A 57,671-nucleotide genomic window follows, 5' to 3' on the forward strand; every position below is an offset into this window, starting at 1 on the left:
CGAACTCCCTGCGACCAGCATTTCAGCGTCGCTACCGCGAGGTCGACATCCTGATGATCGATGACATCCAGTTCCTGCAGGGCAAAGATGCGACGGTCGAAGAGTTCTTCCACACATTCAATGCTCTGCACAATGAGGTCAAACAGGTCGTCATCACCTCTGACCAGCCCCCGAAGATGCTCAAGGGCTTCGAGGAGCGACTGCGTTCACGCTTCGAGTGGGGCCTCCTGACAGATGTGCAGCCCCCGGACATGGAGACGCGCTTTGCGATTCTGCGTCGGAAGGCGGCCGGCGAACACCTCGATGTTCCCAATGACGTGCTCGAATACATCGCATCGCGGATCTCCTCGAACATCCGCGAGCTCGAGGGCGCTCTCATTCGTGTGACTGCCTTCGCCAACCTCAACGATCAACAGGTCGACGTCAGTTTGGCCGAGACCGTCCTCAAGGACTTCATCACCCAGGACGACACCCCAGCCATCACCGCTGCCGACATCATGGGGCAGACCGCTGCCTACTTCAGCCTCACCCTCGATGACCTGTGCGGCACATCCCGATCACGGACACTGACCACTGCTCGCCAGATCGCCATGTACCTGTGCCGTGAACTCACGGAGCTGTCGTTGCCGAAGATCGGACAGGCGTTCGGCGGCCGCGATCACACCACCGTGATGCATGCGAACAAGAAGATTCGAACTCAGATGGCTGAACGACGGGCGGTCTACACTCAGGTCACCGAGTTAACAAACCGCATTAAACAGCAACATCGCCTATAGAACGCGGTATACACATCTGTGGATAACCATGGGGACAAACCACGTAACCTGGGGATAGAATGGTGGATAACTTCACGAAGTGAGTGGACGGATGTGAACTACATGGATGTGCTTACCCAAGCGCCCACCGAAGCATGTGTCTGTGTACACAGGGGATCCACACCCTCGGAAGTCGCTCGGCCCTTGATTACTAGGGCGTAACCGTTGGTTGTCCACACACTCCACAGGTGCTAATACTTCTACTCTATGAATTGAAGTTGTAAGAGGGTGACCGCCACCGACTGCATCGGCTCGGTCGAGAAGCTCTCGAGGGAGAGCTCGACACACACTTCGACCACGCTCGATTATTCGAACACATGGTCACAGTCGATTCTCGAATGCGAGATCCTTCAGGTCCTGATCTGAGCAGAGCCTGTGGCTGATCATGTTGTTGTCAGCCCGATGCCCCGACGCTGAGATTTCCGCTAGGCTGTGTAGAGTTTTCCGAGCAACGTCAAGCCAGTGTCTTGAATACGTCGGGTGGTCGCCCCGAAGGAGTAAAGTGAACGCCGAAGCATCTCCCCTGAAGTTCAAAGTCAATCGCGATATCCTTGCCGATGCGGTGACTTGGGCTACCAAGACCCTCCCCAGTCGTCCTTCCGCACCAGTGCTCACCGGCATTCTCATCACCGCCGAGGCTGGTGGGACCGTACGTCTCTCCGTCTTCGACTACGAAGTCTCGTCCCGAGTCGAGATCGCAGCCGATGTCGTGACCGCCGGCACTGTTCTCGTGTCCGGCCGACTCCTCGCCGACATCTCCAAGGCCCTCCCGAACCAGGAAGTCACGCTCGAGCAGATCGATTCGAAGGTCGACGTCACCTGCAGCTCGTCTCGGTTCTCACTGATGACGATGCCTGTCGGCGAATACCCATCGTTGCCTCAGGTCCCCGACGCCTCAGGGACCGTTGCAGCCGGTGAATTCCAGAACGCCGTCTCACAGGTCACGATCGCAACGTCGAAAGACGACACCCTGCCGATCCTGACCAGCGTTCGCGTCGAGATCGAAGGCGAAAAGGTCACACTTCTGGCCACCGACCGCTACCGGCTCGCTGTCCGGGAGTTCACCTGGAACCCCGGACGTCCCGACGTCTCCGCTGTCGCACTTCTGCGCGGACGCACTCTCTCTGACGTCTCGAAGTCACTCGGCGGTGATGTCACGATCGGTCTGAGCAACGATGCAGGCAAGGATCTCATCTCCTTCACCTCGGCGGGCCGAGTCACAACCTCACTCCTCGTCGAAGGTGAGTACCCCAAGGTTCGTTCGCTGTTCCCTGATTCCGTGCCGATCCACGCGATCGTCGAAACCGGTGTTCTGCGTGAAGCTGTCCGTCGTGTCTCCCTCGTCGCCGAACGGAACACTCCGCTGCGCTTCGAGGTCAGCGACGGGATGCTCACACTCCACGCCGGAACCGGCGACGATGCCCAAGCATCGGAAGCCGTCGAGGCTGTGCTGCAGGGTGATCCGATCACAGTCGGCTTCAATCCTCACTACATCGCCGAAGGTCTCGCTGCCATCGAGAGCCCGTACGTGAACTTCTCGTTCACCCAGCCGATGAAGCCCGTCATCATCTCGGGTCAGAGGGATCTGGAATCGTCGGCCGACGAATCGTATCGGTACTTGCTCATGCCAACGCGTATCTGAATGTGGATATCCCGACTTTCGCTGCGTAACTACCGGTCCTATCCCGAGCTCGACCTCGAGTTCGAACCCGGGGTCACCACATTCGTGGCCGACAACGGGACCGGCAAGACCAATATCGTCGAAGCCATCGGGTATCTGGCTCACCTGCGCTCTCATCGAGTGGCCTTCGATGCGCCGCTGGTCAATGAATCCGCGCACACGGCAACCGTGTCCGCTCTCGTCAACCGCGATCAGCGACATGCCACGGTCGAAGTCTCGATCCAGTCCAAGGGCGCGAACCGGGCACGGGTCAACCGCTCCCCGGTGAAGATGAAGGAGATACTCGGACTCGTCTCCTGTGTCGTCTTCGCACCAGAGGATCTCAGCCTTGTCCGGGGCGAACCAGCAGAACGACGGTCATGGATCGACACCTTGGTCGTTTCCCGCAATCCTCGCTATTCCTCGGTGATCACAGATTTCGAACGTGCTCTCAAGCAGCGCAACGCACTGCTCAAACGTCTGCGCGAGGATCGCGACCCCGGCCTCGAGGCGACGTTGGACATCTGGAACATGGCCTATGCGGACTCAGCCTCCGAGCTGGTGTACGGCAGGCAGAGGATCCTCGCCGATATCGTCGAGCCGCTGCAGAAGAACTTCGCCTATATCGCTGCCGATGCTCGACTGGAACGTCAAGGAATCAAGGCTCGCTACGATTCACGCATCGATTATTCTCAGGCCGAATCCGCTGCCGAATGCCGGGAGCTGCTGCTGGCTGCCCTCGAGCGCAGACGCACCACGGAGATCGAACGGGGTCTGACCCTGCACGGTCCCGGTCGTGACGACCTGGCTCTGACGATCGGCGACCATCCGGCGAAGGGCTACGCCTCACACGGCGAGACCTGGTCGCTGGCTCTTGCCATGCAGCTGGCCGGATGGGATCTGCTGAGCTCCGATGCCGGGTCGGCCGCCGAACAGCCGGTCCTTGTCCTCGACGATGTGTTCGCCGAACTCGACACTGGACGTCGGAACCGACTGGCCTCTCGGATCACTGAAGCTGAGCAGGTATTCATCACCGCAGCCGTCGACGGAGATCTGCCCACAGGGCTTGAGGGCCGAAGGATCGCTCAGGAGCGTCTGCTCCCATGAGCGGGATCGAGAAAGACACCTCAACTCCGGTCGCAGCACTTGAAGCTCTTGACCGGGTGCGTCGGATGGAAGCGACCGAAGCGAAATTCGTCCGCAGCCGCCGCCGGTCACGACTGCGAGGCGAAGCCATCTACTCCTCGCCGGGCAAGGACAAACGTGACCCTGCAGCGATCTCATCGGCGCTGGGAAAGCTGATCTCCGCCCGAGGCTGGTCGTCTTCCATCGACATCGGCAAGGTGCTGGGCCGGTGGCCTGATCTGGTGGGAGAACAGGTCGCAATGCACTGCAAACCCGTCGACTTCTCTCCTCCGCTGCTCATCATCGCCGCCGACTCGACGACATGGGCGACTCAGCTGCGGGTGCTCAAGCCCACGATCCTCAGAGCGTTGGAGGCCGGTCTCGGCTCGCAGACGATCACGGAGATTGAGATCCGCGGGCCACGAGGACGTAGTTTCAAGAAGGGTCGGCGCAGTGTGTCCGGACGTGGTCCACGAGACACCTTCGGCTGAGAAGTTTCCGAGTCTGTACTGCGGCAGATCTGAAAAACCATAGAGGGCCTTAAACGGCGATAGCCGGTCCCGTTCGTGCCCGGGGGTACATCTGAGGCTTCAAAATTCCGCAAATGCACCTTAATGGGCCGCTTACGGGCATTTCCGGGCGTGGCGCGGTAGAATAGGAAGCTGTTAGCGCCCACCCGCACTAGGAGTCATATGACGACCGAGGATCTACCCCATTACGATGCCGGGGATATTACGGTACTTGAGGGTCTCGAAGCAGTTCGCAAACGACCTGGCATGTATATCGGTTCGACTTCGGAACGCGGTCTCCACCACCTGGTTCAGGAAATCGTCGACAACTCCGTCGATGAGGCGATGGCCGGGTACTGCGACCACATCGAGGTGACGATCCTCGCCGACGGTGGTGTGAGAGTCGTCGATGACGGGCGTGGAATGCCGGTGGCGATGCACCCCACAGAGGGTAAGCCCACCGTCGAGGTGATCCTGACCATCCTGCACGCCGGCGGTAAGTTCGGCGGAGGCGGCTATGCTGTGGCCGGCGGTCTGCACGGTGTGGGTTCGACTGTGGTCAATGCGCTGTCCGAGCGCCTGGAGGTCGAGGTCCGACGCGACGGCTACGTGTGGAATATGGACTTTGAGAAGGGTGTTCCCACCGGGGAGCTTCGCCGCGGCGACGAGACCTCCGAGACCGGCACGATGGTGACCTTCTGGCCGGACTCGACGATCTTCGAGACCACCGATTTCTCGTATGAGTATCTGCGCGCGCGCTTCCAACAGATGGCGTTCCTCAACAAGGGCATGAAGATCAGCCTGACCGATGAACGGCACGTTCAGATCGACGACGACAACGTCCAGATCGACGAGGACGAAGAGACAGTCGCCAAACCGCGTGAGGCGACGTATCACTACGAACACGGTCTGCTCGACTACGTGCAGTACCTGAATGCGACGAAGAAGGCCGATCTCATCCACCCGGATGTCATCGTCTTCGAGTCCGAGGAGCCCGGCGAGACGCTCTCCCTCGAGATCGCGATGCAGTGGACGACGTCCTACAGCGAATCGGTCCACACCTACGCCAACGTCATCAACACCCATGAGGGCGGCACGCACGAAGAGGGCTTCCGCACGGCCTTGACCTCGCTGATCAACAACTACGCTCGGGAACAGAAACTTCTGCGGGAGAAGGACGCCAACCTCACCGGTGACGACATCCGTGAGGGGCTGACAGCTGTCATCTCAGTCAAGCTCGGCGATCCGCAGTTCGAGGGCCAGACGAAGACGAAATTGGGCAACTCCGAGGTCAAGGGCTTCGTCCAGCGCGTTGTCCGCGATGAGCTCGGCCACTGGATGGAATCCAACCCGGCTCAGGCCAAGGACGTTGTGCGCAAGGGTCTCCAGGCATCCCAGGCGAGACTGGCTGCTCGCAAGGCCCGTGAAGCCACGAGGCGCAAGGGACTGCTCGAATCCTCGGGCATGCCAGGCAAGCTCAAGGACTGCCAGTCAAAAGACCCGACGATCTCCGAAGTCTTCATCGTCGAGGGTGACTCCGCAGGCGGCTCCGCAACACAGGGGCGCAATCCGAATACCCAGGCGATTCTGCCGCTGCGCGGCAAGATCCTCAATGTCGAGAAGGCCCGACTCGACCGGGCTCTGGGCAACAACGAGGTCCAGGCCATGATCACGGCCTTCGGCACCGGCATCGGCGAAGAGTTCGATCTTGACAAGCTGCGTTACCATAAGATCGTGCTCATGGCCGACGCGGATGTCGACGGCCAGCACATCACGACACTGCTGCTGACCTTGATCTTCCGTTACATGAAGCCGCTCATCGAACACGGCTACGTCTACCTGGCGACTCCTCCGCTGTATCGACTCAAGTGGTCGAACGCCCCGCACCAGTTCGCCTACACCGACAACGAGCGCGATGGTCTGCTCGAAACCGGACGAGCCTCTGGCAAGCGTCTGCCCAAGGACATGGCGATTCAGCGTTACAAGGGTCTGGGCGAGATGAACTATGAGGAGCTGTGGGAGACCACGATGGATCCTGACCACCGGCTGCTCAAGCAGGTGTCGCTCGACGATGCGATTGTGGCCGACGAGATCTTCACGGTGCTCATGGGCGATGACGTGGATTCGCGTCGACGCTTCATCCAAGAGAACGCGAAAGACGTTCGCTTCCTCGATATCTGATCCTCACCGTCGGTTCTCGGCCGCTGCCGGGAGCCGACGGTCACACAGACTCTCACGAATTCACTCACCGCCGTGCTGCGCGGGTTAAGACACAAGGGAAGAGCCCACATTGGCTGACGAAAACGATATCGGAACCGAAATCAACCGTGTCGAACAGGTTGATCTCAATCTGGAGATGCAGAGGTCGTACCTCGATTACGCGATGAGCGTGATCGTCGGGCGTGCCCTGCCGGACGTCCGCGATGGACTCAAACCTGTCCACCGGCGCGTGCTGTACGCGATGTTCGACGGCGGCTACCGCCCGGACCGCAACTTCTCGAAGTGCTCACGCGTCGTCGGCGACGTCATGGGCCAGTACCATCCGCACGGCGATAGTGCGATCTACGATGCGATGGTCCGCCTCGTGCAGCCGTGGACGATGCGCTACCCGCTCGTCGCCGGACAGGGCAACTTCGGGTCACCAGGAGATGACGGTGCTGCCGCGCCTCGTTACACCGAGTGCAAGATGGCTCCTATGGCCCTTGAGATGGTCAGGGACATCGAAGAGGGCACTGTCGACTTCCAAGACAACTACGACGGTCGGAACCAAGAGCCGACGGTTCTGCCCTCGCGGTTCCCGAACCTGCTGGTCAACGGTTCCTCTGGTATCGCCGTGGGTATGGCCACGAACATCCCGCCGCACAACCTTCGTGAGGTTGCCGCTGGAGCTCAGTGGCTTCTCGCCCACCCCGAAGTCAGCAAGGAAGAGGCACTGGAGGCGTTGCTCGGCATCGTCAAAGGCCCCGACTTCCCGATGGCCGCGACGATCCTGGGCCGCAAGGGCATCGAGGACATGTACCGCACCGGCCGCGGTTCGATCACGCAGCGCGCCGTAGTCGAGGTCGAGGAGATCCAGGGACGCACCTGCTTGGTCGTCACGGAGCTGCCGCACATGGTCAACCCCGACACCCTGGCCGCGAAGATCGCCTCCTACGTCAAAGACGGCAAGGTCGCCGGCATCGCAGACCTCCGCGACGAGTCATCGGGACGCACCGGACAGCGTCTGGTCATCGTGCTCAAGCGCGATGCGGTGGCGAAGGTCGTGCTCAACAACCTCTACAAGCACACCTCGCTGCAGGAGAACTTCTCCGCGAACATGCTGGCGATCGTCGACAGCGTACCGCGCACGCTCAGCCTGGACTCGTTCCTGCGCCTGTGGGTCAAGCACCAGATCGAAGTCATCGTCCGGCGCACCGAATTCCGTCTGCGCAAGGCCGAGGAGCGCGCGCATATCTTGCGCGGCTACCTCAAGGCACTCGATGCCCTCGACGAGGTCATTGCTCTGATCCGTCGTTCACCGTCATCAGACGAAGCTCGCACTGGTCTGATGGAGCTCCTCGAGGTCGATGAGATTCAGGCCAATGCCATTCTCGATCTGCAGCTGCGTCGCCTCGCCGCCCTGGAACGCCTGAAGATCCAGGAAGAGGCCGAGAAGATCGAACAGCAGATCGCTGAGTTCAAATACATCCTCGCGACTCCTGCCCGTCAGCGTGAGATCGTCTCGGAAGAACTCGACGAGATCGTCGATCGCTACGGTGACGACCGCCGGACCAAGATCCTGGCTGGATTCGACGGAGATGTGTCGATGGAAGACCTGATTCCGGAGGAAGAGGTCGTCGTCACCATCACCCGCGGCGGGTATGCCAAGCGCACCCAGAACCACCTGTACCGGGCACAGCACCGTGGTGGAAAGGGCATCAAGGGTGCAAACCTGCGCGGAGACGATGTCGTCGAGCAGTTCTTCGTCACCTCCACACACAACTGGCTGCTGTTCTTCACGAACACCGGTCGCGTGTACCGGGCCAAGGCCTACGAGCTCCCAGAAGGATCACGGGACGCCAAGGGCCAGCACGTGGCGAACCTGCTTGCTCTGCAGCCGGGTGAGACGATCGCCAAGGTGCTCTCCATCCGAGACTACGAAGAGGCTGACTTCCTCATCCTGGCCACGATGTCCGGTGTCGTGAAGAAGACCCGTCTGAGTGAGTACGACTCGAACCGCACGGGCGGCGTCATCGCGATCAACCTCCGTGAGTACAAGGGTCAGCCGGATGAGCTGGTCTCGGCACGGATCGTCAGCTCCGAGGACCACCTCCTGATGATCTCCCGCAAGGGAATGTCGATCCGGTTCGCAGCCGACGACGACTCGATTCGCCCACTGGGACGAGTCACCGGCGGTGTGACAGGAATGAAGTTCAAGGGTGATGACGAGCTGCTGACCATGGACGTCATCCAGCCCGATACCTTCGTCTTCGTCGTGACAGAGGGCGGCTATGCGAAGCGGACGCCGGTCGACGAATACCGTCTGCAGGGCCGTGGTGGCCTGGGAATTCGGGTTGCCAAGATCACGGAGCAGCGCGGAGACCTGGTGGGTGGACTGATCGTCGATGAGGGAGAAGAAGTCCTCGTCGTCATGGAGCGCGGTAAGATCGTTCGGTCGAATATCGATGAAGTTCCGGCTAAGGGACGCAACACGATGGGTGTGGTGTTCGCGAAACCGGGCAAGAATGATCGTATTATCGCAGTAACGCGTGGACCCGAGATCGTGGTCGAAGAACTTGACGAAGAAGCTGAGGAACCGGAGGGTGAGGACGTAGAGTCTCAGACCGGCAGCGAGGATGTGGAAGAGTGAGCGACAACAAACAGCCAGGCTCAGGCAAGATCATACGCACGTCCAGTGGTTCCACCCGCTTGACGGCAGGATCGTCGAAGAACGGGGAGAAGGCTGATCCTGCGGCCGGCTCGGGAAACTCGGCGGGTTCGGGCAGCTCCGGGAATTCGGGCAAGTCATCCGATAAGACCCGGGTGGTGGCTCCTCCTGCCCCCAAAGCCTCTCCGAAACCCAACCGGGCTCCTTCGGCCGGGCAGTCCTCAGGAGGTTCAGCTGCGGCTGGACAGTCCTCGTCCGGAACTGCTGCGGGCGGCTCCGCGCCTTCGAGCCAGGCAACCGGGTCACAGAAGGCATCGTCCGGAAGCGGCCCTGCCACCTCGGCGATGGGATCAGCGACCAACACCATTCGCGCCAGCTCCGGCAGCGTGAAAATGGGCGTCAAGAACATGGTCGACAGCGGCAAGGGCAATAAGAAGAAAAAGGGCCCGCGCACTGTTCGCCTCACCGTATCGGCGGTGGACCCGTGGTCGGTCATGAAGATGTCGTTCCTCATGTCCGTGGCTATCGGCATCGCCACCATCGTGGCTTTCGTCGTGCTCTGGGTCGTCCTCCAGGCCACCGGCGTCATGAGCGGTCTTGAAGCGACGATTTCCGAAGTTGCTGGCGCGGAATCGGCTGAGAAAATTGTCGGGATCTTCGGATTCGGCCGAGTCGTGGCAGCCGGCTTCATCATCGCGGTCATCAACATCGTACTGATGACTGCCCTGTCGACTTTGGCTGCGTTCATCTACAACATCGGATCCCTCATTGCGGGTGGGTTCCATCTGACGCTGACCGACGACTGAGAACCGACGACTGAGACCAGCAACAGCCTGGTTCGGGGCTCATCTGCCCCACCCTGACTCCAGAAGCCGACGGCGGCTCGGAATCCCAACTCGGGAATTCCGAGCCGTTGTCAGCCGGGTCAGGGCCGATCTCAGAGTATGCTGGGGTCATGTGAGGCGAGTCACTGTCAGCCGATTTGTGTTGGAATGAGCCGTTGGGTATCGTTTTACTTCGGGTTCACCCCCTGAAAAGGGCCTATAGCTCAGGCGGTTAGAGCGCTTCGCTGATAACGAAGAGGTCCCTGGTTCAAGTCCAGGTAGGCCCACATCCTTTCGAGGAGGATCATGAAGAAATGGATTCTCAGTGGTCTCACACTTGTGGGACTCGGAGTTTTCTTCCGGTGGCGGCACGGTAATCAGAGTGCCCAGGCCGAATGGTCCGAACACACGGACTCGGTGTGAAGGCGATTCCCTTCTGGGGGTATGGCGCAATTGGTAGCGCACCTGCTTTGCAAGCAGGGGGTTAGGGGTTCGAGTCCCCTTACCTCCACCAGAAACACGAAGGCTCCGGACCAGTATGGTTCGGAGCCTTCGTCGTTCTGGAGGGGAACTGTCAGGCTCGCCAGTAGCCCAAGTATGCGTCGATCTCACCGTCGAAGGCATGAAGGTCCGATCGCCGTTGTAGGTCTGCTGCCAGACCTGCCCCTCGTAGTAGATGCCGATATGGCCGTAGACGCTGGTCTCGGCACCATCGCCCCAGACGAGGATGTCACCATTCTCGAACTTCTGGTCCGTGTGCCAATTGAATCCGCTCTCCGCCATGTGCTGACCGCCGATGCCGCCCTTCTGATAGTCCACGGCATTTCCCCAGGTGCTGGGGTCGACGCCATGGACTTCCTCCAGGGCGCGGGAGATCAGGCTCACGCACTCCCCTTGAAACGTGCCCTGCGAGTGCGCAAGGCCCTGACCTCTGTTCCGCCAACGGTGGCTGTCGAGGCCTCAGCGCTGGTGGCAGAGGTACCGGTGCCGACCAGGGTTGCGCCGGCAATCGTCGTTGCCGCCAAGGTCTTCGTGGTTACGGTTTTCAGGTTCATTCCTCATCCGTTCGTTCCGCGTGACACTGTGGTGAGAGGCACTGTGATTAGAAGCAGTGTGCCTCCGGTATCGACGGCAACAACTGCCCTGAGCGGACTTCGCCGCTGGTAAAGGGTGCACAGTGAACTGTGAGGGCACGTCTGCGTTTTCGGCACCTGCCGTTCATCGACCAGTTGTTGACCGGATGAGATGATAGACGAAGTCAGCGGTGCAGATTGAGGTTTTCCCCACCGACAATTCGGTGCCGACGGAATAAGCTGGAGTGTATTCTCGTTGACACCCTTGTCTGCGCGCACAGTTGGCTGCTGTGAGCAGTTTCCCGCCCAGTCCGGGCGATGACAGACCCTTTGATCGGAGCACCCCCTTGTCCAGCGACACCTCTCACTCACGTGCGAACGACGCACAGGCTGAATCCATCGATCCTGCCGGAATGCGGGTGATCTGGTTGCTCCTGGTGGCCGCTTTCGTCGCGATCCTCAACGAAACGACGATGGCCATTGCAATCCCAGAGCTCAACGCTTCGCTCGGGATCCCGCCGGAGCTCGGCCAGTGGCTGACCAGTGCGTTCATGCTCACCATGGCCGTCGTGATTCCGACGACCGGATTCCTCCTGCAGCGCTTCAGCACCCGCCAGATCTTCCTGGCGGCTATGATCCTGTTCTCCGCGGGCACCCTGATCTGCCTCGTGGCTCCCGGATTCACCGTCCTGCTCGTCGGACGCGTCGTCCAGGCAGCGGGCACCGGCATCATGATGCCCCTGCTGATGACGACGATGATGAATGTCGTCCCAGCACACTCACGCGGTCGCATGATGGGCCGAGTCGGCCTCGTCATCTCACTCGCACCGGCAATCGGTCCGACGATGTCGGGCATCGTGCTCGATTCTCTGGGATGGCGCTGGCTGTTCGCCATCGTCCTGCCGATCGCACTCATCGCACTCGGGCTCGGCGCGAAGTGGATGACGAACCTGGGTGAGAGTACCCACGCACCGATCGACTACGTCTCCGTCGTTCTCTCCGTCTTCGCCTTCGGCGGAATCGTCTTCGGCCTCAGCCAGTTCGGCGGAGGACATGGCGGCGATGCGGGAGGAAGCTCATCAACCGGCTTCGCGTGGACTGCGATCGCCGCCGGACTCGTCTTCCTGGCCCTGTTCGCCTGGCGACAGCTGATGCTGCAGAAGGAGGATCGGGCGCTGCTCGACCTGCGCGTCTTCTCCGCGAAGAACTATGTCATCGCGGTCATCATCATGGCCGTCGTCGCACTGGCCATGTTCGGTACCTTCTCCCTGCTTCCGCTTTACCTGCAGAACGTTGCCGGGCTCAACGCCACCCAGTCCGGTCTCGTCCTTCTGCCGGGATCGATCCTCATGGGCGTCCTTGCTCCCATCATGGGCCGCATCTACGACGCACGAGGCCCCAGGACCCTGCTGGTGCCAGGATCGATCATGATCGCTGCATCGATGTTCGCGTACTCTTTGGTCGGCGTGGGCAGTCCGACCTGGGTCCTCGTCGTCATCCAGACCGTTATGTCTTTGGGACTGGCCGCGTCGTTCACGCCCCTGTTCTCCGCCTCCCTGGGGTCGCTCGATCGCAAGCTGTACTCGCATGGATCCGCTGCGCTCAACACCATGCAGCAGGTGGCAGGAGCTGCCGGAACTGCGCTTCTCATCTCGATCTACTCCTCCGCGCTGCACTCGGGTGAGGCCGCAGGACGTTCCGTTGCGGAGTCGGGTGCGCCGGGAGCGCACAATGCGTTCCTGCTGGCCGCAATCATCGCTCTGGTGCCCGTAGTGCTCTCGTTCTTCATCAAGAAGCCCGAGGACCAGGAGGACGTCCCCGCCGAGGTGGTCAACTCGACTGCGGAGACACCAGCCGAATGATCTGATCTGAGGTTCGATGCGGCCCAGGTGTGCTGACCCGTCAGGGCCCAGCAGACCTGGGCCGCATCGCGTTGAGGCCCAGGGCTTAGTCAGGCGGACTGCCCGGTCTGGGCGATCACATTCTGCGCGGCCACGGTGTGCGGCTCCCCGGCTGCTGCTTGTCGCCCGGCATCCGGCGCGGTTGAACTGCGACGCAGCTCTCCGCCCCGGCTGAAACCGGCGATGACGAGAACGACAAGGCCGGCGGCTGTGACCAGAGAGCCCGCCCACAGTGGTGATGCGTAGCCGAGGCCAGCGGCGATGGTGATTCCGCCGATCCAGGCACCGAAGGCGTTGCCCACGTTGAAGGCCGCGATATTGGCACCCGATCCCAGCGTCTGAGCCTCTTTGGAATGACGCATGATGCGCATCTGCATCGCCGGCACTGTGGCGAAGCCGAAGCCGCCCATGAACACCAGTGCGATGATCGTGGCGGCCTGGCTTCCCGCGACCTGGGAGAACACACCCAGGATGATGACGAGTCCGATGAGCAGGGTGACCAGCGTGGCCCCGAGGCTCTTGTCTGCGGCCCGTCCCCCGAGGAAGTTGCCGATGAAGAGTCCGACTCCGAAGAGGACGAGAAGCCAGGGCACCGATGAGCTGGCAAATCCCGAGACCCCCGTCAGCGTGAAGGCCATGTAGCTGAAGGCCCCGAACATTCCCCCGTAGCCGAGGATCGTGATGAGAATCGATGCCCATACCTGCCCGGACCGGAAGATCCGGAACTCGCCGAGGATGCTGCCGGTGCCGCTCGCCTGCGCAGTTAACGCCGGGATGAGAAGGACGATGCCGACGAGTGCGATGACCCCGATGATGGAGATCACCCAGAATGTCGATCGCCAGCCGGCGGCCTGACCGAGGAAGGTGCCCAGGGGCACGCCGAGAACGTTGGCACTGGTGAGACCGGCGAACATCATTGAAATCGCGGCTGCTTGGCGATGTGGTGCAACGAGGCCAGCGGCGACAACGGAGCCGATTCCGAAGAAGGCACCGTGGCAGAGTGCGGCGACGATTCGACCGATCATCATCATGTCGTAGCTCGGTGCGAGAGCGGAGAGGACATTGCCGATGATGAACAGAACCATGAGCACGACGAGTGCGACCTTGCGGTTGACGCGGGTCAGAGCCACCGTGATGAGGATGGCGCCGACGGCGACGGCGAGGGCATATCCCGAGATCAGATAGCCGGCGACGGTCTCGGAGACCCCGAAGTCGGCGGACACCTCGGGCAGCAGGCCCATGATGACGAACTCCGTGAGTCCGATTCCGAACCCGCCGATGGCGAGAGCGAGAAGTGCGAGTGGCATGGTGTGTCTCCCCCTTCGCACCAAGACGGCGGACCACCTTGGCGCGTGTGCAATAGAAGGCGTATGCAGTAATTGCAAGCGCAACGGTATTAATACTTGCACACGCGTTATATCCGCGCAAGTGGTGTATTCTGTGGTGAAGACGATCTGAAGGAGAGACACATGGGCATCAGAGATGACGCAGTCGAGATCCGGTCTCGTGGCTGGCGTACTCTTGCTGCTCTGCACGCATTGATCGAGACCGAGCTGGAGCGCTCTCTGCAGCGCGAGCATCAGCTTTCGGTCGTCGAATACACGGTCCTGGACGCACTCAGCCGGCAGGACGGCTGGCACATGAGGATGCGGCAGCTGGCCCGTGCGGCAGCCTTGTCGAGCAGCGCCACGACTCGTCTCGTCACCCGTCTTGAGGATCGCGGACTCCTGACGAGGATCCTCTGCGATGACGACCGTCGGGGAATCTACACCGAACTCACCGAGGCCGGATGGAAACTGTTCGCCGCCGCCCGCCCGACGCATGATCAGGTTCTCGAAGCGGCGCTGGCCGATGCCGGCGAAGTGCCGGAGCTGGAGCCTCTGGTCACTGCTCTGCACTCCGAGGTGGCCCAGGCTTAGGCGCGGCCCCTCGGGCTCCTGCCTCCGATTGCGCAGTCAGCGTCTGAGCGGGTAATATCGGTCTGTACTCCGGGGGTATGGCGCAATTGGTAGCGCACCTGCTTTGCAAGCAGGGGGTTAGGGGTTCGAGTCCCCTTACCTCCACTCGAGAAGCTATTGAGACAGCACTCGTAAAAGAAGATCCCGCCGACAGCGATATGGACGCTGTCGGCGGGATCTTTGTCTATTCAGATCTGAGGATCGGTCCTCAGGCGTGAACGCGGATCAGGTGTTCGTTCGTGAACGCCTGGAATGCCCACTGGGCGTTCTCGCGGCCGTAGCCCGAGCGGTTGATTCCGCCGAACGGGTACTCCGGTCCCGATTCCATGTGGGAGTTGATGAGCGTCATTCCTGCGTTGATCTTGGCGCCGAATTCCTCTCCCTTTTCGAGGTCATCGGTCCAGACCGAGCTCATCAGGCCGTATTCGGTGTCATTGGCCAGACGCAGCGCATCCTCTTCGTCCTTGGCCCGGTAGACCATGACCGCGGGTCCGAAGAGCTCGTTGCAGCCGAGGTCCGACTTCGGATCGATGTCGGAGATCACGGCCGGCGACATGAACCAGCCGGGACGGTCGAGCTTCTTGCCACCGGTGTGCAATGTGGCACCATCGGCCACAGCCTTCTCGATCATTGCCACGACCTCGTCGCGAGCACCCTCGGAGGAGACAGGGCCCATGCCGACGTCGGGGTCATCGAAGGTTGAGACCTTGGTGGCCTCCGCGGCCTTGACGGCCTCGGCGAGGAATTCGTCGTAGAGATCATCGACGACGATCATGCGCTTCGGTGAGGTGCAGACCTGACCGGCGTTCGCCAGGCGCAGGCCGACGAGCTTCTGAGCCAGTGCCGGCACGTCCTTCGAATCGAGGACGACGGCGGGATCATTGCCGCCGAGTTCGAGGACGGCGCGCTTGTAGTACTTGGCGGCGATGGCGGCCACGGAGGCGCCGGCACCCTCGGAACCGGTGAGCGAGAAGCCCTTGACGCGGAAGTCCTTGAGGACCTCCTCGGCGTGGGAACTGTCGAGGTAGATGTTCTGGTAGACACCCTTGGGCAGGCCAGCCTCGGTGAGGAGGTCCTCGAAGTACTGCGAGGACTTCGGGCAGATCGAGGCCTGCTTCATGATGATCGAGTTGCCGACCATGAGGTTGGGCAGCACGAAGCGGGCGATCTGGTTGTAGGGGAAGTTCCACGGCATGATGCCCAGCAGAACGCCCAGCGGCTGGTGGCGGACATAGCTGCTGGCCGCACCCGCTGCTGCGAGGTGTGTGGGGGCCAGGTGGGTGGCGGCGTTATCGGCCATCCACCGTGCCGTGCGGGCGACCTTGTCCACCTCGCCCAGTCCCTGCTTCTTGACCTTGCCCATCTCACGGCCGATGATGTCGGTCATCTCATCTGCATTGGCATCGACGAGGTCGGCGAACTTCCGCAGGATCGTCGCGCGCTCATGGAGCGGCGTTTCCTTCCACGAAAGGTGAGCCTCGTGGGCGCGATCGATGTAACCGGGGATCTCTTCCTTGGGAACGGAGGCGAACTCCTCCTCGACTTCACCGGTATTAGCATTTGTCACTGCGAACTTGCTCATGAACGTCCTCTCGGGCATAGGAAACGGCGATACAGGGTCAACAAGAAGAATGGCGTGCACATTCCACGAGGGCAAGTCTGTCCCATTTCCGGGCTAGGAGCGAGTGTGTCTCAGTTCAGATGGGCCACGGCAGTGATCATCCTGTCCTCGATCCCCTCGGGGCCGGGAAAGATGCGAGTAGCAGAACGCTGATGCGCGACGCGGCGCCGAGCTGATGCGCTGCGAAGACCCAGCCGAAGACGATCGTGCCTCGATCGCCGAAGACCTCACGGCACAGCGCCGAGGTGGGCGGAACGGTCGCGACCCAGTCGAGGCCGTAGATGACGATGAAGAGGACCATGGACGGATGCACGATGTCCGAGAGCAGCCAGGGCAGGAGCAGGAGCCCGACGCCGCGGAAGGTGTAGTAGGTGAGCAGGAGGAAGCGCGGGTCGAATTTGTCGGTCAGCCACCCGGAGAACACGGTTCCGGCGATGTCGAAGATCCCGACGACCGCGAGCAGGCCTGCCGCAGTGGTCGTCGGCATGCCGTGGTCGTGTGCAGACGGGATGAAGTGAATGCCGATGAGACCGTTGGTCATCGCCCCGCAGATGGCGAACGCAATGGCCAGAGCCCAGAACGATCGATGTCGAGCAGCGAAGGCCAGGCCGGCGAAGGCGCGCTTGGCGGCTCCGCCTGTGGACCGCTCGTCGGGAATATAGGTCTCGGGATCGGCGCCATAGGGCAGGACACCGCGGTCTTCCGGATGGTCGCGGAGGACGAACCACACGACCGGCACGGCTACGAGAGCCACCGCAGCGATGAGCAGCCCCCAGAAGACGAGCAGCTGCCACGAAGCGGTCATGATCACGCTGGCCCCGGCACCCGCTGTGACGAGGATGAGAGCAAGCGCCACGATCTGGCGAACTCCGAAGCGATCCATGAGCGCAGCGGCGAACGGGGCTGCCCGGAAACCTGCCGCGGCGAGCAGCGCGAGGAACGCAACGGCGGCCACCCACCAGGCGGGGTGGATGCGGTGACGCTTGGTCGTCTTGGTGCCAGGGGGGCCCACTGGAATGATCTTGTTGCGGTTCGAGCGGGCCGGGGACGGCTGACAGACGGTCGTCGGCTGGGTTGACTCAAGACCCGTCCGGGGCGATGTGCACAGACGCGTGGATCGGATGTCTGGATCACCAGTATCGGGCAACGACTCAACTGCTGGATTTCGCGGAGTCGGACCAGGATCAGGGCAGAACGCTGCCAAGTGTCCAGCGTCGGCGAGTCGAACAGATGGAAGCGTACTACCGCTTCATGACCGATCGGCTTCAGGGGCTGCTCCGGGAATACTCCGAATCGGGGACGTCAGGCGACAGCGTCTGAGGACTCTTCGGGCGTCGCGACACCGATACGAGACCTCCAGATCCGTTCGACTCGGATCGCAGCTGCGACGACGATCAGGGAGGCCAGCGCGAGGACGATCGCGACGACGACGGGAGCCTTGAACCCCCAGCCGAGTGTGATGACTGCGGCGCCGAGGGCCGGCCCGAGGGCATTGCCGACGTTGAACGCCGAGGTATTCACGCTGGCCGCCAGGGTCGGCGCCTGAGTGGCGATCTGGAATACCCGGGCATTGAGCGCCCCTGCAATCGAGAAGCCGCTGGCACCGATGAGGACGATCATGACAATCGCCGCCCAGCCGGTGTCGGCCACCAGCCACAGAGCGAAGAGACTGAGTGCCAAGGCCGCGAGGCTGCCGATGATGTTGCCGAAGATGTTCCTATCGGCGAAGCGTCCGCCCACGACGACTCCGATGAAGGCGCCGATGCCGAAGGCTGCCAGGACTCCGGGGACAAGGTCGTGGGAGATCCCCGCCACCCGGGTGAGCAGAGGCGAGAAATAGGAGAATGCGGCGAAGACCGAGGCTTGGAAGAGCGCGGTCGTTGCCAGTGCCATCCAGATTCGTGGACCCTTGAAGGCTGCGAGCTCGGCCTTGAGAAGAGTGGGCAGATGCTGGCTTGACCCGGTGTCTTCATTCCTCGGGTTCCGAACTGTGAGCGCGATGAGGACGGCGGCGAGTGCGGTGACGATGGCGACGGCCCAGAAAGTCGCTCGCCATCCGTACTGCGTGCCCACCCAGGTACCCAAGGGCACCCCCACGAGGTTGGCAACGGTCAGCCCGCCGACGAGGCTGGCCAGGGCACGACCATGCACCTCGGCGGGGGCGATGCGCGTCGTATGGACAGCGGCGACTGCCCAGAACCCTCCGCAGGCGATGGCTGCCAGGACACGGGTGACCATGAGGATCGAATAGCTCGGCGACAGTGCGGCCAGGATGTGCAGGGCGGAGAACGCAATGATCGAGATGATCATGGTGGCCCGACGCGGAAGCTTGAGCGTCAGCAGCGCCATGGCCGGTGCCCCGCCGATCATCCCCACGGCGAATCCGGTGATGAGCAGGCCGGCCTGTGGGATGCTGACCTGCAGATCCGCACTGATGGGCTCGAGGATTCCGGCGATCATGAACTCGCTGGTGCCGAGGCAGAAGATCACTGCTGCCAGCAGGTAGACCTGAGCCGGGACACGGACTCTTGCCTGAGTCGTCGTCACTGTGCGCTGCCTTCGGCAGAGATGAGGTGTTCGGGCGCTTTGCCGTCATATGTGTGGGGTGACATGTGGTTGTGCAGTGCTGTGATTCCCGCGGGGGTGCACAGTGCTTCGATGAACGCGCTCGCCTGAGCCTGGACGTTGTCAGCAGGCATGACCCGAGCAGCGATCCTCAATCCGGCAAGCACGCTGTGGATGAGCTCCGCGTGCACTTTCGTGTCGACATCGGGGCGGATATGTCCCTCGACCTTTCCGCGCTCGAGGACGATGCCGTAGGCCTCCAGCCAGGCCTGGCGATCGGGATCGAGAATCGTGCACACCGCGTCGACCTCGCGACCGAGTTCGGCCGCGGTGTTGGCTGACAGACATCCGATCCGCTTATCGTCCTCGCATTGTTTGGCCAGTTCCCCGCCGAGGCGGTGCATGATGAGCGTCGGGGCCGGTGCTGTTCCTGTGCGCAGCTCCTCACGAAGCGAGGTTCCGGACGCTGTGTATTCGCGCAGTGCCCGCAGGAACAGGGCATCGAGGCTCTCGAAGGTGTTGTAGAAGCTTGAGCGGCCGATGTTCGCACGTTCGCAGACCAGGCCGACGTCAGTGCCGGTGTATCCGTGTTCGCTGAAGACGGCGATGGCGGCCTTGATCACCGTCTGCTCGTCGAAGCTCTTCTTCCTGCCCATGGTGCGAGCCTAGAGCATTTTGGACAGTTCTGTCCAATAAACTTTCGGAACACGTTCTGGGCTGTTCTGACCTCGCTGGACGCTGACAACAGGTGTAACGTGACGGCAAGGAGCAATGGCATTATTCCGAGTGGGACGCCCGGGTGAGCTGTCCTCGGCGAAGAAGGGAACACGCATGAGCTCAGTGAGCAAGGAACGCAGGAAGCAGCTTCGCGATGATGATGCGAACTGGAAGCTCGGAATCTTCTACTTCTGTCCCCGGGACCCTTCGTTCTTAGTTCCGAAGCGCGTCGGCATCGGATGGTCGCTCAATTACGGGAGCCCGTGGTCGCTGCTGTTCATCCTCGTCGTCATCGCTGTTCTGGTGTGGGGCGTCTTCTTCTGAGGAAGAGCTCGGGCACCGGAGGCGTCAGGCAGACAGGGTCCAGGATTGTTCTGCCGGATGCGCCCACGCACTACTTCCTGCGAGACGAGAGCACGCAGAATTCGTTTCCTTCCGGATCGGCCAGGACAACCCAGGGTTCGTCCTCGGTCTGCCCCACATCGGCTCGTCGGGCGCCGAGAGCGAGCAGTCGATTCACTTCGGCGGCCTGGTCTTCGGGACGGAAGTCGAGGTGAAGGCGATTCTTCACGGTCTTGGTCTCCGGGTCGACTCCGAAGAGAAGGCCCGGGAGAGCGTGTTCCTCGGCTCTGATCTCCACTTCGTCCTCGTCCTCATCGACGACAATCCACCCGAGGGCCTCCGCCCACCAGTGGCCGAGCACATGCGGATCGTGGGCATCGACGACGAGCTGCTCCCATTCCAGTCCCATGTCCACAGATTAATGTCTCCACACTCGAGTGTGAATGGCAATATGCCGGTTCAGACACCGACATCCTGCAGGTGGTGCCTGAGTTCGTGAAACCCATAGCGGGTCAATGAGGTCACCGTGAACTCGCGTCCATCGGAGCGGTAGCCGGTGCGTTCCCACTGTTCATCGGTGATCTGAGCCAGATCGGCCGCATAGGCCAGCGCTGCCGCTCTCAGGTCAAGGGCCACCTCGGCGGGACTCTGGTGGCGGTAATCGGATGCGATGGCTACGGCGTCGCCGTCGAAGTTCGGCAGGGTCGGTGCCGACTGCGAGACGATCAGCGAGGTGCGTTCGCGGAACAGGTCGAGGATATCGCGCATATGGGCGGCGTACTCGACATCCGACCAGCGATCCGAACGGGCACGAACACCGGCATTCGGCCTGGTCAGCACTTCACTCCAGACATCAGCGGAAGCCGAGACATAGTCGGGGACCGCTGTGACATCCTCGTCGCCGGTGAACCCGCACTCGGCGCACCCGGTCTCGAGCACATCAGCCCAATCTCGTGTGTCCGGTTCGATGTCGCGCTGGACATCGGTATCGGGCTCGGTGCCCTGCGCATCTGGCTCTGTTTCGCTCATGTCATGTCCCTGACCTGTCGTGGTGTGGTCCCAGTCGTGTCGCAGCTGCGACGGCCGGAGACTATTTCTTATCCAGAACCTGTTTGAGCACCGTCGCGTCGCTGATGTCGTCGCGCTTCGACGCAGTCAGGAGGGTCAGTTTGCCCTTCTTCGCGTAGTCCTTGAGCTGCTTGAACGCCTCGGCGTGGTCATCGTCTTTGAGCTCGTCGCGGTAGCGGCGGGAGAACTCCTCGAATTTATCGGGATCGTGGGAGTACCACTTGCGCAGATCACTCGAAGGGGCGAGGTCCTTGAGCCAGTCGTCGAGTTCGGCCTTGTCCTTGCTCACTCCGCGCGGCCAGATGCGATCAACGAGGATGCGAGTGCCGTCGCTGTTGACCGGATCATCGTAGATCCGACGAACCTGGACCTGATGCTTCTCTGACATGATCGTCCTCCTCGCTCTATGGTGCAGCTGTGGTGCTGATTTCAGTCTAAGACAGAGGAATTCTGGCGCAAGGAGGGAGGACTCGGACCCCCGTCGTGACCCGTTCGCGAGTAGACTCAACGCCTGAATGCCAATGTTCTGATGCGAGGTGGCGATGACTGAGATTCCGAGGATCAATCGGCTCTTCCCCAACCAGGTGAAGGACGTGATCCTGCCGGAGGCCCTGGCATTTCCTCGCGCTGTGGACCAATGGGTGCGCGCGGTATTCGTGGCGTCGGTCGATGGGGCTGCGAGCATCGCCGGTCACGCCGGAGGTCTCGGCAATGACATCGACATGCAGCTGTTCGCCCTCAACCGGGCGTTGGCAGATGTCATCCTCGTCGGCGCCGGCACTGCCAGGACCGAGGTCTACGGTCCTGCTGAGGACGATGCGCAATGGCGGCATCTGCGTGAGAATCGCAGCCCCACGGCACCCATGGCGGTAGTCTCACACAGTTTGGATCTCGATTTCTCAGCCTCGCTGTTCACCGAGGCGCCCCGCTCCGCGCGGACCATCCTCATCACCTGCGCAGACGCACCCGCTCAGGCACGTGCACAGGCCGCTGAGGTCGCCGAGGTGATCGTGGCCGGTCAATCGTCGGTGGACCTGAGCGCGGCGATCGCTGAACTCCAGTCGCGTGGATTCGCCCGGATCGTGTGCGAGGGCGGGCCCCAACTGTTCACCGACCTGATGGAGGCAGAAGGCGTCGACGAACTGTGTCTGACCCGCAGCCCGACCCTGGTCGCCGGGACCGAGACGAGGATCCTGCGCGGTGCCCAGTTCGATCCACCGGTCGAACTCGAACTGAAGACCCTCTACGGCACCGACGACGGATTTCTCTATCTGCTCTATCAACCTGCAGCTTGAGAGGCAAGCTGAGACACCACGGGAGCAGCGGACACTAGTTCAGTTTCACTCTCTTCCGTGCGCCGTCGCTGAGGTTGCTCAGCACCACGGTGCGAACCTGCCGGTCGATGTACTGGCTCAGACTGACCTGCGTCTGCTGGAAGTACCAGTGTTTGAGGGCCCACATATGAGCCAGGGTCATGAGGTTGTGACCGAGCGTGCTCGCATCGACCGCGTGCAGGTCACCTTTGTCGGCAGCCTCGGCGACGACATCGATGAGCGGCTGCAGAGTGGCCAGCTCCTGCGACTGGATGGACGCCAGTCCGGCGCGTGAGAGCGCCCTGGAAGTCTGATAGGTCAGGACGACCGCCTGACGATGGTCATCGACGACCTGACAGAACTCGGTGAAAGCCGCAATGATCCGATGCACAGGATCCTCGGTCGCCTCGATCGCCGCCGGCACGCGCAGCCGGAAGTCCTCGAGAACCCGGGTGATCGCGGCCAGCACGATCTGCTCCCGATCCGAGAAGTACTTGTACAGCAGTCCGACGCTGACACCGGCAGACTTGGCGATCGCCTGCATCGACACGGCATGTGAGCCCTTCGTCTGCATGAGGCCGACGGCGGCATCGACGATCTGCTTCTCACGGAATTCCGCGCGAGCACCGCGCACTACGGCGTTGACGTCCTGAGTCTTACTTGTCATGCCTGCTGACCACTTCCTCCCGCAGCTTGAACTTCTGAATCTTACCGCTCGGGGTCCGCGGAAACTCATCGAGGCACTGCAGGGTCTCCGGCCAATAGTGTTTGGTCACGCCCTTGGCGGCGAAGAATTCGCGCAGGTCATCCATGGTGAACGTGTGGCCTTCTCGCAGTGTGACCACGGCACACGCGATCTCCTGTAGGCGGGGGTGGGGCACCGCCACGATCGCCACTTGGGAGATGGAGGGATGCTCGTACATGATGTTCTCGACGTAGGTGACGGGAATGTTCTCTCCACCGCGGATGATGATGTCCTTCGATCGACCGCCGATCTTGATGAAGCCGTCGTCGTCCATCTCTGCGATATCGCCGGTGTCCAGCCAGTCGCCGGCGAAGGCCTCGTCGGTGAGCTTCGGTTCGCTGAGATACCCGACGAACAGGAACGGGCCCTTGACCTGCACCTTTCCTTCGGTTCCGGCGGGGATCGGTTCGCCGAGCGGATCGACGACGCGCACCTGCATATCGCCGAGCGCACGACCGTCGGTGCTCGTGACCTTGTCATCGGAATCGCCGGGGGCGGTCATGGTGACCAGTCCGCATTCGGTCTGCCCCCAACCGCCGAAGACGTTGAGTTTGGGCAGCAGCTCTTTGGCCTCGTGGAACATGACGCGTGGAATCGGAGCGCCCATGCAGCAGAAGTGTCGCAGACTCGAGAGATCACGATCCGTGGTCTTGGCGGCCTCGATGAGATCGTGCAGGAACGGGGTGGCGCCCGAAGTGTGCTCGATGCCGAACTCTTCGATCAGTCGCGCGAACTCCTCGCCGTTCCAGACATCCTGGAACACGCCGGTCCCGCCGATGAGCAGCGGCAGGCAGACTCCGTACATGTACCCGGTGAGATGACCGAAGGTCGAGGCCATGTGGATGACGGAGCCATTCCCGAGGCCTAGGTGGTCAGGCCAGGGCAGTGACGCGGAGAGCACCGAATTGTGTGTGTGCATGACCCCCTTGGGATCACCGGTCGTCCCCGAGGTGAAGAGGATCAGACCGACATCATTGGGATCGGGCCTGCGCGTCTCCCAGTCGATGCTCGCCGCCGCCTCGGCCGATCCTGGCGAACCAGCTGACCCCGGTGAGCCTCGGGTCCCGCGATCCAGGAAGTCCGTCCATCGTTCGAAGCCCTCGCGGGAGGTGAACGGATCTTCTCCGGGAGCGTCGAGGACGATCGTATGCCGCAGATCTGGCAGTCTGTCCCTGAGGCGGTCGACCATATCCGGGTAGTCGAACTTGCGGAACCGGTTGGGGACGAAGAGAACCGTGACTGCGGCCTTCTTCGCCATGTATCCGATCTCGCGGTCGCGGTAGATGGGGATGAGACCGTTCGTGACCGCCCCCGCCTTGAGAGCGCCGAGGTGGATGACCAACCATTCGTACCAATTGGGCAGATGGATGCCCACCACCTCACCCGGTTGCACACCGAGGTCGACGAGGGCCCTGGCACATGCCTCGGCGTCGGCGGAGAGCTGTCGGTATGTGTGGCTTCCATAGGGGTCTCGCGACACGACCGAATCAGGAGTCTCGCTCGTCCAGTGGTCCAGATGATCGAGCAGCGTCTTGTTATTCCAGGCACCTGTCGAGGTGTGCTTGTCGATGAGGGAGTCGGTGAGGATCGTGTCGAATCGGGTTGGCATGTCAGGGCTCCTTTGCTCTGGTCTCGTGCCGGTGATGGAGGATCGTTGTGGAGACTCGGTGGGTGAGGGTCAGGCCATGGTGAGTCCGCCGGAGACGGAGAGCGTCTGACCCGTGACGTAGGTGGATTCGGGGCTGGCGAAGAAGGCAACGGCATTTGCCAGATCGTCAGGCTGTGCCAGGCGGCGCATCGGGATCGCCTTCTCCAGTGCGGTGCGCAGCTTCGGGTTGTCCTCGGAGATCTCAGCGAACAGCGGGGTGTCGGCCGGTCCCGGGCACACGCAGTTGGAGGTGATGTTGTGCCGGGCGACCTCGCGGGCGAAGGTCTTGGAGAAGGAGATGATGCCGCCCTTGGCCGCCGAGTACACGGCCTCACCGCTCGAGCCCACGCGTCCGGCATCGGAGCCGATGCTGATCACGGCCCCGGAATCGGCGGCGATCATGTGGGAGGCGACCGACTGCGTGCAGTTGAGGGTGCCGATCAGGTTGATCGCGATGACTCGGTCCCAGGTCTCGGCCGTCGAGTCCATGAAGGGTCCGACCTTGTCCCAGCCGGCATTGTTGACGAGGACGTCGATGCGGCCGAACGTCTCGACCACCTTGGCGGTCATGGCATCGACCTTGGTCCGATCGGTGATATCGACGGCGACGCCGATGGAATCATTTCCCAGCGCCGAGGCGGTTTCCTGTGACTTCGCCGCGTCGAGGTCGGCGACGACGATGGTGGCTCCGTCTGCGGCCAGGCGGGTGGCGATGCCTTTGCCGATCCCGGAGGCGGCGCCGGTGACGATGATGATGCGATTGTCCAGTGCAGACATAATGTGTGGTCCCTTCGGATGGTGATGTTGTCAGATGTGCTGGTCAGTTGCCTTCGTCGGATGTGTGCTGGCCCAGATGTGTGCTGGTCAGGGGGCGAAGGCGCGTCCGGCCGATTCCCTGGCGATGACGAGTTTCATGATCTGTGCGGTCCCGTCCCCGATCTGCATGCCGAGCACGTCGCGTAGGCGCTTCTCCACGTCGCGATCCTGCTTGTAGCCGTTCTGGCCGTGCAGAAGGAGGCATTGATGGATGGCGTGATAGGACTCCAGGGGTGCCCACCACTTGCACATCGCCGCTTGTGAGGTGTGGGGCAGGCCTTCGTCGCCGAGCCACAGGGTGTTCAGACACAGCAGCCTGGCGGCGGCCATCTTCGTCTCCGCCTCGGCGAGGGGAAATGAGACGCCCTGGAACTTCGACAGCGGCTGGTCGAATGCCTCCCGGCCCTTCACATAGTCCCAGGCATCCTCGATCGCTCGGGTGGCACTGCCCGTGCATTGCAGGCCGATGAGAGCACGGGAGAAGTCGAAGCCCTGCATGACCTGGGAGAACGCTGCTCCCTCCGCGCCGAGGAGGTGATCGCCGGGGACCCTGACATCGGTGAAGTCCACCGAGCCACGGGCCACCGCGGACTGTCCCATATCGGTGATCGGGGTGCGGGTGACTCCTGGGGCGTCGAGGTCGACGAGGAAGGCGGAGATGCCCTTCCCTCGTTTCGCGTCCGGATCGATCCTCGCGAAGATGACTGTGGCCGTCGAGGTCAGCGCCAGTGACATCGACTTCGTGCCGTTGATGATCCAATCGCCACCGTCACGTGTGGCGGTGCTCTGGGGATTGCCGGCATCCGAGCCGGCGTCGGGCTCGGAGAGGCCGATGGCCACTGTTTCGGCACCGGAGGTGATGAGACGGCAATAGTGTTCGGCCACCTCGGCGCTTGCATTGCGCGCGATGACCTGGCCCATCAGTGAGCCCACCACCTGCAGATACGCCACGTTGAGGTCGCCGCGAGCTATCGCCTCGGTGACCAGTCCCGCAGTCACCTTCGTCTGGCCCTGTCCGCCGAGGTGGGGCGAGAGTTCGGGGGCGATGAGACCGGCGCTGCCCATCTCCAGTGTCAGATCGGTGCCGATCTTCCCGGCATTCTCCCTGTCACGTGCCTCGGAGATGAGGCGGTCCTCGAAGGCCGCTGCCGTGTCGAGCAGCGACTGGGCCTCTGGGGTGATTGCGAAGTCCACTGTGATCCTCTGTTCTGGTGGGCTGGTCGGCCTGATTGCCTGCGATTCAGTACGCGTTGTCGAAGCTGCTGAAGTCGGGATCGCGCTTCTCGGCGAAGGCGGCAGCGCCCTCATGCGACTCGGGAGAGTGCGCGTACAGGTCGAGGGCGCTCATTGCCAGATTGGTGAAACCGGTCTGCATCTCGGAGTCGGCATTGAACGACTGCTTGAGGAAGCGCAGGGCGGTCGGCGCCTTGAGACCCAGTGCTCGGGCTCGTTCCTTGGCTCTGGGCATGAGCTGCTCGGCTTCGACGACCTCATTGGCCAGGCCCCACCTCTCGGCTTTCTGGGCGTCGATGAGTTCGCAGAAGTACCACATCTCGCGTGCCCGCTTCTCGCCCACGACTCGGGCGAGGAACGCAGTGCCGTAGCCGGCGTCGAAGGACCCGACCTTGGGTCCGGCCTGTCCGAAGCGGGCATGGGCGGCGGCAATCGTGATGTCGCACAGCGTGTTGAGGACGTTGCCTCCGCCGACGGCGACGCCGTTGACGGCGGCGATGATGGGCTTCGGCACGGATCGCATGGTCTTGTGGAGTTCAGAGATGCGGAACATCCCGTAGCGGCTGGGACCGTAGTCGCCGGTCTTCGCCTTCTGCTTGACGTCCCCTCCGGCACAGAACGCCTTCTGCCCGGAACCGGTGAGGATGATCGAGCGGACCTGATTGTCGCCCCAGGCCAGAGTCAGAGCCTCGATGAGCTCGTCGACTGTCTGTGAGCGGAAGGAGTTGAACGAGTCTGGGCGATTGATGGTGATGACCGCATAGGACTCCTCGACTTCGTAGAGAATATCGGCGAACTCCTGCGCAGCGGCCGCGGACCCTTGTGTATCTGGCATCTTTGCCTCCTCAAGCTGATGTCCTGCGGGCGACGGCAACTGATCCCGCAAGAAAATGAATCTATGTTCACGCCAAGTGAATACTAGTTCAGTGTAGAGGTCAATACCCTTGAGTCGGTGAAGTCTGAGTCGATGAAGCCAGAGTGGCGAATCTCTGTCGCTTCTGCGGGTTCGCGGGAGTACCCGGTGCGGAGTGTGAGACTGTAATGATAGAACCGATCCTCGTATCCCCGTGGTATCCGTGCACACTCGAGAGGGCAGTGATGACTCAACCCCGTGAGACCAGACCGCAGCCGGCTGCCGGTGCGGAGATCGGCTCCCTCATCGGCGGAGCATTCGGCCTGGTGTTCCTCATCATCAACAGCACATCGTTTTCGACCCTGGGCCGTATCCTCGTGCTCATCATGGGAATCGCGGCCTTCGCCGTCATCGTGTTCTTCGCGATTCGTTCACTGGGCCGCATGAAGCGCGCCCATGTCTCCTCAGCAACGTCCGTCGAATCAGCCGAGTCAGCTGAGGGGCAGGTTGCGATCGCTGAGGGGCAGGCTGCGGCCGGACCGCGTCGGACCGTTCCCTTCGGACGCAGCTACTGGATCATCGTCGGGATCGAAGCGCTGGCGCTCTTCGGCGGCACGCGCCTGCTGAGCGGTTTAGGACATCCCGAGCTCGGCGTGGCCTGGGTGGCGTTCGTCGTCGGCACCCACTTCTATGCGCTCGGCCACGTGTTCAAACTCAACCGGTTCCATATTCTCGCCACAGTCGTCACACTGTGCGGCATTGCCGGCTTCATCGCCTTCTTCGCCTCGATCCCAGCGTTCATCCCCATCTTCAGCGGAATCATCTCCGGATTCGTGCTCCTGGCGTTCGGACTCTGGGCGCTCGTCGCGGTCGACGGTGAGCGTGCGTGAAACGCCGATTTGCTGTCCACAAACGGTCCTTTGGACGTTCTGCGGCGAACGTTTGTAGACAGTGAGAACCGTTTGCGGACAGTCATCGGCTGACCGAAGCCCGCGGCCAGTCACTATTGACGAACAGATCGCGTCGCAGACTGCAGCGGTTGCGCGGGCCCAGGCCCTGGTGTTTCGTCGGAGGGCTGGCTCCGCCGCCGAGACTACTCCGTGAGCGCCGCTGAGACTACTCCGTGGGCGTCGGAGGGCTGGCTCCGCTGCCGGGACTGCGCCGTGGGGGCAGCTGAAACTTCCCCGTGGGCGTCGCCGGTGCTACTCCGTGGGCGTGGCTGGGGCCTGGGGCTTCGGGGGTGTTTGCACGCGCGGGGCCGGGAAGTCCGGGGGCGTGGCCGCAGGGGTCTTCTCCAGGCTGGAGAGCACCTCGGCGATGGCACGATCGAGTTGCAGATCGTCCTCACTGAACAGCTGTGAAGGATCATGCTCGACCTCGATATCAGGCTCGACACCGTAGTTCTCCACATCCCAGCCTTTGCCCTCAAGCCAGAAGGCGTAACGCGGCTGAGTCACACCGGTGCCGTCGACGAGGTCGTAGCGGCCGTCGATGCCGACAACTCCGCCCCAGGTGCGCACACCGATGACGGGGCCCAAGCCCTTGGCCTGAGCACGGGCATTGATGATGTCACCGTCGGAGCCCGAGAACTCGTTCGCGACGAAGGCCACGGGCCCTCGTCGTGCGTCTTCGGGGTCGGCGATCATGGCATCGTAGCTGCGCACAGCGTTCCAGGCGATGACACGATCGGCGAAGCGTTCGGCCACCAGGGCGCTGGTATGACCGCCGCGGTTGAATCGGACATCGACGATGACAGCGTCGGCCGACATCGCCTGTCTGAGGTCGCGATGCAGCTGCGCCCAACCGTTGGGCATCATATCCGGGATGTGCACATACCCGACACGTCCCTCGGACTTCGACCTCACATACTCCCGCCTCGATCGCACCCAGTCCTGGTACCTCAGCTTCTCCTCGCTGGTCAGCGGCACGATTGCCACCACGCGGTCCTTGCGACCACGGCGCAGGGTGAGTTCGACGATCCTGTTGCCGGCTCCCTGCAGGTGGGCGGCGGGGCCGCGTACCTCATCGACCCGTTGGCCATCGACAGCCAGGATGATGTCGCCCTCCTGAGCCCCGACACCTGCCTGACGCAATGGCGATCTGGCCGCGGGTTCGCTGCTCTCACCGGGCAGAATCCGTGCGATCTGCCATCCGCTCGGTGTCCGTTCCAGGTCAGCGCCGAGGAAGCCGAGTCGTTTCGACGGGTTGCCCAGGGCATTCGAGGGCGTGACATAGGCATGAGACGTGTTGAGTTCCCCGACCGTCTCCCACAGCACATCGACGAGATCATCATGGGTCAGTGCCTTCGCGGCGACTCGGCGCCACCGCAGGGTGACCCCTTCCCAGTTCACGCCGTTCATGTCTGCACGCCAATAGTGATCGCGCATGATGCGCGAGTTCTCTTCGAACATCTGCAGCCACTCGGCGCGCTGGTCGAGTTCGAAGCGCAGCCGGGAGAGATCCACCGCGACGCACTCGTCATCGTCGTCTTCGACCTTGCGGCTGCTCGGACGCACCGTCACATCGCCGTCATCGTAGACGACCATGAGCTTGCCATCCCCACTTACCCAATAGGCATCTGCCTTGTCGACGATGGTGACGAGTTTGCGTTTGGCGAAGTCGAAGTACTGAATCGACTCTGTGGGAGGGGCATCAAGGTCGGTGCCGAGCACGCCGTCCTCCGATTCCCCGGCACGGATCCACAGGACACCGCCGACAGCAGCCTCAAGCTTCCGGAAGACACCGGCAGAGACGGGGAACGCGAGGATCCGCTCCTCGGCGCCCTCGACATCCAACTCGACGGTGGTGACCTTGGACTTCTCCGCCTTGGTCTTCTCTGCCTTCGAAGCCTCATCGGTCAGTTCGCTGATCGCCCAACCGCTCGAGGTCGGTCCGAAGGGAGCCGGCTCAGTTGCGCTCAACGGCAGCAGCCACGGTCTGGTCACACCGTTGAACGACAGATCGAAGGAGTGCTGATTGTAGGCAGGATCGAAAGTCCGGTCAGACAGAAACACCACGTACTTGCCGTCGGCGGTGAATGTGGGGGAGTAATCGTTGTACTTACCGCTGGTCAGCGCCAGCGCCTCACGGTCTGATTTGGTGTCGACGAGCATGAGCTGCGCCAGCTGTTCCTCACCTTGAGTGGGCTGTGACCAGAGAAGGTACCGTCCGTCGGGTGAGAACTCGGGAGACCTGGCCTCACCGAAGCCCGAATGTCCCACCAGCCGGGTCTTGCCGTTCCCGACCTCGACGAGACGGACGCTTCCGTCGTGGGAGATTGTGGCTAAGGTCTTTCCGGACGGATCGGAGGTCATGTGCAGAACCCGTCCGAGAGCGCCCGCTCCGATCCGACGTTCCGAAGCCGTCGCCGAGGTGGCGCGAACTTCGATGGCATCCTCGCCTTCGACGTCGGTGACGTAGGCCGCCTGTCCAGTCTGTCCGAGCACCACCGGGAGGCGTGTGCGGATCGAAGAGTCCGCGCACAACGCTCGTGCGGGGCCCTCACGATGAGCCAACCAGAAAGTCTTTCCCCGCCATTCGATGAGGGAGGCGTTACCATCGTGATCTGGGGCGATGGCGCCGATCCTAGACTTCGAGTCGAGGTTGAGCGGCTGCACTTGGGTGCCCGGAAGCTGGACCTTGAGGGTCCGTATGCTGGCATCGAGGCTGTCGAGGATGCGGATCTCGCCGCGGCTGTGCCACACGATGCGCGTCCCGTCGGTCGTCGCATTGCGGACGTACCCTTCGGCTTCGGTCTGGAACGTCAGCTGTCGAGGCTCGCCCGGATCCCCATCGCTGCGTGTGGCCAGACCGTCCCAGATCCAGAGGTTGGCCTGCTCGTTGGCATGATGGGGGAAGCTCGCGGCCTTGTCAGAGGTGATGACCAGTGAGTCTCCCACCCACAGCGGGTCGGTCAGCGACGCCTCTTCGTCGCGCAGCAGCCGCTGCCACTGGACTCCGCTGCCCGTGGCGTCTGCGCTGCGATCAAGCCAGAGCCGCGGCGCAGTTCCCCCTCGGTAGCGCTTCCAGTGCGCGGGTTCACGACTGTAGGGAGTGGCCAAGGCGGTCACCGATGAGTGGTGGCGGGCCATTCCCGAGGCTCTGCCCCAGGACAGGCGTTCGACGCTGCCGTCGATTCCCACTGACCTCACCACGTGATTGCGTGACTCGAACTCGCCGGCGTTGGAGCCGATGAGGATGCGCTCATCGTCGGCCCAACCGAGCATCGTCATCGCCGTCGACCCCAGCCAGGTGAGCCGGTGCAGAGAACCGGAAGCCACCTCGGCGAGCATGAGCTCAGGGTGACCATCGCGGTGCGAGACATAGGCGATACGGGATCCATCAGGGGAGAATCTGGGGCTGCGCGCGGGAGCATGATCCGAGGTCAGACGCCAAGCACGCCCACCCTCGGCGGCGACGAGCCACACGTCATCGTCGGCAACGAAGGTGATGAGATCACCGTGGATGTGCGGATACCGGAGGTAAGTGTTGGAATTCACGTGACCCACATTACAAGCATGCACGGACACGGCGCTGTGGAAGAGGAGGAGGCCCAGCCAATTTGCACGCTCTGCGAGATCTCGTCGGCGCGGGTGCTCGGGCTTGTGCGCCGAGGTGACGCGGCCCATGCGGCGCAGTCGGGCCCTGACCAATAGAATGGTGGCATGCCATCTTTGACTTCGCTTCTCAACGATCGTTTCGCACTCGCCCTCGAACAGTCCTTCGGCGAGGAATTCACGCGACGCGACCCTGTGATCAGGAGCAGCCAGTTCGCCGACTTCCAGGCCAACGTGGCGCTGCCTCTGGCGAAGGAGCTGAAGTCCAAACCGCGCGACATCGCGACCACGATCGTGGCCAACCTCGATCTCGAAGGGATCTGTGAGACCCCGGAGATCTCCGGCCCTGGCTTCATCAACCTCACCTTCACCCCCGAGTTCCTGGCATCGACCCTGAACCAGGGAACGGCCACCGAGATCGAGTCAGAGACGAGCGGAGCGCGGATCGTCATCGACTATTCGGCGCCCAATGTCGCCAAGGAGATGCACGTCGGTCACCTGCGGACCACCGTCGTCGGCGATGCTCTGGCTCGGACCCACGAATACGTCGGCAACACGGTCGTGCGCCAGAACCACATCGGCGACTGGGGCACTCCCTTCGGCATGCTCATCGAACACCTCCTCGACGTCGGCATCGAATCGGAGACGGCCAAGGACATCTCGGCCAACCCGAATGCCTTCTACCAGGCCGCGCGTGCGAAGTTCGACAGCGATGAGGCCTTCGCCACCCGCGCACGTGCCCGCGTGGTCGCGCTGCAGGGCGGCGACGAGCAGACCTTCGAACTCTGGGAGCGCCTCGTCGGGTTCTCACGGATCTACTTCAACCACATCTACTCACTCCTCGACGTCACCCTGACCGATGAGGACCTGGCAGGTGAGAGCATCTACAACGATGACCTTGCCGCGGTCTGCGCCGAGCTCGAGGAGAAGGGCCTGGCCCGCATCAGCGACGGTGCCCTGTGCGTCTTCCCCGAGGGCTTCACCGGGCGTGAGGGCGAACCTCTGCCGCTCATCATCCGCAAATCCGACGGCGGCTACGGCTACGCCACGACGGACCTCGCGGCTGTCCGTCATCGGGTGCGCACCCTCAGGGCCGATCGTGCCCTCTACGTCGTCGGCACCCCGCAGGCGATGCACTTCGAAATGGTCTTCTCCATCGCTCGAGCCGCCGGCTGGCTGCCCGAGGAGGTTGCAGTCGAGCACGTGAAGATCGGCAACGTGCTCGGTGACGACGGGAAGATCCTGCGCACCCGCAGCGGTGCCCCCGTGCGCCTGGCCGAACTCCTCAATGAGGCCGTCGCCCGCGCGAAGACCACACTGCAGGAGTCGAACGCCGAATTCAGCCCCGAAGAGGAAGCCGAGGTCGCACAGATCGTCGGCATCGGCGCCGTGAAGTACGCCGACCTCTCCGTCGCCCACGACACGAGCTACGCCTTCGACCTCGACCGGATGCTCGCCCCGATCGGCAACACCGCGCCCTACCTCCAGTACGCCGGAGCCCGGATCCGCTCGATCCTGCGCAAGGCGGACGGGGATGCGTTCACGGCTGCGCCGATCCACCTCGGCGAGGCTGCCGAACGCGACCTTTCTCTGGCGATCCTCGGGTTCTCCGATGTCCTCGCCGAGGTGGTCGCCGGCTCCACGCCGCACCGGCTGTGCACGTACCTCTTCGACCTCGCCCAATCGTTCACCTCGTTCTACGAGCAGTGCCCGGTTCTCATCGCCGAATCCGCCGAAGTGCGCGATTCCCGGCTGCGGCTGAGCCAGACGGTCCTCGAGGTGCTTGAGGCCGGCCTCGGCGTCCTGGGCATCCGCGTGCCCGAGCGCATGTGAACCAGCCTGACCCTTCCGTCGCCCGGCGGATGCTGCCGTGGATGGTCGTGGGCATCGTCGTTCTGGCGATCAACCTGCGAGCACCGATCATCGCACCGACCGCCGTCCTCGGTGACATTCAGCACGACACCGGGCTGAGCGCCGCCGGGGTGGGCCTCCTCACCGGTCTGCCAGTGTTGCTGTTCGCCCTCCTCACTCCTGTTGCGGGGAAGACCATCGGACGCTTCGGTGCCGAGGCAGCGGTGCTGTCGTGCCTCACCGGAGTCCTTCTCGGAACCGTGTTGCGTTCCCTGGGCCCGCCCTGGCTCGTGCTCGTGGGCACCGGAATCATCGGAATCGCGATCACCTTGGGCAATATCGCGGTGCCGGTGATCATCCGGCGCGAGGTCCCCTGGAACCAGGTGTCGATGGTCACCGGTCTGTATTCGGCCACCATGAACGTCGGCTCCATGATCACACTGCTCGGCACGGGTCCCTTGGCCGAAGCTCTCGGGTGGCGGTGGGCCGTCGCCATCTGGGGTGCTTTGGCCGTGATCGGACTCATCTACTGGCTGTTCATGATCCGGTTGCGAATCCGCCGCACTGCGATCTTCGCGGCATCGGCCGAATCGTCACCGGCACCAGAGCCCACACCGGTACGTCGTCCTTGGCGCGAGGCACCTCCCGAATTCCGTCGCATCATCGCACTGCTCGTGATCACCTTCAGCGGACAGTCGATTGCCTACTACACGACCACGACGTGGCTGCCCTCGATCCTCTCCGACACAGGAGGGCTGGACTCGGCAGCCTCGGGCGGCACTGCCTCGCTGTTCCAGGTCGCTGCCATTCTCGGCGCATTCGGTGTGCCGCTGCTGGCGGCCCGAACCAAGCCCTGGGTGCCGGTGGCGATCATCGCCGCACTGTGGCTCTCACTGCCTGTTGGACTGCTGCTCGCTCCGAGCACATACGTGCTGTGGGCGATCACCGGCGGCGTCGCCCAAGGCGGCGGATTCACTGCGATCTTCTCCATCATCGCCCGCACCGCTGGCAGTGATAGGGAAACCGCTTCGGCCTCGGCACGGGTGCAGGGAGGCGGTTACCTCGCCGCCACGCTGGCGCCGCCGTTCGCGGGCTGGTTGCGCAACGCCACCGATGGGTGGACTGCTCCGATTCTGCTCATCCTCGCAGCGACCCTTGCCTTCACGATCGCGGGGCTGCTGGCGGTCCGCATCTCCGGTCGCTTCCGGGGCGGTGGGCCGGCGAACAGGCGTGAGGTTCTGGGTGAATGACGAACGGCCCCCGTCGCTGTTGTTCTCACGTCTTCACGTGGGTGAACTTCAGCGGCGGAAGCCGTTCTATCTGTCTGGATCAGGCGATCGACCGGTCAGTTGACCATGTCAGTCGACCTCCCCGAACAGGTCAATGCTTGCCGAACAGATCAGTGCTTGGCGTTCTTGTCTTCCACCGTCTCGGCGGCTGACTTCGAATCCTCGGCAGGCTTGACGTTGGTCGCCGGCGTCGCCTTGGTGCCCTTGGCCTCGGTTGCAGGCTTCGGAGTCGGTGCTGTTGCTGTCGTGGCGGTGGCCTCGGCAGTCTTCGACTCGGGCACTGCGGTCTGCGAGACCTCGGGTGCTGTTCCCTGGCGGGAAGCGGGGGTTGAGCCCACCGGACGAGCATCCTCGGGACGGTTGTTGGGCAGCGGCGTCGACCATGGGTCCTCGACCGGCTGCGCCTTCTTCCACACGTAGTAGCCGATTCCGGCTGCCGAGCCGATGACCAAGGTCCACACGACTGCGGCCTTGCCGCCACCGGACTTGCGTGCGGTGTCCTTCTGGATCCGCTTTCCAGCGTTCGTGAGGGCCTTGCGGGCCTTCTTCACGGCCTTCTTGTCGCCGGTCAGGCGCACAGCGAGATCGTCGACGAGTTGGGGGGTCTCAACGGCTGCAAGCGAGTTGGCGGCGTTGGTCGCAAACTTGCCGGCACGTTCGGTGGCTTCGGGGCGGTAGGCATCGAGCTTGTCCGCCCAGGCGTGAACCTGATCATTCGCCTTGTCGGCAAATGCTTCGACCTGAGGGCGGGCCCTGACGGCAAGACCTTCGGCCCGATCGGCCAGTGCTTCGACCTGCGGCCGAGCCTTCTCTGCAAGCGCCTCGACCTGAGGGCGTGCCTTGTCAGCGGCTTCGCGGAGTTTTGGACTTGCGGCCCCGCTGGCATCGGCCAGGACTCGGAGTGACGTCTTCTTCGCGGAATCGAGCTTCGAAGTGAACGGATCTCGAGCTGACTTCTTCGACATGAACATTCCCAATCCTCTTTGTCGGGGGCAATTGATCAGTCTCAGTCTACGGCCTAGGTGCAAGCCGCCGGACATCAGGCTGTCATGAAATTGTCTGCAGAAACGCTGACAGAGTCTGCAAACCGAGTCGGCGGAATCTGCGGAAGCCGTCGGGGCGTGAAAGAATGGCTCTATGACTACAGCTTCTACGCATACAGCAGTCCTGCACACCAATCATGGTGACATCACCATCAACCTCTTCGGCAACCACGCGCCGAAGACTGTTGCCAACTTCGTGGAACTGGCCAAGGGTGAGCGCGAATTCACCGACCCTGCCACCGGCGAACCCACCAAGCGCCCCTTCTACGACGGCCTCAACTTCCACCGCATCATCTCGGACTTCATGATCCAGGGCGGTTGCCCGCTGGGCACCGGCACCGGCGGCCCGGGCTACACCTTCGATGATGAGATCCACCCGGAACTCCAGTTCGATCGCAAGTACCTGTTGGCCATGGCCAATGCCGGCAAGCAGATGGGACGCGGCACCAACGGCTCGCAGTTCTTCATCACAACCGCCGAGACCCCATGGCTCAACGGCAAGCACACCATCTTCGGCGAGGTCGCCGACGAAGCCTCGCAGAAGGTCGTCGACGAGATCAACAACGTCCGCACTGCTGCCATGGACAAGCCAGTCGAACCAGTCGTCCTGGAATCGGTCGACATCAACGGCTGACTCCGATTCGCTGGTGAGCATCGGTACCTGCTGTACTGGAGTACTGAGGCTCACTGAACTGAGTACCATGGTGTGATGGACACACCTCAGGAGGGCTCGGCCCGGGAGACCGGCCGGGCCCTCTCTGTGACCCCTCCGCTGGTCACCAGTGTGATCATGATCCTCACGGGCGTGGTCTTCCTGGCCCAGCTGCTGCCCAGCCTGGATCTCACCCATCGGCTGAGCTTCGTACCCGCCCTCGTGTTCGAACAGCCGTGGCGAGTCCTCACGGTGGCTCTGGTGCACGAACAGCCCTCACCGTTCCATCTTCTGGCCAATATGATCGGTCTGTTCTTCTTCGGATCATTCGTCGAGCGAGCTCTCGGCCGCTGGCGATTCCTCGTCGTCTATCTGCTGGGGACGATCGGTGGGTCAGTCATGGTCCTCGTTCTGGCGAATCCGTTCTCTGTGGATTGGGTGACGAACAACATCGGTGCCTCCGGTGCGGTCTTTGCGATCATCGGCGTGCTGCTGGTGCCGACACGGAAGCTCGACCGCAACATCACGGGGGTCGTGCTGTTCGTTGCCCTCAACTTCGGATACGGATTCCTCGTCGCAGGAGTGTCCTGGCAGGCCCACCTCGGCGGGCTCATCGCCGGGTTCGTGCTCGGCTGCGGTGCTCTGCTGGTGCCGAAGAAGCAGTCGACGCTGATGTTCGCACTCGCGGCCCTCGGGCTGCTTCTCCTGGTGCTCGCCGCCAGCGCTTGGCAGATCAACGACGCCTGGCAGATCGCCTCCATGTGAAGAGTAGCGCTGACCATTCATTGAGGAGTCCGCAACGACTCTCAGGCTTATATCAGACTTCCGTGAATAATTGGCGTCCTCGCGGGCTGAATTTAGCTGTCCACAACCTTTATCCACATGGTGGATAACTTACATGTGTGTATTTCGCCAGGTCACAGGCCCAAAATAAGTTATGCACAAGCGACGCTCCCGGCTTGGGTATAACTTCGTCCCTGTGGACAAGTGCACGCCAAGGCAGTTGAAACGTCAATAGGGGGCCATCACCCCACCCGCAGGTGACCGCCGTGTGGGCATGGGTTGACGGGGCGTCACGCGCACTGACGGGGCAGGTCACGCGCTGACGGCGGCAACGCCAGCGAAAAACGGGGGTTGCGTCGACCTGCGGGTGCGCACACCCGGTGATCGACGCAACCCCCGTCATTTGGAGCAAGCGTGGTGCCTGCCGACTACCTCCAGCGCGTGGACATGATCAACCCCGCGACGAAGAAGGCGAAGCCGATGAGGATGTTCCAGTTCTGCCAAGCCTCGACCGGGAACGCGCCCTGCGAGACGTAGAAGGTCACGAGCCAGATCAGGCCGATGAGCAGGAGGCCGATGAGCACCGGCAGGAACCAGCGAGGGTTCGGCTTGATCGTCTGCTGACCGGACTGCGAGGTGTAAGAGGCGGTCTTGCGACCCTGGGGGCGCTTGGCCGGATTGCCCGAACGCGAGGTGCGCTTGGCCGATGAGCCTTTGGCAGCAGAGCCCTTGGCGGAGGCACCCTTAGTGGTCTCGCTCTTCTTGGCAGACTTGCTGTCCTTGTCGGACTTGGCTGCCTTGTCGACCTTCTCAGACGTCTCAGTCTTCTTGGCATCGGTGGTGGACTCGTCGGCTGTGTCGGCTGCATCAGCGGCGGCAGCCTTCTTGGCCCCGGAGTCCTTCGACGTGGACTTCTTGGCCGTCTCGTCGTCTGCAGCGTTGTCGTCGCCGACAGCGGAGGCATCGGCGTCGCCGCCGGTGACTTCAGCGTCGCCGTCGATGTCATCATCGTCGGCAAGCACGTCGGATTTGTCGGAGGGGTCATCCAGGTTGAGGAGGTCGCCCTCGAGGCTCTCGTCCCCCAGATCCTCCGTCTGCTCGACCTGCGAGTCCTCTACTGCCTCGACATCGTCGTTCGGCTGGGTCGTGGTTTCGACATTGGCCGTCGACGAGTTGCGAGAAGTGCGCTGGGGGCGCTGGGTCCGTCCGTTGGACTTGGCCACGAGTACTCCTTATACGGCCGACCATTGCTGAGGTCACCGGTTGATGAATAGGGACAATCGGACATCAGTCTACTCGTGACATCCAGCAGTTTTAAAAACTCCAACTACCCTGAGAACGACCTGTTTGTGCAGTTTCATGCGATAAAGTGCAATACGGTGTCCCCGCTTGCCCTCTGGGCGAGCCCCGGATTCGAAACAATAGGCACGGTGCAGCAGTGGTGAATGGTCCCTTCCCGGGTAACGAATCAGACGCAGACGCGTCATCGCGACCCACTATTCGTCCTGCTCAGAGGCAGAACTCCGCGCATCACCCGGCCAATGAACGACACCAGTCACAGGGTGGATACGGCGGCCACGAAGCGAACCCGTCCACAGAGCCTATGACCTCCGCACCCGACCTCGGCGGAGCGCCGAATTCGGGCTCAGGTTCGATCCCCGGATCCGGCTCGTTTTCAGCGACCGATCAACCACTTCCCAGCCGCCGTGAACTCCGACGTCGCGAGGCTGAAGCTGCGGCCGCCAACGGGGCTCCGACCGCCGTCTACACCGATGCGCCCCCCGGTTACTCGGACTCGACCCAGGTAATGCCCGCGGTCAACAGCGGAACGGACCCCAACCTCGGCGCCCATGCGGGTGCAGGGGCGGGCGCTGCGAACTACAGTGCACAGAACTACAGCCCACAGACCGACGGCGGACACAACGACGGAGGTCGTCGCACCAACCGTCGGAGGCAGAAGCCGGAGCGTGAGCCGCTGGGCCCAGTTCGCGGCACCATCCGCACCTTCGGCGAGCTCTGCATCACCGCCGGAATGGTGCTCATCCTGTTCGTGGTCTGGCAGCTGTGGTGGACCGATATCGAAGCCAACCGCGACAACGAGGTGTTGGCCGACCAGCTCACCGATGACTGGCAGAACCAGGACCCCAACGAGCTTCCGGACGACCCGGACGAACCTGTCGTAGCGGATCCGGTGGGGAAGAACGAGGCGTTCGGCATCTTCTACATTCCGCGCTTCGGCGACGACTACTACCGCACGGTCGCCGAGGGCGTCGATCTCGAACCCGTCCTCAACCGGATGGGCGTGGGTCGATACCCGAACTCAGCGATGCCGGGCGAAGTCGGCAACTTCTCGATCGCCGGCCACCGCGTCACCTACGGCAAACCGCTCAACCAGATCGCGAAGCTGCGTCCCGGCGATGAGATCATCGTCCAAACCAAGGACGGCTTCTACACCTACACGTTCCGCAACTTCGACATCATCCTCCCCGATGCCGTCGAGGTGCTCGCACCGGTCCCCAGCGAACCGAAATTCAAGGGCAAGGACCGGATCCTCACGATGACGGCCTGCAACCCGATGTTCTCGGCCCGAGAGCGCTACGTCGCCTACGCCGAGCTCACCGACTGGACTCCGGCCGGCGACGGTGCACCGGATAACATCAAGGACTCGAAAGCCTACGACAAGGTCAGCAAGAACGGTGGTGCCTGAGAATGTACGGTCTGATCTGGCGACTGCTTCCGGGCAACTGGTTCATCAAACTCATCTTCGCCCTCATCCTCATCGCGGCTGTGGTGCTGCTGCTCATGCAGTACGTCTTCCCGGTCGTCGCCCCCTACATGCCCTTCAACAACGCAACTGTGACTGATGGAAGCGGTGGCCAATGACAAAGATACTCGTCGTCGACAACTACGACAGCTTCGTCTACACGCTCGTGTCCTACGTCCGTGAGCTCGGAGCCGAAACGCACGTCATCCGCAATGACGATATGACCGCCGAGGCTGTCGTGACCCTGGCTTCGGGGTACGACGGTGTCCTGCTGTCACCGGGTCCGGGTGTGCCGGCCGAATCGGGAGTGTGCCCGGACCTCATCGCCTGGGCGGAGACGTCTGGCACCCCGGTGTTCGGAGTCTGCCTGGGCCATCAGGCGCTGGGAGAGGTCTTCGGCGCCACAGTGACCCACTCGCCGGTGCTCATGCACGGAAAGACCTCAGTCATCACCCACGACAGTCAGGGCATCTTCTTCGGCTGCAAGAACCCGCTGACCGTGACCCGTTATCACTCACTGGCGATCGTCGATGAGACCATCGATCTCGAGAAGTTCCTGGTCACCGCCCGCACCGATGATGGAGTCGTGATGGCCATCGAACACCGTGAGCAGCCATTGTTCGGTGTTCAGTTCCACCCGGAGTCCGTGCTCACGGAATGCGGTTATCTGATGTTGGGCAACTGGCTCGAGGTCTGCGGCATCGAAGGTGCCGCCGCGCAGGCTGCCGCGATGTCGCCGATGGCCTCGGCGATCGCGGCGAAGCCCGTCCCGGCCGCCATTCCGGCCTAAGCTGCGTCTCCGGCTGACGCAGCCGCCACTCCGGCTAAGTTGGCTGCTTCGGCCTAAACCGTCACTCCGGCGTAAACCGTCACTTCGGCGTAAACCGCCACTTCGGCGTAAACCGCCATTTCGGCTCAGACGGCCGCGACAGCTGGGCAATCGTGCTCAGACTCTTCCTGTGGCCCTGTTCGGCATATTAGGATCGGGACACACACCGAGAGGACCTACTGATGTCAGAGTCGAGTATCAACAGGAGCGAACCATTCCCCGAACTCACAGTGTTCGAGGCGACGTCGGTCCCCACCGCCGTCGTAGAGGTCAGGAATGTCGCCATGGAGGACCTTCCAAGCCACTTCGACGCCGTGTATTCCGGGCTGTTCCCTGCCCTTGCCGAGGCTGAGCAGGAAATCGCTGGTCCCGCATTCGCGCTGTACACGCGCCAACCCAGCGACACCGTCGACCTGGAGATCGGCCTTCCGCTCACGTCGGGGCTGAAGCAGGCCCTGCCTCTGGACGAAGGTCTCATTGCGATCCCGTCTCAGCTGCCCGGCGGATCGATCGCCGCACTGACCCATGCCGGTGGATATGACGGATTGGGTGAGGCCTGGGCGGGGTTGATGAAGGCAGTCGTCGACGCCGGACACCACCCGGGCCTGCCGTTCTTCGAGGTCTACGTGACAGAGCCGAATCCCGATATGGACCCGGCGGATCTGCGCACCGACCTCTTCCTCACCCTGTCCTGAGAAGACGAACTGGGGCCGCCACCGAGACTTCTCGATGGCGGCCCCAGCCGTTTCAGACCGTCGGTCGGGTCGGAATCACTCAGGGGTTGCCGTCGGTACCCGTGTCGGAGAAGCCGTCGAACCAGTTGCCTCCGCCTCCGCCGATGGCCTCGGCGTCCGAGTCACTGTCCTTGTCTTTGTCCTTTTCGCCGCCGGTGTCATCGCCGCTGTCGTCGCTGCCGCCGTCGTCAGACGGCGACGTGGGGACCCCGCCGGGGATGGATGGAATGCTCGGCGACGATGGCTCCTCCGGCGGCTTCTTGGCCACCTTGACCGTGATCTCCGAGCCCTGCTTGACCTCGCTGCCGCCAGCCGATGACTGTTCGAAGACCTTCTTCGCCGGTTCGTCTGCAGTCTCGACCTCTTCGGTCTTGCACCCCAGCTGGTAGTCGTCGCCCTCGAGGATCTCGCACGCTTCCTTCGCGGATTTGCCCGTCACATCGGGGACCTCGACCATTCCCGAGGACACGACGAGGTCGACGTTCGAGTCCACATCCACCTCGGAGCTGGCGCCGGGCTTCGTCTCGATGACGACACCCTTCTCCACATCCGGAGAGTTCTGGGAGATGTGCGTGCCTGCCTGGAGCTTGGCGTCATTGAGGATCTTGCGGGCGCTTTCCTCGGATTTGCCGGAGACATCGGGGACCTTGACGCTTTCGGGGCCGGAGGAGATGACCAGCTTCACGACGCTGTCCTCCTCCACTCGCTGGCCGCCGGCGGGATCGGTCTTGATGGCTTTGCCCTCGTCGACGTCCTCGCTGTAGGACTCGTCTCTGTCGACTCTCAGGCCTTGTTGGATGAGGGCGGACTCGGCCTCATCGGCATCCATATTGGCCACGTCCGTGACCTCGACCTGGATGATGTCCGGTGGTTTGTTGATCTCGTAGACCCACAGGGCGATGGCGGCCAGAGCCAACAGCACGAAGATGCTGCCGATCCAGATCCAGGCGCGCGAGCGCCTCGGCGGTGGTGGTTCGTCCTGCTTGGCCATGATCGTCGACACGGCACCCGTCTCAGGTTCCGCCTCGGCGTCCTGAGCATACTGCGGGGGACCCATCATGGCCCCGGCCATCGGGAACGCCTGGGTGCGATCCATGTCGTCGTCGAAGCTCAGGGGACGACCGTCACGGGCCGCGAGGACATCCTCACGGAAGATGTAGGCGTCCTGGTAGCGCTCGTCACGGTCCTTCAGCAGCGAATGCATGAGGAGGCGGTCGACTTCAGGGGGAACATTCGGATTGTAGAAGCTCGGAGGCTTCGGCGTCTCGCCCACGTGCTGGTAGGCGACCGCCAGCTGCGAATCCCCGACGAACGGGGGCCGGCCGACGAGGAGTTCATAGAGCAGGCAGGCCGTCGAATACAGGTCGGAACGGGCGTCGACGACCTCACCACGGGCCTGTTCGGGGGACAGGTACTGGGCGGTGCCCACGACCGACTGTGTCTGGGTCAGCCCGCTGTTGTCCTTGAGCGCGCGGGCGATGCCGAAGTCCATGACCTTGATGTCACCCTCGGGGGTGAGCATGACGTTGGCCGGCTTGATATCGCGGTGGACGATTCCGTTGCGGTGGGAGTACTCGAGTGGGGCGAGCACACCTGCGACGACGTTGAGCGCCTCGTCGATGGTCAGGGTGCCGTGTTCGTTGAGGACCTCACGCAGGGTCTGGCCTTCGACGTACTCCATGACGATGAAGGGCACGGAGACGCTGGAGCCTCCGGTCTCCACGAAGTCCTCTTCGCCCGAGTCGTAGACAGCGACGATGCCCGGATGGTTCAGCCCTGCCGCGGACTGCGCCTCACGCTTGAGACGGGTGTGGAACGAAGGATCACGAGCGAGATCGGACCGCAGAAGCTTGATCGCGACGCGCCGGCCGAGCCGGTTGTCGACGCCCTCGTGCACTTCTGCCATGCCCCCACGGCCGAGGAGCGCACGAACTTCGTACCGCCCCGACAGCACCTTGGGTTCATTCATTCTGGTCCTCCGCTTGGTTCACCCACGTCGTGGGAAAGTACTCCGCATGTCAAGTAGATTACTCGTCTTCTCAGCGCATGGTGTCAGCCAAAGATCGACTCGTCCAAGTCTGTGCCGGCACTGGGATCGTCATTGGTGCCGCCTCCGGACGAGTTTCCGCCGCCGTCGTCGGAGCTGTTGGACCCGCTGTTCGAGTTCGAACCGCTGTTGTCATTGCCGTTCTGCCCGCCGTTCGGATCGCTGCTGCTCTGATCTGAGCCGTTCTGGTTGCCGCTGTCCTGGTCCGAACCGTTCTGGTTGCCACTGTCCTGGTCCGAACCATTCGGATCGCTGCTCGAACCGTTGTCGGCATCGGCAGTGCCGGTGTCGTTGCTCGAGGAGCCCCCGTCGTCGTTGCTGCTCGAGCCCGAACCATCGTCACCGCTGGTCTCTGACGGTGTGGGAGTGCTCGAAGGTTCAGGTTCCTCCGTCTCCACCGGCTCCTCGGCCGGGCCAGAGGAGATGTAGAGCGTGACAGTGTCGCCCTCTTCGAAGGTGTAGCCGTTCTCTCCCTCACCCACATCGGCGACCGTGCCCGCTGCGCGGGAGGACTCGATGGTCTGGGTCTCGGCTTCCAGCCCCTGCCGTTCGAGGTTCTGAGTCGCCGAGGACTCGGTCAGTCCGATGTAATCGCTCTTGTCGATCTCGATCGTCTTCGCTGCCTGCGAAGTCGTGGGTGCGCTGGTGCTGGGGTCCGGCTCGGGCTCGGCGTTGCCTCCTCCGAGGAAGAACCACAGCAGCGAACCGACGGCGATGAGTGCGACGATCGCGAGGATCCAGATGAGGGCGCGGCCCTTCTTCGACTGCTTCTCGTCGAGTTCCCTGTCCTCTGCGTTCTCCGCATCGAGTTCGCTGCCGTTCGCAGCCCCGGCCCCCGCTGCACCGGCACCAGCAACTCCTGCGGCAGCTGCACCCGGGTAGACACGAGTCTCCTCATTGGACGCCGTGACCGGCATCGCCTTGGTCGTCGGCACGGGTTCGGGGCTGTTGAAGACCTGGGTCAATGCATCGGAGGCGGCGCTGCCCAGTCGCATCTGCGGCAGAATCTCTTCGGCACCTGCGACATCGCCTGCGGCCAGCGCATCGGCGGCCCGGGACACCGCCATGGCATCCGAAGGCCTGCGTTCGGGCTTCTTCTCCAGCAGGCAGTCGACGAAGCGGCGCAATGGTTCGGACACCGTGTCCGGCAGCGGCGGATGCTGTTGATTGACCTGGGCGATGGCGATCGCGACTTGCGAGTCACCGGTGAACGGACGCTGCCCGGCCAGTGCCTCATAGGCGATGATGCCCAGAGCGTAGAGGTCGGAGCCGGACCCCGAACCCTTGCCTGTAGCCTGCTCCGGTGCCAGGTACTGGGCTGTGCCCATCACCTGCCCCGTCTTCGTCAGCGGGGCCTGGTCGGTGACGCGTGCGATGCCGAAGTCCGTGATCTTGACCCGGAAGTCCGGGGTCATGAGGATATTGCCGGGTTTGATGTCGCGGTGGATGACTCCGACCTTGTGGGCCGCCCCCAGCGCCTGCGCGGACTGGGAGACGATGCTCAGAGTGTCCGTCTCCGACAGGGGTGCGCTGCGCTCGATGATCGCCGACAGTGCCTCCCCTGGCACGTACTCCATGACGAGATAAGGGGATCCCTGCTCGTCGCCGTAGTCGAAGACACCGGCGATTCCGGGGTCCGATGCGCGCCCCATGTTCTGCGCCTCGGCACGGAACCGCGCGAGGAAGGTGGTATCTGAAAGGTATTCGTCCTTGAGGATCTTCGCCGCAATCTCACGGCCGAGCACGGAGTCGACGCCCTTCCAGACCTCACCCATACCGCCCACAGCAATGCGAGAGGTGAGCTTGTATCGGTTTCCCAACAGGGTGCCTTCGACGGGTCTCATTTTTCGACCACCGCTTCCATCATGTCCTTGGCGATCGGTCCTGCGACCGTCGCTCCATAAGCTTCGTTGCCCGCGTTTCCGCCGTTCTCCACGACGACCGCGACTGCGATCTTCGGATCATCGGCTGGGGCGAATGATATGAACCACGCGTGCGGGGCCGCACCGGGTCCGTGCTGTGCGGTACCGGTCTTCGCGGCAACCTTCGTGCCGTCCATCTTGGCCACCGAGGCGGTTCCGTCCTCGACCACGCCTTCCATCATCGTGGTCAGCTGATCGGCGGTCTTACCCGAAACGGGCCGCGACATCTGCGCTGGGCGCATCTCCTTGATGGGTTCGAGGGTGTTCGCGTTCAGAACCCGGTCGACGAGCTGCGGCTTCATCATCTTGCCGCCGTTGGCGATTCCGGCCGTCATCATCGCCATCTGCATCGGCGTGGACCTGACCTCGTACTGCCCCAGCGAGGACTGAGCCAACTGGGGTGGATTGAGGTCCTCCGGGAACGTGGACGCACTGACGTTGAGCGGAATCTCCATCTCCTGGCCGAATCCGAATTTCTCCGCCTGTTCCTTGATCGCATCCTCGCCCAGATCCATTCCGAGTGAGGCGAATGAGGTGTTGCAGGACTCGGCGAGCGAATCGGCCAGGGTCGGGCTTCCGCCGTTGCGGCAGGCACCAGGATGGGAGTTGCCGATCGTGGAGGTGGTCTGGGGCAGGTCGAGCTCAGCCGGACCGTTCAGTGTCGAATCCGGCTTGTAATCGCCCGATTCCAGCGCGGCCGCAGCCACGAGGACCTTGAACGTCGAGCCCGGCGGGTACAGGTTGCCGCCGATGGCGCGGTTATAGGCAGGCTTGTCCTCAGCGTTGTTGAGAGTCTCGAAGGCGGACTGCGCCGTCGAGGAGTCATGACTGGCGATGGGGTTGGGGTCCCAGCCAGGTGTCGAGGCCATGGCGAGGATCTTGCCGGTCTTCGGATCGAGTGCGACCGCTGCACCGTTCTGGTTGCCCAGTCCGTCCCAGGCGGCTTTCTGCACCTTCGGGTCGATGCTCAGCTCCACGGCCGCACCGCGGGGCTGCTCGCCTGTGACCAGGCTGCCGACCTTGTCGTAGAACAGAGCGTCGGAGTCCCCGGAGAGGTACTCGCCGGAGGCACGCTCCATGCCTGAAGCTCCCGAGACGATGGAGTAGTACCCGGTCATGGAGGCGTAGGCACGGGGGTCGAGGCCCTCCGAGCCGTACTTGCGCTGGAACTTGTATTTGTCGTCGACTGGTTCGGAGTAGGCGATTTTCTTGCCGTCGACGAGGATCGGTCCCCGGTCGCGAGCCAGCTGGTCGAGGACCTTCCTGTTGTTGAGCGCATTGTTGTTCAGTGAGTCGGCGGTGACGAACTGAACCCAGCTGGTGGAGCTGAACAGCAGCGCGAACATGACGAACCCGACGATGCTGATGTGTTTCAGTGGCTTCTTCATCGTTCACCTCCGGTAGTGCCCAGATTCGTCGTCGGGCCCTCATCGGACCGGTTTGCCTCGAGATCGGCGGCGCCGAGGTTGGTCGTCGGCGCATCGTCGCTGGTGGCGCGATCCGTGGCGAGATTGCCGGCCGCGTGCTCGCGTGCTCCCTCGACACGTTTCGTGTCATTGCGATTCCCGGTCGCCCGCGCCGAGGCGGTGGCGTCGTCGGGATCCTCCGTGATTTTGAGGACACCGGTGTGGAATTCCTCCACCGGTCGCCTGGCATTGTCGGAGATGCGCAGGAGGAGCGCGATGATCATCCAGTTCGCAATCAGAGACGACCCGCCTTGGGCGAGGAACGGCGTGGTCAGACCCGTGAGCGGAATGAGGCGGGTGACGCCGCCGACGACGACGAAGACCTGCAGGGCGATCGTGAAGCTCAGGCCCGTGGCCAGCAGGGTGCCGAAACCGTCGCGCAGCTGCTGGGCGGTCTTGATGCCGCGCTGGAAGATGAACAGGTAGCAGAGCAGGATGACGAAGAGTCCCGCCATGCCCAGTTCTTCGCCGAGACTGGCGTAGATGAAGTCGGATTCGGCATAGGGGACCATATTGGGTCGGCCCTCACCGAGTCCGGTTCCGGTCAGCCCGCCGTTGGACATGCCGAACAGTCCTTGGACCAGCTGGTACGAACCACCAGGAGTTTTGTTGTACTCCTCGGCAGTGAGTGCATTGAGCCAACCGTCGACACGCTGCCCGACGTGGGAGAAGAGGAAGGTCGCTGCGACCGCGCCGACAGCGAAGAAGCCGAGTCCGAGAATGATCCAGGAGACCTTGCTCGTCGCAACATAGAGCATGGCGACGAACAGGCCGAAGAACAGCAGCGAGGTGCCCAGGTCCCTCTCGAATACGAGGATGCCGACGCTGGCCACCCAAGCGATGATGATGGGACCGAAGTCACGCAGGCGCGGGAAGCGGATGCCGAGGATCTTCGGGCCGGCCAGAACCAACTGGTCACGATAGGACACGAGGTAGCCGGCGAAGAAGATGGCCAGCAGGATCTTCGCGATCTCACCGGGCTGGAAGGACATCGGACCGACGCCGATCCAGATGCGCGCACCGTTGACCGTCTTGCCAAGGCCGGGAATCAGCGGGAGCATGAGGAAGATCAGCGCAGCGAACCCCGAGAGGAAGGTGTAGCGGCGCAGCCACCTGTGGTCACCCAGGAAGATGATGATGCCGACGGCCAGGGCTACGCCCAGGGTCATCCAGATCAGCTGGGTGACACCGCTGTTCTGGTATTCGTCGCGGCCCAGGTCGACCCGGTAGATCATCGCCAGGCCCAGTCCGTTGAGCAGGACTGCGATCGGGACGAGGACAGGGTCGGCGTACTTGGCCTTCCACCACACGACGATGTGGATGATGAGGCCGAGCGCGGCCAACCACGCCGCGTACTGGTAGACATTGGCGGGGATCGTGTCCTCGGTGCCGAGTCCCACGAGGGCATAGGCGCTCGTGGATACGGCGATTGCGAGGATGAGGAGGCCGAGTTCAGCCAAGCGATAAGGCCGTGGCCGCGCGCCTTGGTTGGGGTTCGCGGACATTACTGTGACTCCTCAGTGATGGCATCACTGGGATCGACCGCTTGGGAACTCGGTGGTGACGGTGCGGGATCGCTGGGGCTCGCGGCGTCTTCGGCGTTGCCCGAGACAGTGCCGGACTTGTCGGCTTCCTGACGCAGGTTCTCGATGATGCGATCGGCCTCGTCGCGGGAGTCAGCCTGGATGGAGCCGCGCAGACGATCCTGCGAAAAGCTGTTGAGGGTGCCGACCTCGATGTCGGTGGTGTCCTCGAGCTGGCTGAGTTCGATGGGTCCCAAGGTGGTGTCGAGCCCCCGGTAGAGGGTGACTTTCCCGTCGAGATTCGTCAGGTAGTAGTGGTTGTTCATGTAGTTGTAGGCGAAGAATCCGCCTACGGCGATCGCGACGATGACGATGGCAGCGATGATCCAACCCAGGTAGGACCGCTTTTCGACCTCGTCGTCGTCAGCGTCGAGGTCATCCTCCTCGGTGGGTTGGTCCCTGTCGGACGTCTCCGAGTCGGTGCGCTGGGAAGGTGGGACCACCTCGGCGGTGGGCTCCTGCTTATCGGAGTCGGACACCGCCTGCAGGGGAACGGTGTCGGTGGGGGTGTCGCCGTTGCCGTAGTGGGGCTGTGTCTCCGTGGTGGCTTCGTCGACGTCGGGGTTCATGCCGATCGTGGCGTACTTCGGGTTGAGGTGGACGGAACCGACGGAGCTGCCGTGCACGGTGTCGACGGTGCCCTCGAGCACGTCGCCGATGACGACGGTGACGTTGTCGGCACCGCCCCCTGCCAGGGCCAGGTCGATGAGCTGACGGCAGCATTCGTCGGGATCGGAGACCTCGGCGAGGATGCGGGCGATGTCATCGATGTCCGCGAAGCCGGTCAGCCCGTCCGAACACAGCATCCAGCGGTCGCCGACGTGGGCTTCGCGCAGGGTGAGGTCGAGATCGGGGGAGGCTCCGACGTCGCCGAGGACCTTCATGACGACCGATCGCTGCGGGTGGGTCTCCGCCTCGTCAGCGGTGATGCGGCCTTCGTCGACGAGCATCTGGACGAAGGTGTGGTCGTGAGTGACGGTCTGAAGCTCCCCGTCGCGCAGCACGTAGCCGCGGGAGTCGCCGATGTGGGCGAGTGCGAACCGGTTGCCCGGTGCCCTCAGCAGAGCGGTGACCGTGGTGCCCATGCCGGCGAGCTCGGGCTGTTCGGCGACACCGCGGCAGATACGGTCATTGGCCTCGAGGATCGAGGTGCGCAGGATCTCCAGAGCGTCTTCGCCGCTGGGTTCGCGATCGAGGTCGGCGAGGCGGGAGACGGTGATCGCCGAGGCGACGTCTCCGCCTGCGTGACCGCCCATCCCGTCAGCGATGAGTAAGAAGTTCGGACCCGCATAGCCGGAATCCTGGTTGTTCTTACGCACCAGCCCGGTGTGAGACCGGGCTGCTGAACGGAGGGTGATCGTACCGTCGGTCGTCACGATTGGGTCTCCAGCGTCGTATGGCCGATGGTGATCTGGGTGCCGATCCGCAGACTGATGGGCGAATGCATGGGCGAGCCGTCGACGATCGTCCCGTTCGTCGAGCCCAGGTCCTCAAGAACCCAGGAGCCGTTGGCGGCCACGATTCGCGCATGATGGCTGGAGGCGAAATCGTCATTGATGACGATCGAGTTGTCCGGTGCACGCCCGAAGGTCACCGGCGCCCCGGAGAGAGTGATCAAGGTCCCGGTCAAGGGCCCACCGGTGACGCGGACAGATCCCGGATGCGCTTGAGACCTCGCGGGAGCAGGCGTCGGCGCGGGGACCGGTGCTGGTCTGCTCGGTGCCGGACTCGGAGCTGCGTTACGGGAGGCTCTGCCACTTCGGCGAGACTTCCTGGGGGCCTTTTTGGCACCGAAGATGTCGCGCCTGAGGACACCGGCCACTCCGAGGACGAAGAGCCAGAGGATGATGAAGAAGGCGAACCGGAAGACGGTGACGGTGAATTCGCTCACTGGGCGTCCTGTTCGATCTCGTGGTAGCGCACCTCTGCATCTCCGGCCATGAGGACATCACCGTCGGAGAGGTTCGCCGAGGTGAGCTTGCGGCCGCGCAGAAGTGTTCCGTTGGTCGATCCGAGGTCGTTGGCGACCGCGTGATCGCGCTCGACGGTGATCTCGAAGTGTCGGCGGGAGACGCCGGGGTCGTCGATGACGTAGTCGGAGCTGGATGAGGACCGTCCGAAGACGTTCGTGCCCTGGTGCAGTGCGTAGTCATGGCCGTGGATGGTCACGCTCGCATCGATCGTGCGGGACCTGGACGGGGCTGCCTGGCGTACTGGCGCTGGTGTGGGTTCCGGGGTGCGCCTGGGCGGGGCCGGACGGGAACCGGAGTTGGCCTGTCCTTCACCCACGATGTTGTGTGAGCGGGACACGGGGTCGTAGCCGCCGCGGTTGGCCGGTTGGGCTGCGGGCGATCCGTCGGGACGCTGGGTGCTTGAGACGACACGGTACATGCCGGTGTCGAGGTCTTCTGCTTCGACGAATTCGACGGAGACGGGACCGACGAAGCTGTAGGCCTGCTCGACCGCGTGATCACCGATCACCTGTCGCAGGTCCGAGCGGAGTTCGTTCTCGAGGCCCGAGAGCCGGTCGAAATCTGTGGGTGAGAGCTCAATGCTGTAGTGGTTGGCGGTCAGTGTCCGTCCGCGCGAGACGACTGCGGCCTTGTTATCGGCCTCGCGTCGCAGTGAGCCGGCCAGTTCGACTGGTTCCACCTGTGAGCGGAACGCTTTGGCGAAGGCGCCGTTGACGACATTCTCCAATCCCTTCTCGAAACGATCGAGAATCCCCATGGCACCTCCTCATCCAGGTGTCGTGCGCGTGACGAACGTTTCGCCACCAACCCGGACTGTGCGTCCGAGCGAGTCTGTCTAGGTGAGTCCACGCTCGGAAAAGGACACCGAGATGGAGACACCAACACCCAATCCTAACGCGGTGAAGCTCTCAACTCACGTCACTGGGTATTTCGGGGCCGAGGTCTGCTCGGATTCCCGGCGGTCGTCCAGCTTAAGGGTTGTCGCTGAGTACTCCTTGAGCCTCTGACGAGCGCCGATGTCATGGGAGATGAGGCGTGCGTCACCTCAGACGCGAGACCAACGGGCAGTGAATGTGAACGTCGACACGTTTCGGGCGTTTCGGCTGACCTCGGTTTCATTCTTCGGGTCCGCGGTGCTAGAGTTTTCTCTTGTTCGCGCGAGTGGCGGAATTGGTAGACGCGCTGGCTTCAGGTGCCAGTGATCGCAAGGTCGTGGGGGTTCAAGTCCCCCCTCGCGCACAGTGAGCAACAGCCCTTCACCGGGACCCTTCGGGGCCGAGGTGGAGGGCTGTTTCGTGTGCGGAAGCGTTTGGAGGCCTGGGCCTCAGCTTCCCGAGCGTCGGGACAGTTCCTCGACGTTGATTCCGCGCAGACGGCAGAATTCGCCGAGGCGGCCCCGCGTGAGCAGGTCTGTGCGGGTGAGGTCTTCTGCCGTTTCGGTTCCGAGCAGGGCGAAGAGGGCCCTGGTCTGAGACTGCCACGTGTTCACCACGTCAACGAGACGGTCCGCGCCTCCATCGAGCACGGCCTGCAGGAACGCGCCGGCAACCCCGACGGCCCGCGCACCGCAGGCAAGGGCCTTGACGACGTCATAGGGGTTGCGCACTCCTCCGGAGGCGAGGAGCACGGGCCCCTGGACGGGGGAATCGAGCAGGCAGGCCAGGGCGGATTGGCCGAATCCGGTGAGCATCGAGAAGCCCTCGGCGCCGGCGCGGTCGTTCTCGATACGGAGGAAGTCCGTGCCGCCGGCGCCGCTGACATCGGCGAAGCGCACGTCGATCGAGGCCATCAGCTCCAGCGTGCGACGGCTGAGCCCGAATCCGACCTCCTTGACGATGACCGGCACGGGGCAGGATGCGACGATCTGTTCGAGCCCGTGTGCCCATTCGGAGAAGTCGCGGGTGCCCTCGGACATCGCAGTCTCCTGCACCGGGTTGATATGGATCTGAAGGGCGTCGGCCTGCAGCAGGTCGACGGCACGGCGGGCATCCTCGGCGCTGCGACCAGCACCGAGGTTGGCCATGACGAAGCCGTTAGGGTTCTCCTCGCGGATGATCGTGAAGCCCTTCGCCGCGTCCGAATCGTCGAGAGCCACGCTCATCGAACCGCAGGCCATCGGCAGCCCGGTCTCGGCGGCCGCAATCGCAAGGTTGCGGTTGATCGCCGCCGTCGTGTCGGTGCCTCCGGTCATGCCATTGACATAGAAGGGCGTTGGCCAGGTCCACTCGCCGAGGCGGACGCTGAGGTCGACCCGTTCCGGGTTCGTCCCGCCGAGGGCATGGTGGATGAACTCGAGATCGTCGAAATCGGTGCGCCGCGGCGCTTCGGACTGCTGCTCGGAGGCCAGCCGGACGTGATCGTCCTTGCGTGTCGCGCGGGCGGAACGGGCCTGGGGGCTCTCAGAAGTCATCGATGCCGCCTTCGGGTCGGTGCGGGGTCAGGCTGAGCCGGCGGATGCCGTGGCGCTCCCACTCGCGGAGGATGTCGATCGTGGGCAGTTCGGCGTCGGAGAGGGCGATGCCGCAGTCTCCTCCGCCGGCGCCTGAGGGTTTGGCCGCGGCACCGTAGGTTTCGGCGATATCGCACAGCGCGGCCAGCTGTTCGGTCTCGATCTGGCTGCCGGAGGACTCGCCGAGCCGCTGCAGCAGTCGGCGTGCCTGCCGGATGCGGTCGAGGGCGCCGATCGCATCATCCTCGTAGAAGGCGGCGACGAGTGCATTGACCCCGAGCCGGCTCTCGTCGGTGAACGACTCGAAGGGGCGCGCCTTCTCCCTGCCCGGGGTGTGCACGCGCTTGACGAGATGGTCAGTCGAGGCCGGGGAACCGGTCCAGCCGACGAGTAGGTGCAGGGAGTCAGGTGGGCTGACGCGGGTGACCCCTGACCCAAGCCATTCGCTGCAGTGCAGCGCCGAGGCGACTCCGTGGACTTCGCGGTGGAGTTTCAGGGCCGCGCGGTCGGGTGAGGAGTAGCGGATCCACCCTCCGAAGGTGCTCGCTGCGAGATCCCCGCCCGAGGCGTTGGGAGAGATGGCGATCGTGGCCAGAAGAGCGAGCTTATAGCGTTCGGTACGAGTCAAGCCCAATGTGTAGAACTCGTCGAGGGCGGCGATCGTGGCAGTCGTCACCGCGGCCGAAGAGCCGAGACCGAATTTCCGTCCGCTGGCATCGTCAAGCTCGCTGGATATATCGAGGTCGAAGTACCGTGGCGGTGTCCCCATCTCTGCCCGCAGCTCTTCGACGACCGAGATCGCAGCGAGCACATAGTCTGAGGGCCGGTGGTCGAGCACGATGCTCTGGCTGTCTGCCTCGCGGAACCAGACCAGCGGGGTCTGACCGTATTCGCTGGAGTGGATGCGGCCGGCATCTCGGCTTTCGGTGAGCCGGACGGTGATATACCGATCCACGGCGACGAGCACGGCCGGTTGGCCGGGTTCGACGACGGCGTATTCGCCTGCGACGAAGAGCTTGCCTGGTGCACGAGTCTCGATCATGAGATCCCCTCTGTCGCTGCGGGCACTTCGGAACCCTCGGGCAGCAGATGAGCTCCGGGGCCTGGGCCGACGATTCGGATCTCACCGAGCCCGTCGAGAGCCTCTGCCACGGCCTCGGCGTTCTCGGGTCGTACGAGGACGACGACATTGGGCCCAGCATCTGCTGTGGAGTAGGCCTCAAGTCCGTTCTCGCGTAACTTCTCGACCGCGTCGAAGATTGCCACGCTCTGAGGCCGGAGGAACCGGATGGGCGGAGTCGTCGATTGGATGAGAGCATGCATTCTCAGCGCATGCGACTCCGTGAGCTCACCGATTCTCGTGAAATCGCCTTCTCGACAGGCCTCGATCATTGCCGCCAGGCTGTCCTCGGTCGAACTCACCCAGGCATCGTAGAAGGGAGAGGTGGCGGCGGTCAGGCGCATGGCTGCGCGACTCGACACCGGTTTTCGACCCCGGTCAACGGTGACGACCACCATCCGCATATCCGGTGCGTCGACGGGCTCGGCGTACGAAGCCTGATCATCACCCGCGTGCCACACGGCCACCCCGGGCACGACGGAGCGGCAGGCCGAGCCCGAGCCGAGCCGGGCGAGCCGACTGAGAGCGCGGGTGTCGAGGTCGAGCTCGAAGGCAGCGGCGGCCGCAGTCGCAAGGGCGGCGAACCCGGATGCAGATGAAGCGAGGCCAGCTCCCGTGGGCACGGAGTTGCGCGAGCGAACGAACACCGGCTGCTCGGAGCCGGCGAGGGAACGGACGTGGTCGAGAAACGCGGTAGTGCGTCGTGTCTGCTCCTCGTCGGCGGGCTGGCCGTCGAGTTCCAAGCTGTCGGCATCACCGGCAGGATTCGGCACGACCGTGGTCGTCGTTTCGAAGGCGTCGAGCGTCATCGACAGGCTGCCCGCCGCCGGGAGGATGCGGGGCTCGTCGCGCTTGCCCCAGTATTTGATGAGGGCGATATTCGGATAGGCGCGGGCGGTTGTGGTTCTCATGTCGTGGATACCTCCGTTGTCCAGGTGCGCGGTGCTCCGGCGGTGCGAAGCGCGAGCGCCAAGCGTTCGGCCTGTTCGTCCGAGTCGGCGAGAGCGAGGACGCAGCCACCGAGGCCGCCTCCGGTGAGTTTGGCGCCGTGCGCTCCGGCTCCAAGGGCCGCCTCGACGAGCGCATCGAGGGCCGGGCTGCTGACTCCGATGCTCGTCAGCAGCTTGTGTGCGTCGAGCATTCGCGACCCGAGCGTGGGGAGGTCGCCGGACCGGACGTCATCGACCGCGTCCTCCGTGAGTTCCGCGAGGTGGGAGATCGCGGCCTCAACGTGCTTCGGCTGTGCGGCGCGCAGTTCGCGAACCCCGGCGACCGCCTCGGCGGTGGAGCCTTGCTGGCCGGAGTCTGCGACCACGAAGATCAGTCGCCTGCCGACGTCGATCGCTGCGGCCCGACCGCTTTGGAACCTGATGGGCACCTGAGATGCGACAGCCCATGCATCGATTCCGCTGGGGCGACCGTGCGCAACAGATTCCGCCCTCGCCACGACGGCGTGGAGAGCGTCACGGTCGAGGACCTTCCCACGGAGACCAGCCACTGCCCGTGCGATCGCGGTGGCAACTGCGGCGCTCGATCCAAGGCCGCGACTATGGGGAATCGCACTGCGAATGCCGACCTGGACCTCGGCGGTCTCATCACCTGTGGCCTCGAGGGCCGCGCACAGTCCGGCGACCACGGGCCCCATCTGAGGTGGTGCCGCTTGGGCAGTGCCGGAGAACAGTTGGCTGTCGATGCGCGTCTCCCGTCCTGGGGTGAGGCGGATGTCGGCCTGTGCCCCGAGTCTGTGAAGAGGGATGGCGAGTGCAGGGGCTCCGTAGACCACGGCGTGTTCGCCGAAGAGTATCGCCTTTGCATGGGCGTGGCCCTGTGCGGGATGTCCCGGCCCAGCGCCTCGCGCATTGGAGGTGGCGCTCGGGTCGGTTGGAGAGGAATTGTGCATACGGCGCGAAGTCAGTGGGTGTCGTCGCGGACGAGGTCGATCGCTGATGACCTCGTGCAAGGGGCGTGGTTCTGTGTTTCGGTCATGGTGGTTCCATCCTATGCCGTAATCCGGTTCTACTGCCGGGCGAGGGCACGGAGACGAGACCGGCGATGGAAACCGCCTATGCCTGTCCGAGCAGACTGCTGAGCACCAGCCCGATCAGCAAGGGGGCCGACAGATAGGTGCTTTGCGCGCTGACCGGGGTGGGGTCGTCGGTGAAGTGAGAAATCGCCCTGAGTCCTGGGCACACAGTCTGCCGAGGTCATTCCTGACAGCGCTCGCCAGCACAGCCGTCGGCCTCGTGCTCGCCGGTGAGTACAGACACTGGTGCGGCGCAGCAGGCATCCCCGCGCCACGCTTCGATGCCCTCTCTGATAGCGAAGACGGCGATCACGAGAGCAGCGACGGAGTCCGCCCATGCCCACCCGAGGAGGCTGTTGAGCAGCAATCCTGCGAGCAGAGCGGCAGAGAGATACGTGCAGATCAGGGTCTGTCTGGAATCTGCGATCGCCGAGGCGGACCCGAGTTCGCGACCCGTGCGACGTTCGAACCAGCTGAGGAACGGCATGACGAGAAGGCTCAGCGCGGCGATGACGATGCCGACGGTGGAATGCTCTGGATCGCGCCAACCGGTCAGGGAGGCGATCGCATCGACGCTGACGTAGATTGCCAGGGCGAAGAAGGACACGGCGATCACGCGCAGGGCCGTCTTCTCCCTCCGCTCGGGGTCGGGCGCTGCGAATTGCCAAGCCACGGCCGCCGCAGAGAAGACTTCGACGATCGAGGCGAGCCCGAACCCGATGAGAGCCGCCGACGAGGCTGCCCCGCCTGCGATGAGAGCCACAGCGGCTTCGATGACGTTCCACGTGATGGTGATGGCCACGACGAACCTGATGCGTCGACGCAGAACCTGTACGCGCGGTGGGCCTATGGGAGCAGCCGTGGTGCTCACGCCGTGGTCCCGCTGTCATGGTCGGCGGCAGGTTCGCAATCGCAGCAGCCGGGCACGGTGCAG

The 57,671-nt window shown here is 63.2% G+C and carries 50 protein-coding genes and 4 tRNA genes (2 of these 54 cut by a window edge); 25 read left to right on the forward strand and 29 right to left on the reverse strand.

Annotation, left to right across the window (positions count from 1 at the left end; translation table 11 throughout):
* From dnaA to JFC13_RS15475, 11 genes are all read left to right on the forward strand, one after another.
* On the forward strand, window positions 1–776 hold the end of the coding sequence (gene dnaA, locus JFC13_RS15425; protein WP_096168401.1) for a chromosomal replication initiator protein DnaA. The gene continues 859 nt to the left of window position 1, outside the view; the window shows 776 of its 1,635 coding nt (coding positions 860–1,635); its start codon lies off the left edge, out of view; its stop codon occupies window positions 774–776.
* 541 nt (window positions 777–1,317) lie between these two features.
* A complete protein-coding gene (dnaN, locus tag JFC13_RS15430; RefSeq protein ID WP_198397949.1) occupies window positions 1,318–2,457 on the forward strand; it encodes a DNA polymerase III subunit beta in 1,140 nt (379 codons plus the stop codon).
* Window positions 2,458–3,582, forward strand: coding sequence for a DNA replication/repair protein RecF (recF, locus tag JFC13_RS15435; RefSeq protein WP_198397950.1), 1,125 nt, complete (start codon window positions 2,458–2,460; stop codon window positions 3,580–3,582).
* Complete coding sequence (locus tag JFC13_RS15440) at window positions 3,579–4,091, forward strand: DUF721 domain-containing protein (protein ID WP_096160144.1); 513 nt, start codon at window positions 3,579–3,581, stop codon at window positions 4,089–4,091. Before recF ends, JFC13_RS15440 begins: the two co-directional genes overlap by 4 nt.
* A 201-nt stretch (window positions 4,092–4,292) precedes the next feature.
* Entirely contained in the window at window positions 4,293–6,290 is a 1,998-nt protein-coding gene (gene gyrB / locus JFC13_RS15445) for a DNA topoisomerase (ATP-hydrolyzing) subunit B (RefSeq protein ID WP_198397951.1), read from the forward strand.
* 109 nt (window positions 6,291–6,399) lie between these two features.
* On the forward strand, window positions 6,400–8,958 hold the full coding sequence (gene gyrA / locus JFC13_RS15450) for a DNA gyrase subunit A (RefSeq protein WP_198397952.1): 2,559 nt from the start codon (window positions 6,400–6,402) through the stop codon (window positions 8,956–8,958).
* On the forward strand, window positions 8,955–9,782 hold the full coding sequence (locus tag JFC13_RS19930; RefSeq protein ID WP_332839438.1) for a DUF3566 domain-containing protein: 828 nt from the start codon (window positions 8,955–8,957) through the stop codon (window positions 9,780–9,782). The genes gyrA and JFC13_RS19930 overlap by 4 nt, the downstream gene beginning before the upstream one ends.
* Before the next feature lie 231 nt (window positions 9,783–10,013).
* Window positions 10,014–10,087, forward strand: a tRNA-Ile gene (locus JFC13_RS15460).
* Window positions 10,088–10,238: 151 nt separating this feature from the next.
* Window positions 10,239–10,314, forward strand: a tRNA-Ala gene (locus JFC13_RS15465).
* 170 nt (window positions 10,315–10,484) lie between these two features.
* Complete coding sequence (locus JFC13_RS15470; protein WP_198397953.1) at window positions 10,485–10,967, forward strand: hypothetical protein; 483 nt, start codon at window positions 10,485–10,487, stop codon at window positions 10,965–10,967.
* 319 nt (window positions 10,968–11,286) lie between these two features.
* Window positions 11,287–12,735 (forward strand): MDR family MFS transporter, encoded by a 1,449-nt coding sequence (locus JFC13_RS15475; RefSeq protein WP_198398018.1) that lies wholly within the window; start codon window positions 11,287–11,289, stop codon window positions 12,733–12,735.
* An 89-nt stretch (window positions 12,736–12,824) separates the two neighbouring features.
* On the opposite strand, the gene JFC13_RS15480 is transcribed toward JFC13_RS15475, so the two are convergent.
* Complete coding sequence (locus JFC13_RS15480; RefSeq protein ID WP_198397954.1) at window positions 12,825–14,081, reverse strand: MFS transporter; 1,257 nt, start codon at window positions 14,079–14,081, stop codon at window positions 12,825–12,827.
* Between the two features lie 162 nt (window positions 14,082–14,243).
* Between JFC13_RS15480 and JFC13_RS15485 the strand changes: the two genes are divergently transcribed.
* Both JFC13_RS15485 and JFC13_RS15490 read left to right on the forward strand, forming a co-directional pair.
* Window positions 14,244–14,693, forward strand: coding sequence for a MarR family winged helix-turn-helix transcriptional regulator (locus JFC13_RS15485; protein ID WP_198397955.1), 450 nt, complete (start codon window positions 14,244–14,246; stop codon window positions 14,691–14,693).
* A gap of 71 nt (window positions 14,694–14,764) precedes the next feature.
* Window positions 14,765–14,837 (forward strand) — tRNA-Ala (locus JFC13_RS15490).
* Between the two features lie 103 nt (window positions 14,838–14,940).
* Here the strand turns inward: JFC13_RS15490 and JFC13_RS15495 are convergent.
* The 4 genes from JFC13_RS15495 to JFC13_RS15510 all read right to left on the reverse strand — a co-directional run bounded on the left by JFC13_RS15495 (window position 14,941) and on the right by JFC13_RS15510 (window position 19,574).
* On the reverse strand, window positions 14,941–16,314 hold the full coding sequence (locus JFC13_RS15495; RefSeq protein WP_198397956.1) for an NAD-dependent succinate-semialdehyde dehydrogenase: 1,374 nt from the start codon (window positions 16,312–16,314) through the stop codon (window positions 14,941–14,943).
* A gap of 136 nt (window positions 16,315–16,450) precedes the next feature.
* Window positions 16,451–17,374: an MFS transporter gene (locus tag JFC13_RS15500; protein WP_408610776.1), complete on the reverse strand. Its 924-nt coding sequence runs from the start codon at window positions 17,372–17,374 to the stop codon at window positions 16,451–16,453.
* A 281-nt stretch (window positions 17,375–17,655) separates the two neighbouring features.
* Window positions 17,656–18,900 (reverse strand): Cmx/CmrA family chloramphenicol efflux MFS transporter, encoded by a 1,245-nt coding sequence (locus JFC13_RS15505; protein ID WP_332839440.1) that lies wholly within the window; start codon window positions 18,898–18,900, stop codon window positions 17,656–17,658.
* On the reverse strand, window positions 18,897–19,574 hold the full coding sequence (locus JFC13_RS15510) for a TetR/AcrR family transcriptional regulator (protein WP_198397957.1): 678 nt from the start codon (window positions 19,572–19,574) through the stop codon (window positions 18,897–18,899). Before JFC13_RS15510 ends, JFC13_RS15505 begins: the two co-directional genes overlap by 4 nt.
* Before the next feature lie 115 nt (window positions 19,575–19,689).
* Here JFC13_RS15510 and JFC13_RS15515 point away from each other — a divergent pair, with 115 nt between their 5' ends.
* Window positions 19,690–19,959 (forward strand): DUF5808 domain-containing protein, encoded by a 270-nt coding sequence (locus JFC13_RS15515; RefSeq protein ID WP_232488672.1) that lies wholly within the window; start codon window positions 19,690–19,692, stop codon window positions 19,957–19,959.
* A gap of 70 nt (window positions 19,960–20,029) precedes the next feature.
* On the opposite strand, the gene JFC13_RS15520 is transcribed toward JFC13_RS15515, so the two are convergent.
* The 3 genes from JFC13_RS15520 to JFC13_RS15530 form a co-directional block, all read right to left on the reverse strand.
* Window positions 20,030–20,386, reverse strand: a complete 357-nt coding sequence (locus JFC13_RS15520; RefSeq protein WP_198397958.1) for a VOC family protein — start codon at window positions 20,384–20,386, stop codon at window positions 20,030–20,032.
* A 50-nt stretch (window positions 20,387–20,436) separates the two neighbouring features.
* Entirely contained in the window at window positions 20,437–21,006 is a 570-nt protein-coding gene (locus JFC13_RS15525; RefSeq protein ID WP_198397959.1) for a DinB family protein, read from the reverse strand.
* A gap of 61 nt (window positions 21,007–21,067) precedes the next feature.
* Window positions 21,068–21,433, reverse strand: a complete 366-nt coding sequence (locus JFC13_RS15530; protein ID WP_198397960.1) for a DUF488 domain-containing protein — start codon at window positions 21,431–21,433, stop codon at window positions 21,068–21,070.
* Between the two features lie 154 nt (window positions 21,434–21,587).
* Here JFC13_RS15530 and JFC13_RS15535 point away from each other — a divergent pair, with 154 nt between their 5' ends.
* Complete coding sequence (locus tag JFC13_RS15535; RefSeq protein WP_198397961.1) at window positions 21,588–22,340, forward strand: pyrimidine reductase family protein; 753 nt, start codon at window positions 21,588–21,590, stop codon at window positions 22,338–22,340.
* A 34-nt stretch (window positions 22,341–22,374) separates the two neighbouring features.
* On the opposite strand, the gene JFC13_RS15540 is transcribed toward JFC13_RS15535, so the two are convergent.
* The 5 genes from JFC13_RS15540 to JFC13_RS15560 form a co-directional block, all read right to left on the reverse strand.
* Window positions 22,375–23,025: a TetR/AcrR family transcriptional regulator gene (locus tag JFC13_RS15540; RefSeq protein WP_198397962.1), complete on the reverse strand. Its 651-nt coding sequence runs from the start codon at window positions 23,023–23,025 to the stop codon at window positions 22,375–22,377.
* Window positions 23,015–24,712, reverse strand: coding sequence for an AMP-binding protein (locus tag JFC13_RS15545; RefSeq protein WP_198397963.1), 1,698 nt, complete (start codon window positions 24,710–24,712; stop codon window positions 23,015–23,017). Before JFC13_RS15545 ends, JFC13_RS15540 begins: the two co-directional genes overlap by 11 nt.
* A gap of 69 nt (window positions 24,713–24,781) precedes the next feature.
* Complete coding sequence (locus JFC13_RS15550) at window positions 24,782–25,528, reverse strand: SDR family NAD(P)-dependent oxidoreductase (protein WP_198397964.1); 747 nt, start codon at window positions 25,526–25,528, stop codon at window positions 24,782–24,784.
* An 87-nt stretch (window positions 25,529–25,615) separates the two neighbouring features.
* Entirely contained in the window at window positions 25,616–26,761 is a 1,146-nt protein-coding gene (locus JFC13_RS15555) for an acyl-CoA dehydrogenase family protein (protein WP_332839441.1), read from the reverse strand.
* Window positions 26,762–26,807: 46 nt separating this feature from the next.
* Window positions 26,808–27,635, reverse strand: a complete 828-nt coding sequence (locus tag JFC13_RS15560; RefSeq protein WP_198397966.1) for an enoyl-CoA hydratase-related protein — start codon at window positions 27,633–27,635, stop codon at window positions 26,808–26,810.
* Window positions 27,636–27,898: 263 nt separating this feature from the next.
* On the opposite strand from JFC13_RS15560, the gene JFC13_RS15565 reads away from it, so the two are divergent.
* Window positions 27,899–28,543, forward strand: a complete 645-nt coding sequence (locus tag JFC13_RS15565) for a hypothetical protein (RefSeq protein WP_198397967.1) — start codon at window positions 27,899–27,901, stop codon at window positions 28,541–28,543.
* Window positions 28,544–28,855: 312 nt separating this feature from the next.
* On the opposite strand, the gene JFC13_RS15570 is transcribed toward JFC13_RS15565, so the two are convergent.
* A complete protein-coding gene (locus tag JFC13_RS15570; RefSeq protein WP_198397968.1) occupies window positions 28,856–32,152 on the reverse strand; it encodes a S41 family peptidase in 3,297 nt (1,098 codons plus the stop codon).
* 165 nt (window positions 32,153–32,317) lie between these two features.
* Here JFC13_RS15570 and argS point away from each other — a divergent pair, with 165 nt between their 5' ends.
* On the forward strand, window positions 32,318–34,042 hold the full coding sequence (gene argS / locus JFC13_RS15575; RefSeq protein ID WP_198397969.1) for an arginine--tRNA ligase: 1,725 nt from the start codon (window positions 32,318–32,320) through the stop codon (window positions 34,040–34,042).
* The gene (locus tag JFC13_RS15580) at window positions 34,039–35,310 is read left to right on the forward strand and encodes an MFS transporter (protein ID WP_332839442.1); all 1,272 of its coding nucleotides are present in this window, start codon (window positions 34,039–34,041) and stop codon (window positions 35,308–35,310) included. The genes argS and JFC13_RS15580 overlap by 4 nt, the downstream gene beginning before the upstream one ends.
* A 149-nt stretch (window positions 35,311–35,459) precedes the next feature.
* Here JFC13_RS15580 and JFC13_RS15585 read toward each other — a convergent pair whose 3' ends face one another.
* Window positions 35,460–36,314 carry a hypothetical protein gene (locus JFC13_RS15585; RefSeq protein WP_232488673.1) on the reverse strand — a complete coding sequence of 285 codons (855 nt, stop codon included), beginning with the start codon at window positions 36,312–36,314 and terminating at the stop codon, window positions 35,460–35,462.
* 172 nt (window positions 36,315–36,486) lie between these two features.
* On the opposite strand from JFC13_RS15585, the gene JFC13_RS15590 reads away from it, so the two are divergent.
* Window positions 36,487–37,026, forward strand: coding sequence for a peptidylprolyl isomerase (locus JFC13_RS15590; RefSeq protein WP_143922770.1), 540 nt, complete (start codon window positions 36,487–36,489; stop codon window positions 37,024–37,026).
* A 75-nt stretch (window positions 37,027–37,101) separates the two neighbouring features.
* Window positions 37,102–37,809, forward strand: a complete 708-nt coding sequence (locus JFC13_RS15595) for a rhomboid family intramembrane serine protease (protein WP_198397971.1) — start codon at window positions 37,102–37,104, stop codon at window positions 37,807–37,809.
* Between the two features lie 446 nt (window positions 37,810–38,255).
* On the opposite strand, the gene JFC13_RS15600 is transcribed toward JFC13_RS15595, so the two are convergent.
* Entirely contained in the window at window positions 38,256–39,050 is a 795-nt protein-coding gene (locus JFC13_RS15600; RefSeq protein ID WP_198397972.1) for a cell division protein CrgA, read from the reverse strand.
* A gap of 380 nt (window positions 39,051–39,430) precedes the next feature.
* Between JFC13_RS15600 and JFC13_RS15605 the strand changes: the two genes are divergently transcribed.
* The 4 genes from JFC13_RS15605 to JFC13_RS15620 all read left to right on the forward strand — a co-directional run bounded on the left by JFC13_RS15605 (window position 39,431) and on the right by JFC13_RS15620 (window position 42,115).
* On the forward strand, window positions 39,431–40,534 hold the full coding sequence (locus JFC13_RS15605) for a class E sortase (protein WP_198397973.1): 1,104 nt from the start codon (window positions 39,431–39,433) through the stop codon (window positions 40,532–40,534).
* A gap of 2 nt (window positions 40,535–40,536) precedes the next feature.
* Window positions 40,537–40,710 (forward strand): hypothetical protein, encoded by a 174-nt coding sequence (locus JFC13_RS15610; protein ID WP_186293079.1) that lies wholly within the window; start codon window positions 40,537–40,539, stop codon window positions 40,708–40,710.
* Window positions 40,707–41,381: an anthranilate synthase component II gene (locus JFC13_RS15615; RefSeq protein WP_198397974.1), complete on the forward strand. Its 675-nt coding sequence runs from the start codon at window positions 40,707–40,709 to the stop codon at window positions 41,379–41,381. Before JFC13_RS15610 ends, JFC13_RS15615 begins: the two co-directional genes overlap by 4 nt.
* 221 nt (window positions 41,382–41,602) lie before the next feature.
* Complete coding sequence (locus tag JFC13_RS15620) at window positions 41,603–42,115, forward strand: GyrI-like domain-containing protein (protein ID WP_198397975.1); 513 nt, start codon at window positions 41,603–41,605, stop codon at window positions 42,113–42,115.
* Window positions 42,116–42,194: 79 nt separating this feature from the next.
* On the opposite strand, the gene pknB is transcribed toward JFC13_RS15620, so the two are convergent.
* The 7 genes from pknB to JFC13_RS15655 form a co-directional block, all read right to left on the reverse strand.
* Window positions 42,195–44,123, reverse strand: coding sequence for a Stk1 family PASTA domain-containing Ser/Thr kinase (gene pknB, locus JFC13_RS15625; RefSeq protein WP_198397976.1), 1,929 nt, complete (start codon window positions 44,121–44,123; stop codon window positions 42,195–42,197).
* Window positions 44,124–44,206: 83 nt separating this feature from the next.
* A complete protein-coding gene (locus tag JFC13_RS15630) occupies window positions 44,207–46,045 on the reverse strand; it encodes a protein kinase domain-containing protein (RefSeq protein WP_198397977.1) in 1,839 nt (612 codons plus the stop codon).
* Window positions 46,042–47,511, reverse strand: coding sequence for a peptidoglycan D,D-transpeptidase FtsI family protein (locus tag JFC13_RS15635; RefSeq protein ID WP_198397978.1), 1,470 nt, complete (start codon window positions 47,509–47,511; stop codon window positions 46,042–46,044). The genes JFC13_RS15630 and JFC13_RS15635 overlap by 4 nt, the downstream gene beginning before the upstream one ends.
* Window positions 47,508–49,094: an FtsW/RodA/SpoVE family cell cycle protein gene (locus JFC13_RS15640; protein WP_198397979.1), complete on the reverse strand. Its 1,587-nt coding sequence runs from the start codon at window positions 49,092–49,094 to the stop codon at window positions 47,508–47,510. Before JFC13_RS15640 ends, JFC13_RS15635 begins: the two co-directional genes overlap by 4 nt.
* Window positions 49,094–50,548, reverse strand: a complete 1,455-nt coding sequence (locus tag JFC13_RS15645) for a PP2C family protein-serine/threonine phosphatase (RefSeq protein ID WP_198397980.1) — start codon at window positions 50,546–50,548, stop codon at window positions 49,094–49,096. The genes JFC13_RS15640 and JFC13_RS15645 overlap by 1 nt, the downstream gene beginning before the upstream one ends.
* Window positions 50,545–51,063, reverse strand: coding sequence for an FHA domain-containing protein FhaB/FipA (locus tag JFC13_RS19935; protein WP_198397981.1), 519 nt, complete (start codon window positions 51,061–51,063; stop codon window positions 50,545–50,547). Before JFC13_RS19935 ends, JFC13_RS15645 begins: the two co-directional genes overlap by 4 nt.
* Window positions 51,060–51,902 carry an FhaA domain-containing protein gene (locus tag JFC13_RS15655; RefSeq protein WP_198397982.1) on the reverse strand — a complete coding sequence of 281 codons (843 nt, stop codon included), beginning with the start codon at window positions 51,900–51,902 and terminating at the stop codon, window positions 51,060–51,062. The genes JFC13_RS19935 and JFC13_RS15655 overlap by 4 nt, the downstream gene beginning before the upstream one ends.
* A gap of 398 nt (window positions 51,903–52,300) precedes the next feature.
* On the opposite strand from JFC13_RS15655, the gene JFC13_RS15660 reads away from it, so the two are divergent.
* Window positions 52,301–52,384, forward strand: a tRNA-Leu gene (locus JFC13_RS15660).
* Window positions 52,385–52,469: 85 nt separating this feature from the next.
* On the opposite strand, the gene fni is transcribed toward JFC13_RS15660, so the two are convergent.
* The 6 genes from fni to cmtR all read right to left on the reverse strand — a co-directional run.
* On the reverse strand, window positions 52,470–53,555 hold the full coding sequence (gene fni, locus JFC13_RS15665; protein ID WP_198397983.1) for a type 2 isopentenyl-diphosphate Delta-isomerase: 1,086 nt from the start codon (window positions 53,553–53,555) through the stop codon (window positions 52,470–52,472).
* Window positions 53,545–54,636, reverse strand: a complete 1,092-nt coding sequence (locus JFC13_RS15670; protein WP_198397984.1) for a phosphomevalonate kinase — start codon at window positions 54,634–54,636, stop codon at window positions 53,545–53,547. The genes fni and JFC13_RS15670 overlap by 11 nt, the downstream gene beginning before the upstream one ends.
* The gene (gene mvaD, locus JFC13_RS15675; RefSeq protein ID WP_198397985.1) at window positions 54,633–55,625 is read right to left on the reverse strand and encodes a diphosphomevalonate decarboxylase; all 993 of its coding nucleotides are present in this window, start codon (window positions 55,623–55,625) and stop codon (window positions 54,633–54,635) included. Before mvaD ends, JFC13_RS15670 begins: the two co-directional genes overlap by 4 nt.
* Window positions 55,622–56,614 (reverse strand): mevalonate kinase, encoded by a 993-nt coding sequence (mvk, locus tag JFC13_RS15680; RefSeq protein ID WP_198397986.1) that lies wholly within the window; start codon window positions 56,612–56,614, stop codon window positions 55,622–55,624. The genes mvaD and mvk overlap by 4 nt, the downstream gene beginning before the upstream one ends.
* 304 nt (window positions 56,615–56,918) lie before the next feature.
* Window positions 56,919–57,608, reverse strand: a complete 690-nt coding sequence (locus JFC13_RS15685) for a cation transporter (protein ID WP_198397987.1) — start codon at window positions 57,606–57,608, stop codon at window positions 56,919–56,921.
* On the reverse strand, window positions 57,605–57,671 hold the end of the coding sequence (gene cmtR, locus JFC13_RS15690) for a Cd(II)/Pb(II)-sensing metalloregulatory transcriptional regulator CmtR (protein WP_198397988.1). 317 nt of this gene lie beyond the right edge of the window; the window shows 67 of its 384 coding nt (coding positions 318–384); its start codon lies beyond the right edge, outside the window — the gene reads right to left on this strand; it ends in the stop codon at window positions 57,605–57,607. The genes JFC13_RS15685 and cmtR overlap by 4 nt, the downstream gene beginning before the upstream one ends.

The organism is Brevibacterium antiquum (assembly GCF_016107655.1).
GTDB classification, from domain to species: Bacteria; Actinomycetota; Actinomycetes; order Actinomycetales; family Brevibacteriaceae; genus Brevibacterium; species Brevibacterium antiquum.

Coding starts and splice junctions, on each gene's coding strand:
- recF (WP_198397950.1), top strand. CDS start 2,458: ATGTGGATATCCCGACTTTCGCTGCGTAACTACCGGTCCTATCCCGAG.
- JFC13_RS15440 (WP_096160144.1), top strand. CDS start 3,579: ATGAGCGGGATCGAGAAAGACACCTCAACTCCGGTCGCAGCACTTGAA.
- gyrB (WP_198397951.1), top strand. CDS start 4,293: ATGACGACCGAGGATCTACCCCATTACGATGCCGGGGATATTACGGTA.
- JFC13_RS15470 (WP_198397953.1), top strand. CDS start 10,485: ATGGCCGTAGACGCTGGTCTCGGCACCATCGCCCCAGACGAGGATGTC.
- JFC13_RS15475 (WP_198398018.1), top strand. CDS start 11,287: ATGCGGGTGATCTGGTTGCTCCTGGTGGCCGCTTTCGTCGCGATCCTC.
- JFC13_RS15480 (WP_198397954.1), bottom strand. CDS start 14,081: ATGCCACTCGCACTTCTCGCTCTCGCCATCGGCGGGTTCGGAATCGGA.
- JFC13_RS15485 (WP_198397955.1), top strand. CDS start 14,244: ATGGGCATCAGAGATGACGCAGTCGAGATCCGGTCTCGTGGCTGGCGT.
- JFC13_RS15495 (WP_198397956.1), bottom strand. CDS start 16,314: ATGAGCAAGTTCGCAGTGACAAATGCTAATACCGGTGAAGTCGAGGAG.
- JFC13_RS15510 (WP_198397957.1), bottom strand. CDS start 19,574: ATGGGCAGGAAGAAGAGCTTCGACGAGCAGACGGTGATCAAGGCCGCC.
- JFC13_RS15515 (WP_232488672.1), top strand. CDS start 19,690: ATGGCATTATTCCGAGTGGGACGCCCGGGTGAGCTGTCCTCGGCGAAG.
- JFC13_RS15520 (WP_198397958.1), bottom strand. CDS start 20,386: ATGGGACTGGAATGGGAGCAGCTCGTCGTCGATGCCCACGATCCGCAT.
- JFC13_RS15525 (WP_198397959.1), bottom strand. CDS start 21,006: ATGAGCGAAACAGAGCCAGATGCGCAGGGCACCGAGCCCGATACCGAT.
- JFC13_RS15530 (WP_198397960.1), bottom strand. CDS start 21,433: ATGTCAGAGAAGCATCAGGTCCAGGTTCGTCGGATCTACGATGATCCG.
- JFC13_RS15535 (WP_198397961.1), top strand. CDS start 21,588: ATGACTGAGATTCCGAGGATCAATCGGCTCTTCCCCAACCAGGTGAAG.
- JFC13_RS15540 (WP_198397962.1), bottom strand. CDS start 23,025: ATGACAAGTAAGACTCAGGACGTCAACGCCGTAGTGCGCGGTGCTCGC.
- JFC13_RS15545 (WP_198397963.1), bottom strand. CDS start 24,712: ATGCCAACCCGATTCGACACGATCCTCACCGACTCCCTCATCGACAAG.
- JFC13_RS15550 (WP_198397964.1), bottom strand. CDS start 25,528: ATGTCTGCACTGGACAATCGCATCATCATCGTCACCGGCGCCGCCTCC.
- JFC13_RS15560 (WP_198397966.1), bottom strand. CDS start 27,635: ATGCCAGATACACAAGGGTCCGCGGCCGCTGCGCAGGAGTTCGCCGAT.
- JFC13_RS15565 (WP_198397967.1), top strand. CDS start 27,899: ATGACTCAACCCCGTGAGACCAGACCGCAGCCGGCTGCCGGTGCGGAG.
- argS (WP_198397969.1), top strand. CDS start 32,318: ATGCCATCTTTGACTTCGCTTCTCAACGATCGTTTCGCACTCGCCCTC.
- JFC13_RS15585 (WP_232488673.1), bottom strand. CDS start 36,314: ATGTCGAAGAAGTCAGCTCGAGATCCGTTCACTTCGAAGCTCGATTCC.
- JFC13_RS15590 (WP_143922770.1), top strand. CDS start 36,487: ATGACTACAGCTTCTACGCATACAGCAGTCCTGCACACCAATCATGGT.
- JFC13_RS15595 (WP_198397971.1), top strand. CDS start 37,102: ATGGACACACCTCAGGAGGGCTCGGCCCGGGAGACCGGCCGGGCCCTC.
- JFC13_RS15605 (WP_198397973.1), top strand. CDS start 39,431: ATGACCTCCGCACCCGACCTCGGCGGAGCGCCGAATTCGGGCTCAGGT.
- JFC13_RS15610 (WP_186293079.1), top strand. CDS start 40,537: ATGTACGGTCTGATCTGGCGACTGCTTCCGGGCAACTGGTTCATCAAA.
- JFC13_RS15615 (WP_198397974.1), top strand. CDS start 40,707: ATGACAAAGATACTCGTCGTCGACAACTACGACAGCTTCGTCTACACG.
- JFC13_RS15620 (WP_198397975.1), top strand. CDS start 41,603: ATGTCAGAGTCGAGTATCAACAGGAGCGAACCATTCCCCGAACTCACA.
- pknB (WP_198397976.1), bottom strand. CDS start 44,123: ATGAATGAACCCAAGGTGCTGTCGGGGCGGTACGAAGTTCGTGCGCTC.
- JFC13_RS15630 (WP_198397977.1), bottom strand. CDS start 46,045: ATGAGACCCGTCGAAGGCACCCTGTTGGGAAACCGATACAAGCTCACC.
- JFC13_RS15635 (WP_198397978.1), bottom strand. CDS start 47,511: ATGAAGAAGCCACTGAAACACATCAGCATCGTCGGGTTCGTCATGTTC.
- JFC13_RS15640 (WP_198397979.1), bottom strand. CDS start 49,094: ATGTCCGCGAACCCCAACCAAGGCGCGCGGCCACGGCCTTATCGCTTG.
- JFC13_RS15655 (WP_198397982.1), bottom strand. CDS start 51,902: ATGGGGATTCTCGATCGTTTCGAGAAGGGATTGGAGAATGTCGTCAAC.
- fni (WP_198397983.1), bottom strand. CDS start 53,555: ATGACTTCTGAGAGCCCCCAGGCCCGTTCCGCCCGCGCGACACGCAAG.
- JFC13_RS15670 (WP_198397984.1), bottom strand. CDS start 54,636: ATGATCGAGACTCGTGCACCAGGCAAGCTCTTCGTCGCAGGCGAATAC.
- mvaD (WP_198397985.1), bottom strand. CDS start 55,625: ATGAGAACCACAACCGCCCGCGCCTATCCGAATATCGCCCTCATCAAA.
- mvk (WP_198397986.1), bottom strand. CDS start 56,614: ATGCACAATTCCTCTCCAACCGACCCGAGCGCCACCTCCAATGCGCGA.